This is a genomic window from Peptacetobacter hominis (assembly GCF_006861675.1).
GTDB classification, from domain to species: Bacteria; Bacillota; Clostridia; order Peptostreptococcales; family Peptostreptococcaceae; genus Peptacetobacter; species Peptacetobacter hominis.
Genome location: NZ_SGJB01000021.1, coordinates 1 through 42,886, shown reverse-complemented (window position 1 = coordinate 42,886; position 42,886 = coordinate 1). Strand labels below are relative to the sequence as shown.

General features: G+C 34.1%; 37 protein-coding genes. 6 read left to right on the top strand and 31 right to left on the bottom strand.

Annotation, left to right across the window (positions count from 1 at the left end):
• Positions 1 to 168: 168 nt before the first annotated feature.
• The 8 genes from EXD82_RS09700 to EXD82_RS09665 all read right to left on the bottom strand — a co-directional run bounded on the left by EXD82_RS09700 (position 169) and on the right by EXD82_RS09665 (position 6,556).
• Positions 169 to 765, bottom strand: coding sequence for a precorrin-2 dehydrogenase/sirohydrochlorin ferrochelatase family protein (locus EXD82_RS09700; protein WP_142536719.1), 597 nt, complete (start codon positions 763 to 765; stop codon positions 169 to 171).
• Positions 766 to 777: 12 nt separating this feature from the next.
• Entirely contained in the window at positions 778 to 1,527 is a 750-nt protein-coding gene (gene aroD / locus EXD82_RS09695) for a type I 3-dehydroquinate dehydratase (protein WP_174919227.1), read from the bottom strand.
• Positions 1,528 to 1,704: 177 nt separating this feature from the next.
• Positions 1,705 to 3,204 (bottom strand): uroporphyrinogen-III C-methyltransferase, encoded by a 1,500-nt coding sequence (cobA, locus tag EXD82_RS09690; protein ID WP_142536717.1) that lies wholly within the window; start codon positions 3,202 to 3,204, stop codon positions 1,705 to 1,707.
• Positions 3,197 to 4,105, bottom strand: a complete 909-nt coding sequence (gene hemC / locus EXD82_RS09685) for a hydroxymethylbilane synthase (RefSeq protein ID WP_334295911.1) — start codon at positions 4,103 to 4,105, stop codon at positions 3,197 to 3,199. The genes cobA and hemC overlap by 8 nt, the downstream gene beginning before the upstream one ends.
• A gap of 19 nt (positions 4,106 to 4,124) precedes the next feature.
• Complete coding sequence (locus EXD82_RS09680) at positions 4,125 to 4,832, bottom strand: cobalt-factor II C(20)-methyltransferase (RefSeq protein WP_142536715.1); 708 nt, start codon at positions 4,830 to 4,832, stop codon at positions 4,125 to 4,127.
• A 61-nt stretch (positions 4,833 to 4,893) separates the two neighbouring features.
• The gene (locus EXD82_RS09675) at positions 4,894 to 5,670 is read right to left on the bottom strand and encodes a sirohydrochlorin cobaltochelatase (protein WP_142536714.1); all 777 of its coding nucleotides are present in this window, start codon (positions 5,668 to 5,670) and stop codon (positions 4,894 to 4,896) included.
• A gap of 119 nt (positions 5,671 to 5,789) precedes the next feature.
• A complete protein-coding gene (locus EXD82_RS09670) occupies positions 5,790 to 6,050 on the bottom strand; it encodes a TIGR04076 family protein (protein WP_142536713.1) in 261 nt (86 codons plus the stop codon).
• A gap of 17 nt (positions 6,051 to 6,067) precedes the next feature.
• Positions 6,068 to 6,556: an HD domain-containing protein gene (locus tag EXD82_RS09665; RefSeq protein ID WP_142536712.1), complete on the bottom strand. Its 489-nt coding sequence runs from the start codon at positions 6,554 to 6,556 to the stop codon at positions 6,068 to 6,070.
• Between the two features lie 131 nt (positions 6,557 to 6,687).
• Between EXD82_RS09665 and EXD82_RS09660 the strand changes: the two genes are divergently transcribed.
• From EXD82_RS09660 to asrC, 5 genes are all read left to right on the top strand, one after another.
• A complete protein-coding gene (locus tag EXD82_RS09660) occupies positions 6,688 to 7,356 on the top strand; it encodes a Crp/Fnr family transcriptional regulator (protein WP_142536711.1) in 669 nt (222 codons plus the stop codon).
• Positions 7,357 to 7,467: 111 nt separating this feature from the next.
• Positions 7,468 to 8,235 carry a formate/nitrite transporter family protein gene (locus EXD82_RS09655; protein ID WP_142536710.1) on the top strand — a complete coding sequence of 256 codons (768 nt, stop codon included), beginning with the start codon at positions 7,468 to 7,470 and terminating at the stop codon, positions 8,233 to 8,235.
• A 2-nt stretch (positions 8,236 to 8,237) separates the two neighbouring features.
• Positions 8,238 to 9,257, top strand: a complete 1,020-nt coding sequence (gene asrA, locus EXD82_RS09650) for an anaerobic sulfite reductase subunit AsrA (RefSeq protein ID WP_142536709.1) — start codon at positions 8,238 to 8,240, stop codon at positions 9,255 to 9,257.
• On the top strand, positions 9,250 to 10,044 hold the full coding sequence (gene asrB / locus EXD82_RS09645) for an anaerobic sulfite reductase subunit AsrB (protein ID WP_142536708.1): 795 nt from the start codon (positions 9,250 to 9,252) through the stop codon (positions 10,042 to 10,044). Before asrA ends, asrB begins: the two co-directional genes overlap by 8 nt.
• 11 nt (positions 10,045 to 10,055) lie before the next feature.
• Complete coding sequence (asrC, locus tag EXD82_RS09640) at positions 10,056 to 11,018, top strand: sulfite reductase subunit C (RefSeq protein ID WP_142536707.1); 963 nt, start codon at positions 10,056 to 10,058, stop codon at positions 11,016 to 11,018.
• A 63-nt stretch (positions 11,019 to 11,081) separates the two neighbouring features.
• Here asrC and cobK read toward each other — a convergent pair whose 3' ends face one another.
• The 19 genes from cobK to EXD82_RS09545 form a co-directional block, all read right to left on the bottom strand.
• Positions 11,082 to 11,849, bottom strand: coding sequence for a precorrin-6A reductase (cobK, locus tag EXD82_RS09635; protein ID WP_142536706.1), 768 nt, complete (start codon positions 11,847 to 11,849; stop codon positions 11,082 to 11,084).
• Positions 11,846 to 12,571 carry a precorrin-3B C(17)-methyltransferase gene (cobJ, locus tag EXD82_RS09630; protein ID WP_142536705.1) on the bottom strand — a complete coding sequence of 242 codons (726 nt, stop codon included), beginning with the start codon at positions 12,569 to 12,571 and terminating at the stop codon, positions 11,846 to 11,848. The genes cobK and cobJ overlap by 4 nt, the downstream gene beginning before the upstream one ends.
• A complete protein-coding gene (gene cbiG / locus EXD82_RS09625) occupies positions 12,572 to 13,723 on the bottom strand; it encodes a cobalt-precorrin 5A hydrolase (protein WP_142536704.1) in 1,152 nt (383 codons plus the stop codon). It lies immediately after the preceding gene.
• Positions 13,707 to 14,459 carry a cobalt-precorrin-4 methyltransferase gene (locus tag EXD82_RS09620; RefSeq protein ID WP_142536703.1) on the bottom strand — a complete coding sequence of 251 codons (753 nt, stop codon included), beginning with the start codon at positions 14,457 to 14,459 and terminating at the stop codon, positions 13,707 to 13,709. Before EXD82_RS09620 ends, cbiG begins: the two co-directional genes overlap by 17 nt.
• Before the next feature lies 1 nt (position 14,460).
• Positions 14,461 to 15,021, bottom strand: a complete 561-nt coding sequence (locus EXD82_RS09615; protein ID WP_142536702.1) for a decarboxylating cobalt-precorrin-6B (C(15))-methyltransferase — start codon at positions 15,019 to 15,021, stop codon at positions 14,461 to 14,463.
• On the bottom strand, positions 15,008 to 15,619 hold the full coding sequence (locus EXD82_RS09610) for a cobalt-precorrin-7 (C(5))-methyltransferase (protein ID WP_142536701.1): 612 nt from the start codon (positions 15,617 to 15,619) through the stop codon (positions 15,008 to 15,010). Before EXD82_RS09610 ends, EXD82_RS09615 begins: the two co-directional genes overlap by 14 nt.
• Positions 15,612 to 16,841: a cobalt-precorrin-5B (C(1))-methyltransferase CbiD gene (gene cbiD / locus EXD82_RS09605; RefSeq protein ID WP_142536700.1), complete on the bottom strand. Its 1,230-nt coding sequence runs from the start codon at positions 16,839 to 16,841 to the stop codon at positions 15,612 to 15,614. Before cbiD ends, EXD82_RS09610 begins: the two co-directional genes overlap by 8 nt.
• A 14-nt stretch (positions 16,842 to 16,855) precedes the next feature.
• On the bottom strand, positions 16,856 to 17,500 hold the full coding sequence (locus tag EXD82_RS09600) for a cobalt-precorrin-8 methylmutase (RefSeq protein ID WP_142536722.1): 645 nt from the start codon (positions 17,498 to 17,500) through the stop codon (positions 16,856 to 16,858).
• The gene (locus EXD82_RS09595) at positions 17,487 to 18,422 is read right to left on the bottom strand and encodes a GHMP family kinase ATP-binding protein (protein ID WP_142536699.1); all 936 of its coding nucleotides are present in this window, start codon (positions 18,420 to 18,422) and stop codon (positions 17,487 to 17,489) included. Before EXD82_RS09595 ends, EXD82_RS09600 begins: the two co-directional genes overlap by 14 nt.
• The gene (locus tag EXD82_RS09590; protein ID WP_142536698.1) at positions 18,423 to 19,496 is read right to left on the bottom strand and encodes a pyridoxal phosphate-dependent aminotransferase; all 1,074 of its coding nucleotides are present in this window, start codon (positions 19,494 to 19,496) and stop codon (positions 18,423 to 18,425) included.
• A gap of 34 nt (positions 19,497 to 19,530) precedes the next feature.
• Positions 19,531 to 20,487: a cobalamin biosynthesis protein gene (locus tag EXD82_RS09585; RefSeq protein WP_142536697.1), complete on the bottom strand. Its 957-nt coding sequence runs from the start codon at positions 20,485 to 20,487 to the stop codon at positions 19,531 to 19,533.
• A 19-nt stretch (positions 20,488 to 20,506) separates the two neighbouring features.
• Entirely contained in the window at positions 20,507 to 21,898 is a 1,392-nt protein-coding gene (locus EXD82_RS09580; RefSeq protein WP_142536696.1) for a cobyrinate a,c-diamide synthase, read from the bottom strand.
• A 45-nt stretch (positions 21,899 to 21,943) separates the two neighbouring features.
• Positions 21,944 to 23,479: a cobyric acid synthase gene (locus tag EXD82_RS09575; protein ID WP_174919226.1), complete on the bottom strand. Its 1,536-nt coding sequence runs from the start codon at positions 23,477 to 23,479 to the stop codon at positions 21,944 to 21,946.
• A 160-nt stretch (positions 23,480 to 23,639) separates the two neighbouring features.
• Complete coding sequence (locus EXD82_RS09570) at positions 23,640 to 24,248, bottom strand: histidine phosphatase family protein (RefSeq protein ID WP_142536695.1); 609 nt, start codon at positions 24,246 to 24,248, stop codon at positions 23,640 to 23,642.
• A gap of 9 nt (positions 24,249 to 24,257) precedes the next feature.
• The gene (gene cobS / locus EXD82_RS09565; RefSeq protein ID WP_142536694.1) at positions 24,258 to 25,037 is read right to left on the bottom strand and encodes an adenosylcobinamide-GDP ribazoletransferase; all 780 of its coding nucleotides are present in this window, start codon (positions 25,035 to 25,037) and stop codon (positions 24,258 to 24,260) included.
• Positions 25,030 to 25,605: a bifunctional adenosylcobinamide kinase/adenosylcobinamide-phosphate guanylyltransferase gene (gene cobU / locus EXD82_RS09560; RefSeq protein WP_142536693.1), complete on the bottom strand. Its 576-nt coding sequence runs from the start codon at positions 25,603 to 25,605 to the stop codon at positions 25,030 to 25,032. The genes cobS and cobU overlap by 8 nt, the downstream gene beginning before the upstream one ends.
• 29 nt (positions 25,606 to 25,634) lie before the next feature.
• Positions 25,635 to 26,681 (bottom strand): nicotinate-nucleotide--dimethylbenzimidazole phosphoribosyltransferase, encoded by a 1,047-nt coding sequence (gene cobT, locus EXD82_RS09555; protein ID WP_142536692.1) that lies wholly within the window; start codon positions 26,679 to 26,681, stop codon positions 25,635 to 25,637.
• A gap of 125 nt (positions 26,682 to 26,806) precedes the next feature.
• The gene (locus EXD82_RS09550) at positions 26,807 to 28,057 is read right to left on the bottom strand and encodes an RNA-guided endonuclease InsQ/TnpB family protein (RefSeq protein WP_142536691.1); all 1,251 of its coding nucleotides are present in this window, start codon (positions 28,055 to 28,057) and stop codon (positions 26,807 to 26,809) included.
• A 748-nt stretch (positions 28,058 to 28,805) separates the two neighbouring features.
• On the bottom strand, positions 28,806 to 29,957 hold the full coding sequence (locus EXD82_RS09545; protein WP_246082048.1) for a S41 family peptidase: 1,152 nt from the start codon (positions 29,955 to 29,957) through the stop codon (positions 28,806 to 28,808).
• 155 nt (positions 29,958 to 30,112) lie between these two features.
• On the opposite strand from EXD82_RS09545, the gene EXD82_RS09540 reads away from it, so the two are divergent.
• The gene (locus EXD82_RS09540; RefSeq protein ID WP_174919225.1) at positions 30,113 to 30,658 is read left to right on the top strand and encodes a 5-formyltetrahydrofolate cyclo-ligase; all 546 of its coding nucleotides are present in this window, start codon (positions 30,113 to 30,115) and stop codon (positions 30,656 to 30,658) included.
• A gap of 37 nt (positions 30,659 to 30,695) precedes the next feature.
• Here EXD82_RS09540 and EXD82_RS09535 read toward each other — a convergent pair whose 3' ends face one another.
• From EXD82_RS09535 to EXD82_RS09520, 4 genes are all read right to left on the bottom strand, one after another.
• Complete coding sequence (locus tag EXD82_RS09535; protein WP_142536689.1) at positions 30,696 to 33,299, bottom strand: cell wall-binding repeat-containing protein; 2,604 nt, start codon at positions 33,297 to 33,299, stop codon at positions 30,696 to 30,698.
• Positions 33,300 to 33,670: 371 nt separating this feature from the next.
• Entirely contained in the window at positions 33,671 to 37,141 is a 3,471-nt protein-coding gene (locus EXD82_RS09530; RefSeq protein ID WP_174919224.1) for a cell wall-binding repeat-containing protein, read from the bottom strand.
• A gap of 103 nt (positions 37,142 to 37,244) precedes the next feature.
• Positions 37,245 to 38,660 (bottom strand): hypothetical protein, encoded by a 1,416-nt coding sequence (locus EXD82_RS09525; RefSeq protein WP_142536687.1) that lies wholly within the window; start codon positions 38,658 to 38,660, stop codon positions 37,245 to 37,247.
• 429 nt (positions 38,661 to 39,089) lie between these two features.
• Positions 39,090 to 42,671: a cell wall-binding repeat-containing protein gene (locus EXD82_RS09520; RefSeq protein WP_142536686.1), complete on the bottom strand. Its 3,582-nt coding sequence runs from the start codon at positions 42,669 to 42,671 to the stop codon at positions 39,090 to 39,092.
• Positions 42,672 to 42,886 lie beyond the last annotated feature (215 nt).

Genomic DNA, 42,886 nt, shown 5'->3' with positions numbered 1-42,886 from the left:
ATATCTGGCTTAATTATGGTTTGTAAGAGTCCGAACAAATCGTTCGAACAAATTTATCTGCTGTTCAGTTTTCAAAGTTCATTTTTTATTTTCTTTTGCCCTCTCTCAAGGACAAGTATTACTATACCATCATAAATTATATTCGTCAACACTTTTTATAAAAAATTTTTATTTGTCATTGATTTTTTCTTTTATATATTCTTTTTTTAACTCATCTAAACTTAGTTTTACCAGTCTGTTCAGCTGTTTTTTCCTCTCAGATTTATCCTCGTATTTTTTTATTATTATTTTTCTTAGTTTTCCCAGAATTAAAGTATATTCCTCATACTCTTCACCGTATTTTTCTTCCAGTTCTCTTTTTATTTTTGCTGAAAGAGATGGACTTGTTCCTCCAGTGGATATTCCTATAAGAAGATTTCCCCTTTTTACATATGATGAGACTGTAAAATTCGACTTATCTATATCGTCTACTACATTGGTTATAATATTTCTTTTTCTGCACATATCAGATATTTCCGCATTGAGTTTTCTATTATTTGTCGCTATTATAGCCATATTTATATTGTTCAGGTCACGCTCCTCAAATTCTCTTTTTATAAGTTTCACATTTTCAAGTTCTGAAAATCCGTCTTCAAAAATTGGAGATACAATTGTTACAGACTTTCCAAAGTCGCTAAAATTTTTGCACTTTCTAAGTGCAACCTTCCCTCCGCCGACTACTAATATATTCATATTGTCTAAATTTATATTTATAGGATAAAACATAATAACCCTCCTTTACGGACATACTCTGTGGATATACTCCACCGCTTTTTTCAGTTCTGAAGCTCTTATCTGACCTGGAGCCGATTCTACATCAGTGCATCCAAACGTAACCGCAGAACCGAATACACCACCTGCTACTCTACTTATACTTCCAACATCAGACATAGATACTCCTATTATAAGTATGTTTGATATTTCCTCAGCTTTCCGTATAGATAACATAAGTCTCGCTGTATCTGATTTTATTTTCGGCATGACTGCAACCTTTGCGATATCGGCACCGTATATTTCGGCACATCTAACTTTTTCAAGTATAAAATCTACCTCTGGTGTACAGCTGAAATTGTGGTATGATCCTATAATTCCTACACCATTTTCTTTTATATTTTTTATTAAACTCTCTATATGTTCTCTCTCTATTTCTATATCTATAATATCAACCATCCTAGATTGTGCTACATACATATTTATATCGCAGTATAATTCAGCATTATACTCAAATTTTCCACCCTCTTCAGATGTTCTAAGGGTGAATATAACCGGTTTTTCTCCCGCACTTTTTCTTGTGAATTTCAGAATTTCATCCAAAGTATTTTTATTTTCAATATTCTCAATCCAATCGGCTCTAAGTTCAATTATATCTGCACACTCTATTTCTTTTCCATCCATAAGTTTGACACACGCATCAATATTTTCCGCACATATAGGAACGCATATCTTTGGAATTCCTTCTCCTATACGTACATTCCTTGTTTCGTACATTGTTAGCCCTCTTTTCATTATATAATATTCAGGCAAACAGAAAAAATAATCTGTTTGCCGTTTTTATATCTATTCTCAGTTTTATTTTTATACTATTTTAAATTACCAATTTTAACTAAAAATCCGCTTATAATATCTCGTATTATTATATTTCACTAGCAATTTAAAATAATTCGCCTATAGTGATTTCAGAACTTCTACAACTCCATCTATAGTCGATACTTCTGCCTCTCTGTAAACTTCCAGACCAAACTCTCTTATAGTTTCTGAAGTAACAGGTCCTATTGATACAAGTTTTATTCCATCAAGAATCTCTCTGTATCCATCCCCTGCTATTTCAATTAGATTTTTCACCGTAGATGAGCTAGTAAATGTAATACAATCTACTCCACCTGAAATAACATCCTCAAAGATTTCTCTGCTGCTCTCGTCTATTACAGTCCTATATGTGAAGATTTCATCTACATTACATATTTCAGAAAGCTTTGCAGAAAGAAACTCTCTGGCATTTTCTGCTCTAGGGATAAGTACTCTGTCAGATGGTTTTATGGTTTTCTTCATCTCTTCAAATAGAGACTCTGAAACAAATCTTTCCGGCTCTATATCCGCCTTTATTCCTCTTTTAGAAAGTTCTTCAGAAGTGCCTGAACCTATTGAACATACTTTCAGACCGTATAATGCTCTTGAGTCCCTGTTCATCTCATAAAGTTTTTTGAAGAATATCTCTACACCGTTTCTACTTGTAAATACTATATGTGTATAGCTCTGAATATTTTCTATAGCATTTTCAAGGCGAGTATTTTTTTCTATTTCTTCTATCTTTATTGAAGGAAGTTCAACCGCCTTTCCTCCAAGTCTGTTTATCTTTTCAGAAAGTGAACTGCTCTGTGTTCTCGCTCTTGTAACTACAACTTTTTTGCCGAAAAGCGGTCTTTTTTCAAAGAAATCAAGTTTTTCTCTAAGCCATGCAACTTCTCCGACAACTATAAGAGAAGGAGCTTTTACATTTTTTTCTTTTGCTGTTTCAAATGCATTTTCAAGATCTGTTACAACTGTTCTCTGATTGTATCTAGTCGCCCAGCTTATCAGTGCAACAGGTGTTTTGGGGTCTTTCCCCTCTTTTATAAGAGATTCCGATATATGTTTCAGATTTCCTATCCCCATCAGAAATACAAGTGTTCCGCGACACCCGGCAAGTGCATTCCAGTTTATTTCTCTTTCTTCATCCTCTCTCAGATGACCTGTTATTACATGAAAAGAAGACGCATAATCTCTGTGAGTTATAGGTATTCCTGCATAACATAGCCCTCCTATTGCCGATGTTATCCCGGGAACCACTTCAAATTCTATTCCCTCATCTACAAGAATTTCAGCTTCTTCTCCACCTCTTCCAAACACGTATGGATCTCCACCTTTTAATCTCGTTACTATTTTTCCCTCTGACGCCTTTTCAGCTATTACTCTATTTATCATATCCTGTGGAAGAATATGGTTACTGGATTTTTTCCCGACATATATAAACTCACATCCCTGTTTTGCCTCTTTCAGAAACTCGTCGTTTGCAAGTCTGTCGTATATTATTACGTCGGCCTTTTTTATACACTCAAGACCTTTTACTGTTATAAGACCTGTATCCCCTGGACCAGCCCCTACAAGATATACCTTTCCTTTATTCATTGTTGTGCTCCTTTAAAATCATCTGTGCAAGTTTTTTTCCTGCTTCCTGTGCATTTTCGCATCTATCTTCTATACTCTTTACAGTTATTTTTTCTCCGCTTTCATCGCCGAAAAGTCCTGTCAGATGAATATTTTCTCCATCTATTTTACAATAAGCTCCCATAGGTATATGACAGCTTCCGTCTATTTCAGAAAGATAACTTCTCTCCGCATCTACCTGAATCTGAGTTTTTTCGTCGTATATAGTGTTTATTATATCTTCCATATGATTATCATCTTCTCTTATTTCTATGGCAAGTGCTCCCTGTGCAGGTGCAGGAACTATAATATCCTCAGAAAGATACTCTGTTATATAATCCTCCATACCAACTCTTATAATTCCAGATGCTGCAAGAACTATACCGTCCAGATTTTCAGTTTCTATTTTTGATATTCTCGTATCTATATTTCCTCTTATAGGTACAATATTCAAATCAGGTCTGACTTTTAGAAGCTGATATTTTCTTCTCTTGCTTCCAGTTCCTATAACCGCTCCTTCAGGAAGATCTGAAAGCCCATTAAGTCCCTCTCTCAGAACAAGTACATCCCTTGGATCCTCTCTTTTGGGAACTTTTGTGAATTTAAGTCCGGGAACTGGTTTTGCTGGCATATCCTTCATACTGTGGACAGCCATATCTATTTCACCGTCGATAAGCCGCATTTCTATTTCCTTTACAAAAAGTCCCTTGTCACCTATTTTATCAAGAGATACATTTATAATTTTATCCCCTGTAGTCTTTATTATAACTGTCTCAAACTCTATATCGGGATTTACTTTTTCAAGTTCGGATACAACCCAGCCTGTCTGTACAAGCGCCAGTTTACTACCTCTCGTTCCAACTCTTATCTTCAAACTATACACCCCTTTCCTATATGAATAATTATTTTTTCGCGTCTTTATTTATAAGTATTGTAGAGAAATATGATATATTCTCCTCTATGCCGTCTCTTCTAAGGTCTCTGTATACCTGTTCTCCCTCCTGAGAAGAATTGCATACAAGTATTGCATGGTCTATAAGTCCTGTCTTTTCAAGTTTTTCAAGAACAGTCTTTATATTTTTATATACCTTCATAAGAACTATACATCTGTAGTTTTCAAGTATAAAATCAAGTTTTTCCTCTTCAATCGTACATGGAGTAACAACCAGAGGTTCTCTATCCATTACAAGAGGGAAATTCTGATTTGAAGCTATATTTGAAAAAGACGATATCCCCGGTATTGTCTCAACTTCAACACACTCCTCAAGTCTTTCCATTATGTACACATATGTGCTGTATATCATAGGATCTCCAAGAGTTACGAAGCCTATATTCTTTCCGTTGTCTTTTATCTCGTGTGTTATTTCAGCTGCGATTTCCTCCCATGCCTTTATTTTTTCCTCACCTATAAAATTCATAGGGAAATGTCTCTGTCTTATCTCCACACTCTCCGGAACAAATTCGTCTACTATTGAAAGCGCAAGACTCTTTCCGTTTTTCTTTGACTCCGGAGTGTATAGTATATCTATTTTTTTAAGTGTTTCAACTGCCTTCAGTGTAAGAAGAGAGCTGTCTCCTGGCCCTGTTCCTATACCATAAAATTTTGCCATATCTTCCTCCTGTATTTCACAACAAAGCCGTGATTATTCTCACGGCCAAACTGTCCTTATATTACTGTAATGTATCTGCCTCTACTGCATTTTTTACAAATATATCCTGTATCTTCGGATTTTCTCCAAGTCCATTAAGATATATTTCTGTTTCTATTCCTTCCTCATTCAGTATGCTTTTCCATGAGTCCTCTTCATCCCCTGCCATATCATTCTGTGCATGGTCTCCTGCAACAAGCATAAATGGAACAAGATTTACTTTTTTCACATTTCTTTCTTTAAGTCTTTTTACAACCTGATCTATTTCAGGGTATCCCTCAACAGTACCTACATATGCATCTACTCCCGCATCTCTCAAATAATATTCAAGAGCCGGGTATGCACTGTGGCTTTCGTGCTCGGTTCCATGCCCCATAAGTACAACTGTATTTTCTCCATCAAAGCCTGCACCGCTTTTTATAGCTTCGACAGTGTTTTTATAGTCTTCTATACCATATAGAAGAGGATTTCCAAATGTTATTTTTTCAAATCTGTCTGTATAAGATGAAATCTGATCTTTAAGCTTGTTGTATTCTATTCCACAGATTATATGAAGAGTCTGTACAGCAACTTCTGTATATCCCATTTCGTATAGTCTATCCATAGCCTGTATTGGGTTGTCTATTTCTATTCCATCTCTTTTTTTAAGCTTGTTTATTATCATATTTGAAGTATACGCTCTGAAAAAATCGTATCCTTCAAATGCTTTTTCTATCTTTTTCTCAACTGCATTTATCGTCTTTTCTCTTGTATCGTGATAGCTCGTACCAAAACTTACTACAAGAACAGCTTTTTTCATATTATTAACCTCCATTGATTTTAACTTATCCAATGTATAATTCTACATTTTACTTTATATATTATACTACAATATTTAATCTCTTATTATCTAATTTATTTATATATTAAACTTTAGTATTATTTGCTTATTTTTTCTATTTTGAATATATTTATAACATCAGCATCTGGGCAACATATACAAATAGAATCTTCTTTTCCAGGTAATTTACCTCCATATCTGAGAATATCTACATATGGAAAAGCTACATGCATCGCCATAGGACATAATTTTCCTCTATCTGTATCGAAATCGAATGTATCACCTATTTTATGACCTCTATGGCAGTTATGTTCTCCTTTTTTATCTACTAAAGTTATTCTTATTTTTGGTTTACTCATGTTAAACTCTCCTCTCTCTACAGGTTTTTTGCTACAAGTCGTACTATATTTTTACCTTCTTCAGTTTTAAATATATCTATTATATTTTTATCTATCGCTCCAGATTCATATGCATTTATTATAAGGTCTGCCTCTATAAGAATCTGCAGTAGTTTTTTATCTATGTTATCATATTCATGATGCTTTAGAACAAGTTCTATTACTTCATCTATACATTTTGGTTCATATCCTGCATCCAACATAAAATCTTTTACAAGTTCTGGAGCATGTTTCCTCTGGTTTTCCTGACATGCATCTCCATTTAAATTTTCTTTGCAATATTTTATCGCTATATCATGAAGTATTGCCGCCGCTCCAAGTATATCTCTTTCATAGTCTGATATTTTTTCTTTCTCACCTAAAAGAATAGATAACGCATAAACTTTTAACACATGTTGTGTCCTTCTTGGATGACCATCCTCATACTTAAGTACACTTGAAATAAGATTCATTTCACTTTTTTTCATGAAATCATACCCCTTCCGATATTTTAATATATAAATTATACACTCTCTAATATTTTATATCAGTTGCAATTGCAACATATTTATTAAGATTATATAATATCTTTATATATTTATTAGTGGGGTGGGTTAATATGCTAAATCATTTTGAAGAGATATCCTCTTTTCCTTTATTTAATGGTATTAGTAGCAATGATCTTGAGATGATGTTTAAATGCTTTGGTATATATAAAAGAAAATATTTAAAAGATGAAATAATTTTTCTTGAATGCCAAGACATAAAATTTATTGGTGTAATTATACACGGCAAGGTTCATATGATTAAAGAAGACCTTGACGGAAATAATTCTATTCTTGTTTATATGAGTAATGGAGATATTATTGGTGAATCTTTTGCCTGTGGTATAGATACTATTTCAAAAGTAAGCTTTATCGCAAATAAAGATACAGAAATACTCTTTATACCTTTTCACAAGATAGTAAACATGTGTAAAATGACATGTTCTTTTCATCATAAGCTTATAGAAAATATGCTTAAAGTTATAAGTACAAAAAATATAATGCTTATAAATAAAATAGAGATTGTTTCAAAGAAAAAACTGCGCGATAAAATAATGTCTTATCTACAACTTCAAAAATCTCTTTCAAATGATGAATACTTTAAAATTCCACTTGGAAGAACTGAGCTTGCTGATTATTTATGTTCCGATAGAAGCGCTCTTACTAGAGAGCTTTATAATATGAAAAGAGAAGGTTTGATAGAGTTTGAAAAAAATATTTTTAAAATAAATATTGATTTTTAAAATACTGAATGTTGCATATGCAACATTCAGTATTTTTTTTATTTGATATTATTTGAACAAAGGATCCTTATAAAAAGTACTTAAAATATCTATAAGCAAGAGGTTATTTATATGTTTGAAAAAGAATATAATTCTATAGCTGAAACAGCTGCTAAAAAAATTTCATTTCTTAAGAGGAATAAAATAGGGTATTTTACCTCATCCATGTTAGCCGGTATATATATTGGAATTGGTATTTTACTTATTTTCTCAATAGGAGGACAACTTGGAACACATCCAATGACAAAGTTCTTTATGGGTATTTCATTCGGAATTGCTCTTAGCCTTGTTGTAATTGCAGGAGCAGATCTTTTCACAGGTAATAACCTTATTATGTCTGTTGGAATAATAAAAAAAACAGTTTCCCTTAATGATTCCATTATCCTATGGTTAATATGTTTCCTTGGAAATTGGTTTGGCTCTATAATTTTAGCTATACTGTTTCATTTTTCAGGGCTTGATACAATGGAGTTTGCTGAGTTTGTAAATAAGACTGCTGTCATAAAAACAACTTTAAGTCCTTTAGCTCTATTTACAAGAGCTATTCTATGTAATCTACTCGTATGCCTTGCTGTTTGGTGTTCGTATAAATGTACTAGTGAATCAGGAAAACTAATTATGATCTTTTGGTGTCTTTTTGCTTTTATTACAACTGGATTTGAACATAGTGTAGCAAATATGACTCTTCTGAGTTGTGCCCTAATTAATAATATCAATGGGGATCTTAGTATTTTAGGATATTTATATAACATAATAACCGTAGCTCTTGGTAATATTACAGGCGCTATAATTCTTCTGGCATTACCTTATGCAATTATATCTAAAGAAAAAGAGGTGTAAAAATGGGTTATAAACTAAATTCAAATGAAATCAATAAATTTTTTGAAAGTATTTCTGATAAATATGATATATATGCTCCAAAATGCTTTGAGCATGGAGGAAGATTTTCAGATACAGACTGTATACGATATGGAAAAGTCAAAACCATAGATGAAATTGTATTTGATAGAAAATCTGATTTTTCATTTAAAGAAATTCTTTTACCAGTCTCTCAGACATTATTCTTTTTTAGTGAAGAATTTACCAAAGAATCTGATACAAGAACTAAGGGAGCCGTTATCTTCTTAAGAAGCTGTGATCTTCATGCTCTTAAAAGATTAGATGATATGTATCTTAATAATGGTCCAAAAGACTATTACTATAGTAGACTCAGAGAAAATATAAAATTTGTGCTTATTGGCTGTCATAAATCATTTGATAATTGCTTCTGCGTAAGTATGAATACTAATACATCTGATAATTACGATCTAAGTATAGATACCGATTTTAATGGAAATTATTATCTTGACTGTAAAGACAAGTACTTTGAATCACTTTTAATGAAAATAAATCATTTTTCTCAAGATGTATCTCCATCATTTGTATATGAAAATTCTATAAATGTATCTATTCCTGAAAAATTATCTTCAAAAGTGACAAACTCCTCTATGTGGAATGAATACGACTCAAGATGTATCAACTGTGGAAGATGTAATTTTGTGTGTCCAACTTGTACCTGCTTTACGATGCAAGATATATTTTACAGCGAAAATGGAAAATCTGGAGAAAGACGTAGAATATGGGCATCTTGTATGGTAGATGGTTTTACTGATGTAGCTGGAGGAGGAAATTACAGAAAGAAAAACGGAGAACGTATGAGATTTAAAGTCCTTCACAAAGTTTTAGATTATCGCGAAAGAAATGGATACAATATGTGTGTAGGATGTGGTCGATGTGATGATATATGCCCTGAATACATATCTTTTTCAAATTGTATAAATAAACTTGAGAAAGCTTTAGAGGAGGTTGAAAATAATGATTAAAAATGACTATATACCTTTTTATTCTGAAATTCTGGATGTCATAAAACATACTCCTATAGAATATACATTCAGAATGTCTTATTCCGGAGATGTAAAACCAGGTCAGTTTTTTGAAGTTTCTATACCAAAATATGGAGAAGCTCCTATTTCTGTAAGTGGTATTGGAGATGGATTTATTGACCTTACAATTCGTAGGGTTGGAAAAGTTACAAATGAAATATTTGAAAATTATATAGGGGATTCTCTTCCTCTTAGAGGACCTTATGGAAATGGATTTGATATAGATTGCTACAAAAATAAAGACATTATAGTAATAGCTGGCGGAACAGGTCTTTCACCTGTACGAGGTGTTGTAGACTATTTTTCTAAAAATACAAATTTAAGAGGCAACATGACTCTTATTTGTGGTTTTAAAACTCCTGATGACATACTTTTTAAATCTGATATAGAAGACTGGTCAAATTCTATGAATCTTATTCTTACTGTAGATAATTCAAACGGAAACTCTAATTATAGAGAAGGTTTAGTAACAAAATATATACCGAATATTAATTGGGGAGATAAATCTAATACAGTTGCAATCATTGTTGGACCTCCCGCAATGATGAAATTCTCTGTTTTAGGTCTTTTAAATGAAGGCCTTTCTGAAAAAAATATATGGATTTCTCAGGAAAGAAAAATGTGCTGTGGACTTGGAAAATGTGGTCATTGCAAAGTTGGAAATAAATACATTTGCCTAGATGGTCCTGTTTTTAATTATGTGGATGGAAAATCACTTATAGATTAGGAGGTTGTTTTATGGATATTAATACTAAATCTTTAAAGAAAAATGCTTTTCGAGTAACAAAGGAACGTGGATTTACTGCCTCAAGAATTCGTGTTCCTGGTGGACATTTAGATGCAAAGTATCTTTCTAAAATACAAGAACTAGCAGAAAAATACGGAAACGGAACTGTTCATATAACAAGTAGACAGGGATTTGAAATTCCCGGTATTCCTTTTGAGAAAATTCCCGCTGTAAATAAATCAATTCAGGAGCTTATCGATGGAATGGATATCAATCAGGATAAACCTGGAACTGGATATCCTGCTGCAGGAACAAGAAATATAACATCTTGTATTGGAAATCGAGTATGTCCTTTTGCCTGTTATGATACAACATCATTTGCTCAAAGAATAGAAAAAGCAGTTTTCCCAAATGATCTTCATTTTAAAATTGCATTGACAGGATGTCCAAATGATTGTGCAAAGGTAAGAATGCATGATTTCGGAATAATGGGAATGACTATACCAAAGTTGGATTCTGATAGATGTGTTAGTTGTGGTGCATGTGTAAAAGCATGCAAAAAAAAATCTGTAGAAGCTCTTAAACCCGTAAATTACAGACCTCAGAGGGATGAAAAACGTTGCATCGGATGTGGAGAATGTGTAATAAACTGTCCTAATGCCGCGTGGACAAGAAGCCATAAAAAATTTTATAGACTTACAATATTTGGAAGAACCGGAAAGAAAAATCCTCGTATGGGAGTCGACTTTATAAAATGGATTGATGAGGATAGCATAATAAAAATAATACTTAATACATATGATTATGTAAAAGAATACATTGATCCCGAGGCTCCCGGCGGAAAAGAACATATCGGATATATTGTAGACCGTACAGGTTTTGAAGAATTTAAAAAATGGGCCTTGAAAGACGTTATTCTTCCAGAAGAAGCTGAAATATGTTCTCCTATCTATTGGAATGGCATAAAATATTAGACTATACAAAAAAAGTAAATGGGCTGTAGTATCAACTAAATTGTTAGTACTACAGTCCCATTTTTAATGTTTCACGCATAATATGTCAATTATTTTAAATATATCATGAACTAAATTTATATAATCTATCTTCTTTCTTTTGATTATAACAACAGGTATCCCCAGTTCTTCACAGGCGTCTATCTTTTCCATAAATCCGCCCTCTATTCCGCTTTCCTTTGTGATTAGAACTCCTATATTGTACTTTCTGAATGTCTCTACATTCATTTCTTTTGTAAAAGGTCCTTTCATAGCGATTATATTATCGGCACTAAATCCAAGTCCCTCACACTCAAGAATAACATCGGACACCGGAAGAACTCTGGCAAATAGTCTCTTTTCCCGAAGTTTTTCAGTATACAGAGCTAAATTCTTGCTTCCTGTCCCTATAAACACATCGTTCAAATCTCTTTTTATAATTTCATCGCAGGCCGATTCAATATCGTCTACAATTATACATCCGTCGTAACTCAGATTTTCAAGAAGAGACTTTCTCTCATATCTTATGTATCCTATATTTTTTCTATTTGAACTTTTTATTGCATTCATCGAAACATCTACCGCATACGGATGTGTAGCATCTATTATAAAATCTATATGATTCTCATCTATAAAACTGCACATCCGATCTTCATCCATTCTTCCCATATGTACGTTTGAAGCAGTGTTTTCTGCTATACTCTTCCCGTACTCGGTAGCGACGGAAATTATATAATCATCGGACATGCCATTTTCATTAAGTTTTTTGCATATTTCTATGCTGTCAGATGTACCTCCGAATATCAGAATCATAGTCTGTACCCTCTAGGAGTTATCATTCTATCGCCGTCTATATATGTTTCCTTGTTTCCTATAATAACCATTGTAGTCATATCTACTATCTCAAAATTCATCGTATCAAATGTCATGATATGTTTTTCTTCCCCATCTCTTCCGACATTTTTTACTATTCCAACAGGAGTATCTCCTCCTTTGAATTCTCTCATTATATCAAATGCCTTTGAAAGATGCTCACTTCTTCCCTTGCTTCTCGGATTATACAGACATATCACAAAATCCGCATCAGCTGCAAGTCTAAGTCTTTTTTCTATTACCTCCCAGGGAGTAAGAAGGTCGCTCAGACTTATATGACAGAAATCGTGCATTATAGGAGCTCCAAGTACTGCAGCTGCACCTATACTCGCTGTAACACCTGGAACGACTTTTATTTCAGGTCTTTTCTCCTCTTTTGATGCAAGTTCAAGCACAAGACCTGCCATTCCATATATTCCGGAATCCCCGCTGCTTACAACTGCGACAGTTTTTCCAGTGGCTTCTATCTCTATTGCAGCCTTACATCTGTCAATTTCATTTCTCATACCATTTTGAAGAACTTCTTTTCCCTCTATCAGATCTTCTATAAGAGAAATATAAGTCTTGTATCCAACTATTACATCGGATTTTTTTATAGCCTCTATAGCCTCTTCAGTCATCATTTCTCTGCATCCAGGCCCTATTCCTATTACATATATCATCTATTTCATCTCCCTTCTCTTTCGTCCTATCGTTATTGTAATTCCATCATGTCTAAAAGTATCAGTTATTATATTTCCATCGCTCATTATATAGGCTGATGGCGCCGATACAGATTTTACACCTGTGGTCTTTTTTACAAAGTCAGATCCCTCAAACATGTCGTCGTATTTTGAAAGTTCTTCTACACTGAAAAACTTTCTTTCCATACAAAATCTATCTGAAATATCTTTTATACATTTTTCATTTCTTTTAAGCTCTATACTTCCAATTTTGCAGATTGATGCCGGATGAATATTGTTTTTTATGCAGAATTTCACAAACACTTCTCTGAATTTTTCAGAATCTGTGTCCTTTCTGCATCCGACTCCCGCTACATTTTTTCTCGGTATCAATTTGACTATATGTGTATTTCCATCACTCGATATTTTGTATTTTCCATCAAGACGACACTCTTCACATACAATCCTGTCTGTTATATGAAGTACAGCATCGAATCCGTATATTTCGTCGGGATTTTTTATTATCTCAAATCCCTCTGTATTTATATCATTTATGTAGTCTCTATATTCATCGTCTATATAAAGTCCGGTTCTCTTTCCGTTTACTATCGATGCATTTATAGTCTTCACATTTTCTCTTATATTTTCTACATACGCACCTATTTCAGAAGCTATCATATCCGCAGATGATTTACCTGAAGAATCGGTAGCCGTAGTTATTACAGGATTTGCTCCTGTTATCTCTGATATATACAGTGCAAGTTCATTTGCACCGCCTATGTGTCCACTCAGAAGACTTATTATATTTTTTACGTTTTCGTCCATCACAAGCACAGCCGGATCTTCAAGTTTGCTCTTTATAAAAGGAGCTATACATCTCACCGCAATTCCACACGCAGATATAAAAACTATGCAGTCGTACTCCAAAAACAGCTTTCCACAGAGTTCTTTTATGCCTCTGTTCTGAAAATATATATCCGTGTTTGAAGTTTTTGACGATATATCTTCAGCAAGTTTTCTTCCTTTTTCTGTAATACAGATAATCGCAGTTTTTATATCGGTCTTTTTGCAGACTATATCTGTTTTTTTTATCGGATTTTCAAATCCAATATAATTTCTCATATCGTCTGGTAATCTAACCTCTATACTCATGGACAAAATCCTTATCGTAAAGTTTTGAGTTGTAGTATTCCTCTCCCAGGAATTTCCCGACCATAATAAGTGCAGTTTTCTTTATTCCATTTTCTCTTACTTTTTTAGATATATCAGAAAGAGTTCCTTTCAGTACCTTTTCATCAGGCCATGTAGCCTTGTATATTACCGCTGCCGGAGTATCTGTTGGATATCCTCCCTCTACAAGTCTTTCAACGACTTTTTCTATTTCCTGAACAGACAGGAATATAACCATAGACGTCTGATGTGCCGCAAAACTCTCTATACTCTCTCTAGATGGTACAGGAGTTCTTCCCTCCATTCTGGTTATTATGACACTCTGAGACACTTCGGGAACTGTATATTCAACTCCCATTGCAGAAGATGCTCCCAGAAAAGAACTTACACCCGGTGTACAGTCAAATTCTATATTGCATTTGTTAAGCTCCTCCACCTGTTCTCTTATAGATCCGTATATCGAAAAATCTCCGGTCTGAAGTCTTACAACTTCCTTGCCCGCTTTTACCCCTTCTTCCATTACAGATATTATTTCTTCCAAATCCATAACCGCACTGTTGTATATTTCGCAGTCCTCTTTGCAGTATTCAAGAAGCTCCGGATTTACAAGAGATCCGGCATATATCACTATATCAGCCTCTGAAAGAAGTCTATATCCTCTAAGCGTTATAAGTTCCTTGTCACCGGGACCTGCCCCGACAAAATGTACCTTTGACATGTTAATCACCTTTCTTTCTGCACGTTATTACAAATACAGGATTCTGTGGTTTGAAGTACTCACCTGTTCCTATTTTTTCAAGGTTTGATACGGATATCTGTCTCACCTGAATATCTTCAAACCCCGACTTTCTGAATATCTCAAGAGCTCTGTAGAATGTATCCAGCACTATAAAGTTTGCACATACTCTTCCATTCTCATTTAATATGTCGTGTGTCCACTCTATTATCTCTTCAAGTCTGTTTCCTGTACCTCCGATGAACACAGCGTCGTATTTTTCGTCTGTTTCATACGGTGCGTATCCTTTTATTATTTCGAGATTCTCTGTTTTGAATTTTTCAGAGTTTTTTTCTATAAGTTCAATAGCCGCGTCATTTCTCTCGACAGCTGTTACCGAAAGTTTGGGATATCTGTATGCAGCTTCAACAGATACACTTCCCGTACCTGCCCCTATATCCATAAATTTTTCAGCATTTTCAAGCTCAAGAGAAGAAATAGATACAGCCCTTACTTCTTCTTTTGTAATAGGGACTTTTCCCGTTATAAAATCACTGTTTCTCATCAAAAATCACCACTATATTCATATCGTATTCTCTCCTTTTTGAGATTTCCTCAGGAGATGCAACTGTTATTTTCTCATTGTCATATGAAAGATTTTCGCCGACTGCCATTACCTTTTTCAGTCCTCTTTTTATTATCTCTTCTGCAATCTGTGCGGGCCCGTTTTTTCTGTCCGTAACCATACATACCTTTGAATGAGATAGTAGATAATCGTAATCGGGAACTCTTCCATGGCTGCTTGTCAGATATACATCGTTCATATCCATTTTTATTCTGGAGAACATATACTGCATCGAGCTTATCCCTGGAACTATATTTATATTTTCACTGTCCGAGTTTTTCACAAGATATTTTGCTATACCGTAGATTGAAGGATCCCCTGATGCGATTACACTTATCTCAAGGTCTCTGTTTTTTTCCACGAAATCTGTTATCATCGATAAATCCGCGGTTATAGATATCTTTTCTCCTTTAAACTCGGGAAATAACTCGAGATTTCTCTTTCCACCTATCAGTACATCGGAGTTTTCTATAAGTTTTTTTCCTATCTCTGTTATATAATCCGGATTTCCCGGACCTGTTCCAATTATATTAAGCATCGGCAATCTCCTTTAACATATCCTCGGCATTCGAACTCTTTCCGAGAATATTTTTCTCCATATCAAATACAAATACACCTATGTTTATTTCTCCATCTGTGTACTGCATCGCTCTTTTTCTGCATTTTTCAGCTATATTATCAAATACTCTATCGTATCCGTATTCCTTTATTATCGCTACCGCCTCTTCAGCAGTCAGACACGAATCTACTTTTTTCAGAATCTCTATATCCGCACCCTCAAGTGCAAGATTCGATACAAGAATTTCTGACCTTGCATCTGCATTTCTGCTGTGTGTATTGAATATACCCGCAGAAAGCTTTACAAATTTTCCTATATGTCCGGCAAGAAGAATATTTTTAAATCCCATTCTCTTTGCCTCCATAAGCATATATCCTATAAAATTGCTGGTTCTGACAACACACGAAAGCTCTTTTCCAGTATTTTCCCTGATAAACGCCTCTCCGTGATTTCCCGGAACCATTATTATGCTATCCATACCGAGTTCTCTTTTCATATTAAGCTCAAGCGACAGAGATTTTTTCCACCCTTCATCGCTCATGGGCTCTACAATACCAGTCGTACCGATTATAGAAATCCCACCCTCTATTCCAAGTCTCGGATTGAATGTCTTCTCTGCAATTTTCTTTCCCTCGGGAGCCGACAGTGTTATTTTTATAAATCTTTCATTTGCCGAAAGAATAGACGATACCTCTTTTGATATCATCTTCTGCGGAACCGGATTTATCGCAGGATATCCAGGTTCATGGCTCAGACCTTTTCTGGTTATAATTCCTATTCCCTCTCCGGAAAAAACAGCAAATCCTTCTCCTTCAAAGGAAAAAGTCTCTTTATATGTAATTCTATTGTTATTTTCATCGATAATTCTATCTTTATCAGCAGTTTTACTTTTTTCAACGATTTTTCCAGGACTTTCTTTTTCGACAAATTCAGCATCGGCGTATATTTTCATTCCATTTGTCGCATCTATATCGTCTCCACCGTCTTTTATTACAGAACACGATACCCTGTTTTCAGATATCGATATATCGTGTATATCTATACTAAGCGGTATTCCCTTTGGTGTATCTATATTTATACTGTCCGTTTTTTTCTGTGATAAAAGCATATAAACAGCTGCCTTTGATGCAGCTGTCGCACACGATCCCGTCGTATATCCTCTTCTGTATTTTTTCCCGTATACATATACAAAATCTTCCATTTTGTTCACCGCGGTTATCTTTCTGAATCTATGCTGTAAAGAACAGCATTTACTATTGCAGCCGCCAGATTACTTCCACCTTTTCTTCCCTCTGAAAGTATATATGGAATCTCTGTTTCAGAAAGTCTTTCCTTTGATTCAGCTGCACCGACAAATCCTACAGGAACTCCTACAACTGCATCTGCAGAAAGTTTTCCTTCCTCTATCATCTCTATCACTCTGAAAAGAGCTGTCGGAGCATTTCCAAGTACAAATATTTTTCTTCCATCGTCTTCTGCCGCTATTTCTATGGCTGCCATAGATCTCGTCATTTTCTTTTCCTTTGCAAGTGCGGCTGTTTTTTCATCAGCAACAAGGCATTTATATCCGCAGCCAAGTTTTTCAAGCTTTCTCTTATTTATTCCGCTTAGAGCCATAGTTGTATCTGTATAGACAGTGGCTCCATTTTCAAGTGCATCCTTTATTTTTTCGGCAGCACCCTCAGATATTTTGAGAATATCCAGATAGTCAAAATCGGCTGTAGTATGTATAGCCCTTTTTATTATCCTCTCTTCTATATCGCTTCTAAATGTATATTCAGGACGTATATCGTCTATTATGCCCTGTATTATCTCAAAACTTCTCTCTTCTATTTTCATAGGATTTTTAATATATTCCACCATCTTCACCTCTTATCCCGCCATGTATCATATCAAGCGTATATATATTGCTGTATACCCTGTCCAGGCCTTTTTCTCTCAGCTTTTCTTTTATATCGTCACAGTTTCTATCGCTGTCGACAAGTATCGCAGCTATAGTTCCACTGTGTGCAATATTTACACCATAACATCCCATCTCATCAGAAACGGATATTATCTCCTTCAGATGTTCTTTTCTGCATATATTCTCATTGGCAAGACTGCTCGCTGTACACGCTCTTCCTATCATCTTTTTGTCATTTTCCGTAAATCCCTTTTTAAGAAGTCTGAACGCATTTTCTATAATCTCTCTGTTTTTCATCTTTGCCTCTCTGTAACTTCTGTTTTTTCTCAGATCTACAGTATTCAGATATCTGTCAGGCTCAAGTACAAGAACCTTCATTCCATCTATTGTTCCTATAGACTCCTTCACCTGACCCTTTACAGGATTGAATATTACATTTTCCTGCATAAAAATTGAATCCGTAGGCTCTATTGAAGCGGCCATTACAGCAATTTCCTCAGGAGTCATTTTCTTACCTATAAGGTCCAGTGCAGCACCTATTGCAGCACCTATATCCGCAGTAGAACTACCCATTCCCTTGCTTACGGGAACTTCGCTTATTATCTTTACCGATATGTTTGAAAGCTCCTCCTGTGGTATATCGAATTTCTCAAATACCTTTCTTATAGCAAGTCTTGATTTTTTTACATTTCTTATATATATTTTTTTCTCATTTCCTCTTACTCTCCGTATAAGATCCTCTTCCTCGGCATTTTTTCTCTCCTCAAGAAAAACCTCAGAAAACAGATTTACAGCATACGAGCAGAGGTACTCTTCATTGCCTATCATTCCCTGCACAAACTCTCCGCATGATGCCGGGCATTTTGCATAACCTCTCATCTATAATAAACCCATTACAGAACTTATCGCATTTATAAGAACAATATTCTCCTCATGCTTCTTAACTGCAACCCTTATAAAACTGTCGTCAAGTCCTATAAAGTTTGATGCATCTCTGATAAGTATATCTGCCCTTTCAAATAGTATTTTTCTTATTTCCGATGCCTTTATTCCGTCAAGTCTAATCAGGATAAAATTTGTGTCTGTTTCATAGACATTTATTCCCTTTATCTTTTTCAGTTCAGATGTCATAAATTCTATTTCTTTTTCAAAATATTTTCTGCTTCTTTCCATATATTCGGATTCCTTGAATATATATTCAGATGCAGCATCTGCAAATGAATTAAGACTCCACGGTTCCTTGTATCTATATATTCCATCTATAATTTCCTTGTTTGAGGTAAGTGCATAGCCAAGTCTTATCCCTGGCATACCGAAAAATTTTGTTGCAGCCCTTATTATGAAAAGATTTCTGTTTGTTTCTAACTCGGAAACAAGACTTCTTTCCCTGTACATCGGTGAAAACTCTATGAATGTTTCATCGACTATCAGGAGTTTTCCATGTTTTTTCATAATATCCATAAGCTCGTATATATCCCTCAGTTTTCCGTCTGGGTTGTTTGGATTGCATATAAAAAGACTGTCAAACTCGTCGATTCTACTCTCTATTTCATCAATATCGAGTCTGAATCCATTTTTGCTGTCCATCACAAAATCCACTACCTCAAGCCCAGAGAGAGTGGCACTTCTTCTGTATTCCGAAAAAGTTGGATTGATTATCGCTATTTTCTTTCCTATATTTTTCATAAGAAGATATATAAGCTCTGTGGCTCCGTTTCCTGGTATTACATACTCCATATCTATATCGAGATATTCCGATATATTTTTTCTCACTCTTCTATATTCTATATCCGGATATCTGCTGAGAGCATCCGCACCGGATTTTATGATACTGTCGATACATCCCGGCATCTCGGGATTTATATTTGAACTGAAGTCAATTACCTTTGTATTCTTTTTCCCGTACTGTTCAACCATAGATTCCACATCTGCTCCATGTCCAAGCTTTTCCAAAGAATAGTCCTCCTCTCTTTTTCATAATATTATATTATAACACAGCACATATGCATATATAAACAATAGTGAATATCACTAATGAAACAGCTGAAGACATATACATCAGTCTGTTCATTCTTACGATATCCATATTCTCAAGTTCTCTTTTCCTTTCTCCTATAGTCGGCTTGTAGACAGCTTTTCCAAAGTATATATTCGTTCCTCCAAGCTGAACACCAAGTGCACCTGCTGCTGCACCTTCCGGATACGCACAGTTTGGACTTTTGTGGTTTTTTCTGTCTCTGATAGCTGTTTTTATGCACGATACAGCATCAAATCTGCATACAAATGCCGCTATAGTCATCACAATCGCTGAAATTCTCGCCGGTATGAAATTTGCTATGTCGTCTATTTTTGCTGAGAAAAATCCCAGATTCATGTATTTATCATTTTTGTATCCCACCATGGAATCCAGTGTATTTATTGCCTTGTACGCCATAGCTCCCGGTGCTCCAAACAGAAATCCGTAAAACATTGGTGCAATTATTCCATCCACCGTATTTTCCGCCACAGTCTCGACTGTAGCCCTTATTATTTCCTTTTTATCAAGCTGTGATGTATCCCTTCCAACTATATACGAAAGCTGCTTTCTTGATTTTTCTATATCTCCTGTCTCAAGAACTCTGTAAATCTTCTTTGCTTCATCCCGAAGACATTTTGTTGAAAGAGTTGTATATATTATAAACGCACTCACAATAGAGTACAGGTAGTTATTGAAACTGAATATTTTACAGACTGCAAATGTAACCATAAATGTAACAGAAACAGTCACAGCCCACAGAAAAAATCCCCACATTTTCAGAGATTCCTCTGATTTTGCTCTTTTTCTGATGAATTTTTCAGTTGAGGATATAAGCTTTCCTATAAATCTCACAGGATGTGGAAAAGAATACGGATCCCCCACTATAATATCAGCTATATATCCTATAAACATAATCGCTATCTTCATATCAAATCTCCGTAATAATTTATCTGGAATTTTTTACCTCGACAGCTTTCTCTATCAGATTTTTTATGCAGTCTAGGTTGTTGTAAAAATGCGTGTGAAGGTACGTTGCAAGTGTATTTCCTTTGCTGTATCCGCCTTCCCATTCATCTACAACTTCATTATCCCTTATTTTTTTCATTATATAGACACATTTTTCATCTCCACAAAATATAGAATGATGAAATTCGTGACCTTTTATTGTATCTCCTTTATTTGAAAGAAGAGTATCTTCCTTTGCCTCTCCAATACAGTACCCGAATCTCTTGAGCCTGCTTGTCATCTCACTTCTGCCATCCAGTATACCGACCATATCTCTTGTGTTGCCTTCAGAATCTGTGATGGTCTTTCCAAGATACATAAGTCCCCCGCACTCTGCATATATAGGAGTTCCGTTTATATGAGCATCATATATCGACTTTCTCATACCCGAATTTTTTTCAAGCTCTTCTGAGAATATCTCAGGAAATCCGCCACCGATATATATAAAATCAGCATCGGGAACACATTTGTCCTCAAGTGGACTGAAATATTCTATCTCTATTCCCAGCTTTTCAAATATTTCAAGATTTTCTCTGTAGTAGAAATTACATGCTCTATCCATCGCAACCGCGACTTTTAGTCCCTTTGATTTTTCATACAACCCTCTTTTTTCAAGTTCATTGTCTATATCAAATTCACTTTCTATATCATCTGCAGACGAAATCTCTATAAGCCTATCAATATCTATGTATTTCTCTATTTCTTCTCCAAGTTTTGCAAATTTCTCACTCAGATTATCCATCTCCGCCATTGGAACAAGTCCGAGATGTCTCGACTCAAGAGAAAAATCACTGTTCGGTGGAAAATATCCTATGACCTCCACGTCACAGTATTTCTCTACGGATTTTTTTATTATACTGTAGTGACTTTCAGTTCTTACATTGTTTGCAATCACTGCCTTTATATCAACATTTCTATCGATATCCATATATCCTTTTACCATAGCTGCAGCAGATGCAGCCATCGCCTTTCCGTTTATGACAAGCACCACAGGTGTTTTTATCATTTTTGAAACAGATGAACTGCTGCAGTTGTCTATATCTGTTCCAAATCCATCGTAAAGTCCCATTACTCCCTCTACAACAGATATATCGGCATCATCAGATACCGATTTTACTATGTATTTTATCCTCTCCTCATCCAGCATATACGGATCAAGATTTCTCGAGTATCTCCCCGTTATAAATGTATGGTATGAAGGATCTATATAATCCGGACCTACTTTGTACGGTTGAACCTTCAGACCTCTGTTTGAAAGAGCCCGCATTATTCCAAGCGATATTGTGGTTTTTCCCACACCGCTCGATGTTCCGGCAATCATTATTCTGTTCATATTATTTTCCTTCCATAAGCTGATACTATAATTATATTTATGGGATTACAGACCCATTATTTCGTATATTTTTCCGATATCCATATTCTCTCTCAGCATATCGGCAAGTCTATCATATTCTCTTTCCTTGAACTGTCTGAAAGACTTCACTTCACTTTCTATAGGCTCAAGTCCTTTTCTCATTCTTATCCCATTGAGAAGAGCCCTTGTAAATTCAACCTCATCAAAAATTCCATGTATATATGTCCCTGCAATATTTCCCGTTGAATTTACATATCCCATAGAAACTTTTCTATCTCTCTCACCGTCTGATGATTCTTTTCCTGACGACTCCTGAAACATTGGAATTTCCGAATCACTGCATGGATATGTTCTTCCCATATGTATCTCATATCCCTTTACTTTTTTACCGGATAAGGATTCAAAATATCCACTTAGACAGTCCGATATATTCCGCTCGGTCTGAACTGTTCTTTTTTCCGAATCAAACTCTGTCACTGTATCTAAAAGTCCAAGCCCATCGACCTCATCCAATTCACTTTCGACATGCTTTTTGTCTATAAGTTTTCTTCCGAGCATCTGATATCCACCGCATATACCGATTACAAGTTTTCCGGATTCTGCACATCTTTTTATATCTTCATCAAATCCATTTTCTCTTATATATTTCAGATCAGATACTGTGCTCTTACTTCCAGGGATAATAAGTATGTCCGGATTCCCTATATTTTCTCCATAGTCAATATATTTCAGGCTGACATCAGGCTGAGTTTCAAAAATATCAAAATCTGTGAAGTTCGACATATGAGGCGTTCTTATTACTTCTATATTTATATCTCTCTTTTCAGATGTTCTTTTAAATCTTGTCGTAACACTGTCCTCATCTTCTATTTTTATATCTGAGTATGGAATCACTCCAAGCACAGGTATTTTTATTATATCCTCAAGCATTCTGACTCCGCTTTCAAAATACTCTTTTTTCCCTCTGAACTTGTTTATTATTACACCCTTTACTCTCGCTCTTTCGTGTTCTTCAAGAAGCATCAGAGTTCCCACTATCGACGCAAAAACTCCGCCTCTGTCTATATCAGAAACAAGTATAACTGGTGAATCTGCAATATCTGCCATACCCATGTTTGATATATCTTTTTCCTTCAGATTTATTTCCGCACAGCTTCCTGCACCTTCCATTACTATGATATCATAGCTCTTCTCGAGTCCCTCAAAAGTATTTCTTAATACATCTATAAGTGTATCCTTATAAGTGTGGTACTCCGAAGAGTGCATCTGAGCTATTACTTTTCCGTTCACTATCACCTGGCTGGTGTGGTTTCCGCATGGTTTCAGAAGAATAGGATTCATTCTCGCCTCCGGTTTTATACCTGCCGCCTCTGCCTGAAACACCTGTGCACGACCCATTTCAAGTCCCTCATCAGTTATATAGGAATTCAGAGCCATATTCTGCGGCTTAAAGGGAGCTGTTCTATACCCGTCCTGATAAAATATCCTGCATAGACCAGCAGCTATTATACTTTTTCCTACATTTGATGCCGTCCCCTGAAGCATTATTTTTTTCGCCAAATCATCACCTCCTGCAATTCTATCTATTAAACGTTCCTTTATATTGTATAACATTTTTTGCTTTTATATCTGAATTTTAGTTAAGTTTTTATTTTTTGTATACAGTTGAGAACAATATAGATAATGCCCGATACCTTTTTAAGATACCGGGCATATATTTTTATTTTACATTCAGACAGGAAAGAACTGAAAATCCATCGTAATATTCTATCATCGATACAGAACCATTATCTATTCTATATTTCCAATGTGTACTATAATCTCTGTCCATAAGATATGAAATTATACATCTTATTGCTCCTCCATGGGATACAATAAAAACTGTCTCATCACTTTTTTCCGATATAATGGATTTTATAAAATCAGATATCCTATTGTACGTATCTTCTACACTCTCTCCTTTTGGAAATCTGTAGTCTATTCCCTCAGAAACAAGTTTTGAATATTCCTCGGGAAATTCCTTTTCTATATCAGAAAAACTCATCCCTTCAAATTCTCCAAAGTCTGTTTCCATAAGTTCATCTACAGATTTTATTTGAGATTCACATACATCAAATACTTCTGATGCCGTATATAATGTACGTTTTGATGGTGAAGAATAAACTTTTATGTCTGATGATTCTTTTCCTATACTGTATACTGTTAGAATATCTTTTATTCTATCTATCTGTTTCCATGAATTATCCTCTACAGGGGATTCTGTACGTCCACACAGAACCCCATTTTTATTTGCTTCTGTCGACACATGCCTTATAAGTACTAATCTCATATATACCTCCTACAGAAACATCTCTATAATACATACGGAAAGTATAAACACAAGTTCCGCCATTTCTATTCCACACCCAAGAATATCCCCTGTTATACCGTCTATTTTTGAATACACCCATTTTTTAAATATATTCACAAAAACAGCTGTTATTACAGTTCCGGCTATGAAATATACATACATATATACAGAAACATCAACTGCAAGAAGAAATAATATTACCGCTCCGGAAATCAGTGTATATATAACCCCTGAAACAATCATTCCTGCTGTACATTTTCCTATAAATGCATTTCCCATTCCATTTTCTCTAGGGCTCTCTGTTCTGTAGGTAAGAATAAGAACCGTAAACCTTGATACAATAGGCATAACAACAACAAATGCATCCAATCCCAACTGAATCATAATCTTTATAATACCTACTTTAAAAAGAACAAGAAAAAGAACTGCAAGCATGGCATTTGTACCAAGCCTTGAATCTTTCATTATTTCAAACATTCTATCCTTCGTTCTATAACTGAAAAGTGCATCAGCTGTATCTCCAAGCCCATCCAGATGCAGTCCTCCAGTCAATGCAGTTTCTGTCATAACAGCAACAAGGGCCGCAATAAATGCGTCCCCACTGAAAATATTATATGAAACTGCCATAGCTATATATACGATTATTCCTATCACTGTTCCGACAGCAGGGAAAAAATACATCCCTTTGTGAAACTCCTCATCAAATCCACATTCCGTCTTCACAGGTATTCTTGTCAGAAACTGAAGCATAGCCATAAATCTATTCATAAACAGCTACTCCTTTTCCCTTTATTTTCACTGGTATACCGCTTATTGTCAGATATACCTCGTCGCTTTTACTCGCTATGATCTGATTTATCTTTCCTGATATGTTTGAATATATCCTGCTCAGTCTGTTCGCAGGTATAACTCCCATACCGGTTTCGTTTGTAACAAATACAAAGTATAAATTCGTTTTTTCTATATCGGCAAGAAGTTTTGTAAACTGGTCTGTTATAAAATTTTCCATTTCATCAAGTTCCTTACCTTTAAGTTCATCCGGATTTTCACAGAAATCAAACATCAGATTGTTTACCATAAGTGTAACACAGTCGAGCATCACAGTTTCGCAATCCTCCGAAATACTGTTTATATCTATATCTCTGTAGCACTCGTATGTCACCCATCTGTCTGATCTTCTTTTTCTATGTTTTTCTATCTTATCTTTCATATCATCATCAAATGGAATTGATGTAGCTATATATCCTGTATTATTATTTCTTTTTGTACATAGATTTTCTGCAAAAACACTTTTCCCGGACTTTGCCCCACCGGTAACCAAAACAATCTCTGCCATTATATAATTCCTTTCAATATGTATACCTTTTATATATGCATTCCAACTTCATCAAATGTAGCCATATTATTATATGCATATATTGCCGCATCTATTATGTTGAATGCAAGTGCTGCTCCACTACCTTCTCCAAGTCTCATATCCATCTCAAGCATCGGTCTAAGTCCAAGCATCTCAAGAGCCACCTGACTTCCGGGTTCTGCTGAATTATGAGACGGTATCAGATAATCTTTTATACCTGGATTTATCTTGTATGCTATAAGTGCAGCTGCATATGATATAAATCCGTCTATAACTACTGGAATTCTGTTTGCAGCACATCCCAGTATAACTCCTGACATTGCGCCAATCTCAAAACCTCCGACCTTTTCAAGAACCTCTATTCCATCTGTAGGGTTCGGGTCGTTTATTTCTATCGCCTTTCCTATTACTCTTGCCTTATGCGATATCTTCTTTTCTGAAAGACCTGCTCCGGCTCCGGTAATCTCTTCCGGCGTCTGACCTGTTATTACAGATATAATTGCTGTACTTGCTGTCGTATTTGAAATACCCATCTCTCCTATTCCTATTATTCCATAGTCGTTTACGATGAATTCCTCGGCAACCTCTATTCCTATTTCAATAGATTTTACAGCTTCTTCTCTCGTCATTGCAGGTCCTTTGAGCATATTCGATGTACCTTTTCTTATTTTTCTATCGATTACACCTTCAAGCTTTTCATCACAGTTTATACCTACATCCACAGCAACTACAGATGCACCTGCAAATCTGCTTAAAACTCCGACACCACATTTTCCATTTACAAAATTAGGAAACTGAAGCTTTGTTATTTCCTGAGGATTTGGTGCAACTCCCTCGTCATATACACCATGGTCTGCAGCAAATGCGATTATGGCCTTTTTGGAGATATCGAACTTTTCAGTTTCGTATACTCCTGCAAGCTGAATACATATTTCTTCAAGTCTTCCAAGACTTCCCTTTGGATGTATCAGACTATCCCACTTTTTCTGGGCTGCATCCATACTCTTTTGATTAAGAGGATATATGTTTCTTGAAATACTGCTCAAAAGATTCATATCCGCACCTCCTTTTAAATTTGTATTTATATTAATGCACAGGCATTATATACCCCTGAACCTCCCTCGACTAAAGTCGCGGGGTTCTAAAAGTTTAAAACTTTATTTAAGAAGTCTGATTGCTATTATGCAACCCTTATTCTTACAGGCGTGTCCAGTTCGCCTCTATTGTATAGGACATCTAAGTCCACAACTTTACTTTTACTAAGTATATTCAATGCACCATTTACATCTGCATTTAATAGTTTTCCTTCTTTTGTCTGATATAATCCTCTTTTTATTCTTTTTCCACTGAATTCATACTCTTTGGGATTATCATCATTGTATACAGGAATTATATCTTTATCAAAGAAACTCGCTTTAGATGTATAACTTTCTTCCTGCTTTACAAAGTTTATTCCATATAATCTGCAAATATATTCTATCTTTTCTCGAAGGATTCCAAAAGGTATATTTACAAAGGTTTGATTATTCTTTTTACCCAATTGGGAATTTCTTTGAAAAGTTTCATTATATCCACATACAATATTTCCTATATTATTCTCTACACAGTAGTTTATTATTGTTCTGGCTGTCTTATTCATATAGTCATTGACTCTGTTATTTCTTTTTCGAGTATTCTTCAATTGTCTGTTTGTGTATTTGGATTTATATCCCTGTTTATCTTTTATACTTTGTAATCGTGCATTTTCTTTATTATGCCATTGATTTATTGATTTTAGCTTTCTTCCATCTATGATAAATGACTTTCCTGTCGATGTTACACAGGTTGCAAGATTGTTTATACCAAAATCTATTGCCAGTGCTTTATTTTTATCTACATTACTTTGAAGTTCTTTTATCTCATAGATATATTGAATTTCAAAGAACCTGGCTTTTGATTTAGGTATAATTCTTATTTCTTTTATTTTCTTTCCGACAAGTTTTGGTGGAATATTTATCTCAATGCTTTTATGATCCCTCTTAAAAGTATTTGAGTATGGAATAATTAATTTATTTCCTTTTATTCTTACAAAACCTATAATCAATGTTGTAAAACCATCTTTAGGAAGATATTTAGGAAGTTTTATATCTTTAAAATTATATTTTCCTTTCTTTGCTAATTCAAGCAGTCCAAAAAATGATTTAAAAGATCCATCAGCTTCTTTTAAAATCTGCTGCGCCATATTTGAATTAAGCATTTTATAATTAGGACTACTTTTAAGTAAAGCATAATTCTTTTGATAGTTTAAATATTCGCCTTCATGAAAATAGTATTGTCTAATGTTATAAATCGCTTCATTCGCAAGATTTTTGGCTATATGTGACAGCAATTTTAAATTTTTATAATCTTCCTTAGTTAATTGTTTTACCTGTTGTTTCATTGTAAGATACATTATAATCACCTCGCTTTCTATAGGGATTATAACATATTTTACTGAAACTTTATTTTTTTAGTAAAAGTTTTAGTTTTAAATTTTTAGAACCCTATGACTTATAGGGAGGTGTCGTTCATATCAAGTCACTACACTTGATACAGCTATCCTATTAACTTCTTAATATTTCTATTAAGCACAGACTATATCTTATCCATATGATATTTCTATTACTTAGGCGAAACCACTTCCAATACCAATCGCTTGTATTGTACTTTCCCTAAGAGGAATAGTCGTTGAAGTTTCTCCTGTTCGGGGCTTACCTGCTGATTACCGATTTTTAACACTTAGGATTTAACCATATACAATCCAATTAATTTTTCCGCTTTCACAACATTCACACCTGAGATTATTTCATCTCTATGTTGTATTTTTATTATACAAATCTATAATATATTTTCAGAAATATAAACAAAGGTACTAAAAAGAACTGTCGCTTTACTGTGCGACAGTTCCAGAATCCTATTTCGCTGCAACAGCCTTTATGATTAGAGCTATAAGTTCCTTTCTGTCTATCTCTGATTGTCTTTTCTTATCTCTGTATTCCTGTAGGATCTCAACCTTTTTTTCAGTTTTTTCCATACAAACTCACTTCCCATTTGACAATCTAAGCTAAAGATTTCTATCATTCGCCTATTGTATCATATTCTATAAGCTGTTGTATTTTACCTTTTATTATATATAATATTTTACATTATTATATGTAAATTTATTTACCTGTCTTTAACCACTCCACAGCTCTATCAAGCTGTTTTGACTCATCTTTTTCCTCTATATCAGGTTTTATACCTTTTTTATGGATAGTCTTACCGTCAGGAGTGAAATACTGCTCTGTTGTAAGCTTGTATCCTGTACCGTCTTTCAGAGTTATTACAGACTGAACTATACCTTTTCCAAAAGTTGTTGTACCAACTGATATACCTGCATCATTTCCAACTATCGCACCTGTAAGAATCTCTGACGAAGATGCTGTATTTTCATTTGTAAGAACAGCTATTGGAACATCAATTTTGTTTTCCTCATCTGATTTCTCCTCTTTTCTTTTTCCATTTCTATCTTCTGTATATACTATTGTACCTTTTCCAAGAAGAGAATCCGCTATTTCACAGCACTGGTCTACAAGACCTCCACCATTGTTTCTAAGATCTATAACAAGACCTTTCATATTTTTCTTTTCAAGTGACTCAAGAGCTTTTTTGAAGTCATCCCCTGTAGTTTCCACAAAGCTTGATATCTCAATATAACCTATATTATCTTCAAGCATTTTTGATGTTATACTAGGCTCGCTTACTTCTTCTCTCTTTATATTAAATGTTTTTATCTGACCATCTCTTTTTACAGATACCTTTACGTTTGTTCCTTCTTTTCCTCTCATTATCGAAACAGCTTTGTCTACAGTATCATATGTCACAGTTAAATCATCAACCTTGTATAAGACATCTCCTGCTCTGATACCTGCTCTGTATGCCGGACCTGTTTCCCACGATTTTGTAACAGTTACAACTCCTGTTTCAGGATTTGACATCATAGTTATACCTATACCGACAAAACTTCCTGTAGATGCCGCCATGACATCTTCCATTTCCTCTTTTGTATAGTATCCTGAATATACATCTCCGGTTCCCATAAAAAGTCCCTTCATGGCACCATCTATAAGATCCTGCTCATCTATATCAGTATAATAAGTCTTTTCTATCATTTCCTCAAGAGCAGCAAGCTTTGAGAATTTTTTGTATCCCTCATAGTCGTCCTTTGGAACTATCGCAACAACTCCAAGTCCTACTTCTGCAGTTATTGTCACAGCTACTGTAACTATGGCGGTCACAACTACTGTTATCACCGATTTTTTATTGAACTTCAAAAAAACACCACCTTCTGGCATTGCACATGCCATTTAATCCATACATATATTATAGTCGTTTTTCGTCTTTACTTGACAATATTTTTATAAGATTCTATATTTATTTTATATTTATATATTTTAGCATATATATAGTCGGGTGGTGGGTATTTAAGATGAAAAATGAGCTTAGAAAAAAAATTATCGAGCTTAGAAATTCGCTTGATTCAGATTATATAAAAGAAGCTTCTGTATGTATTTCTGATAAACTCCTTGAGATTCCGGAAATTATAAAAGCAGAGAATATCATGGTATATATGGACTTTCGAAATGAAGTAAAGACAGATTATCTGATAGAAAAACTTCTATCCATGGGTAAGAATGTATTCGCTCCTGTATGCGTCCATGAGACGAGAGAGATGATCCCCAGAAAAGTCGATTCAAAGACTGTGTTTGTAAAGTCTAGATTTGGTGTACTCGAGCCCTCTGAAGATTCTGAGGCTGTTTCTCCGGATATGATAGATGTTATAGTTGTTCCCGGTGTTGCTTTTGATAGGGCAGGTAATCGAATGGGATACGGCGGTGGATATTACGATAGGTTTATCCCGAAATCTGGTGCCTTTACATGTGGTATTCGGTTTGAGTGTCAGATTGTCGATGATGTTTTTGAAGAAGAGCATGATGTGAAGCTTGATGTTATTGTTACAGAAAAAGGGCTGTAGAAAACACAGCCCTTTATATTTAAAATATTTACTTATATTATTTGGGAATATTCACTGTAAATGATGTTCCACCCACCTGAACAGTATTTCTTGATTTCAATATACTATTATCCGAGTTTTTAGATACAAGCACTACTCCACTATTTTTCGCTATAAGTGATGCTGACATTGCATCTACAAGAGTCTCTCCGTTTGCCAGATACACTGTATCTGCTCCCGAATAGAATTTATCCATTACCGCTCTGTTTGTCTCGTATCTATTCGCTCCAGATATTCTATCTGCTGAGTATTTCTCCTCAAGTGCTTCTGTAACAGCTTTTTCTCCACCGATTACTGTATAATCTGTTCCAGATTTTTTCTCGTGGTCTGATTTCTTACCATCTGTTACGATTATTGGTGCTCCTTTTTTTGCAGCTACTGATGATATACTCATCGCATCGGCTTCTCCTGTTAGTCCGTTTACTATGTATGCTTCTGTATAATTACCCATCATTTCTGCTATTTTCTGTGATGTTTCAAATCTAGTTTCTCCGCCTATTCTAGTTATTTTCTTATCTGAAAGTTTGTTTTCTAAGTCTTTACTTATCGCTTCTGTTCCGCCAATTATATATACATTTTTTGCTTTTTCTATTCTCTGCATTACAGAATCAGGTATTTTATTCTGTTTTACAGGTAGTATAGGTGCATTTAGTTTTCCTGCAAGTGATGCTGCTGATAATCCGTCAGCCATTGTTTTGTCTGAGTTTACAAGGATTACTGTGTCATAGTTTCCTATTTTGTCAGCAAGAAGTGCTGCTGTTTCGTATCTGTCTTTTCCGATTATCTGTGTGTGAGTATATTCTGGTTTTGATATACTTCCTCCACCACCTGTTGATCCTCCACCTGATGGCTTATCTACAATCTCGACATTACCTTTTGATTCATTTATAAGGTTTCCAACATTAGATGGACTTACTGGTTTATTATCAGACTTAGATCCACTTTCTATCTTTAATGTTACTTTTCCACCATTTTCATTAGATATAATATATCCACCAGTTTTAAGATTTATAGATGTTATAGTTCCCGCAACTGTTACTGTCGCACCTCCATCTGATACCTGTACAGGCGATTCAGAACTATTATCTCCAATAACAAAGTTTATATCTCTGAATCTTACATTTGCATCATTACTTATTGTTACTGCTCCCACACCAGAATCAGAAGTAGATATAGTACCCCCTTTTATATTTACTGATGATCCTGAAATATTTAATGCACTTCCTGTACTAGAACTTAGAGTGTATCCATTTAAATCTATATTTATATAGCTATTGATTGGTAGATTACGTTTTTTAACTACATCTTTAGTAATAGTTAATCCTTCATTGATATTATCTACTATCTCAATAAATTCTCCAGATGATTCAGATATTGCATCTGACATACTGCTATATTCTTTATATGTATCTCCCTCTCTTATTACTGCAACAGTTCCTTCGTCTACTATAAGATCTTTATCCTCATTTATATCAGCTATTTTTTTATTACTCCCTAACATATCACTAGAAAGAGAATACACTTCCCCTTTTATTGCCAAGTCTAATTCATTAAATTCTAAGTTATCACCCGAGATATAATTACTATCTGATGTAACACCTGATATTATAGGTAATTCTTTTGCTGTACCAGATAACACCTTACAATCTAGCACTTTTATATTTCCTGTACTTCCTCCAGTTGAATTTGCCACTCCTAATACTCCACCTTTAATTCCAGATGTTGAATTTAAATCGACATTTTCTACAATATTATTTTTTATTTCAGCCCCTCTATCTGATGTACCTACAACTCCTCCAAACCAAGTTTTCCCATTTATAACTATATTTTTAACTTTATTACCTCTAACAGTATTTATGATTGTCTCACGAGTTGCCAAATATCCTATAATACCACCTGTGTGATGACCTACTGTATTCGTAATAGTTCCTATTGCATTTACTTCACAGTTATTGATATTAGTATGTCCATACCCAATCAATCCTCCTGTTGACGAGTTTCCTTCTATATTTATATTTCCTTTTACAGTTATATTGTCTACATTTACATTCTTTCCGTATCCAATTAAACTACCTACTGCCTTTCCTGAGCCTTCAATTATTACATTCTCTATATTAATATTTCTCATATAGCTATTTTCTCCAGCCAGAGAAAATAGTCCTGACGAATAATCAGTATCAGTTATTATTTTTAGATTCTTTATAGTATGGTTTCCACCATCAAAATTTCCTCTAAAAGCTTTGGAATTAAATTCTTGTTCCCATTTACCATATCCTATTGGTGTCCATTCTTCATTATTCAGATCTATATCTGCACCAAGTTTTATGTACTTACCAGAATAATTATTGCCGCTATTTACATCATCTCTAAATGCTTTAAATTCTTCAAGATTAGATACAACATACGGATTTTCTAAACTACCTTCTCCTGCAGAAAATATCTGCTTACTTTCAATACCATCTAACTCTCTTACATTTTGATTAGTATTTTTGTCTGTAACCTTGATATCATTTTCTGCACCCTCCTGAGCATAGCCCACTCCCATTGTAGATGTAGTTACCATTGATGCTACAATTGCTGTTGATAAAAATTTCTTATTCATATAATTCCTCCATTTTTAGTAAAATAAAAAGAGTATAAGGTTTTAATACCTTATACTCGTATTTTTAGTCTTTTTTAATGTATTTGTTTCTGCAGATTCCCCATTGAAATTTATTGTAACTATTTCAATTTTAGTATTATAAACACGCAGGTGAATCAGCATATATGTAATTCCTTTCATAATTAATATTATATAGAATACATAGTATATAAAAATTAATTTCCCGTCAATATATAAAATATGTTTTTAACAATCTTTTCTCATATTTAACATTTCAAAAAGAAAATCCCCTCAGGGACGTTCATGGCAGTGAACATTTGTCCCTTTGGAGATTTTCCAACACCAAAGCATTTATAAATCAACCAACTATCCTACTTTATAGGGAATATAGAAAATGGCATTCCACCAACCTGTACTATATCTTTTCCTTTAAGTATTGAGTTGTCTGATTTCTTAGATACTAGTACCACTCCATTATCTTTTGCATGTAATGATACTGTAAGTGCATCTACTAATAATTCTCCTTTTGTGAAGTAATACTTAGAAGAATACTTGTAGAATTCATTTATTATTAATCTGTTTGTTTCGTATCTGTCATCTCCACCGAATCTTTCAGCATCGTATTTAGATACTATCTTGTCATCAAGAACTGCTTTTCCACCAACTGCATAGTATTCTACACCTGATTTTTTAGCATAGTTTGAAGTTTTTCCATTTGTAAGGATTATTGGAGCAACTTCTCTTGCAGCTACAGCTGAAGCTGACATTGCATCTGCTTCTCCTGTATATCCATTTACTATGAATGCTTCATCATAGTTTCCTATTTTTTCAGCTATCTTCATAGATGTTTCTATTCTGTTTTTACCACCTATTCTTGTGATTTTCTTTCCTTTTAACTGTTCTTCTACTTTCTTGCTTATAGCATTTTCTCCACCTATGATATAAACATTTGATACTCTATCAAGTCTATCCATAGTTGCTTTTGGTATGCTGTCTTTTTTAGTAAGAAGTATAGGTGCATTTAATTTTCCACTAAGTGCAGCTGCTGATAATCCATCAGATAATGCTTCATTTGCGTTTACAAGTATTACTGTATCGTGAACACTACTTCTATCAGCTATTATTCCCGCTGTTTCATAACGGTCCTTACCGATTATATCAGATTCCTGATATGAACCGCCTCCAGAACCACCAGATGAAGATCCGCCTCCATCATTTGTATTTTTAGCTGTTACATTTATAATACCTTTAGTGTCAAAGTTGTTTCCAGTTATTTCTACTGTTATTTCACCTAAATTATCTTCTATAGTTGAGTTTACATTTTTAACAGGTATAGATAACATTTTTGTATTTAAATTTACTTTTAAATCTTTTGTTTCAAAGTAAGAAGTATCTACTGTTGATCCACTAACTTCTATTTTTGTCACTCCACCTATTTTTTCTGTAGGTATTATTTTATCAAGGTTAAAGTTATATGTAGCCGCTTTTTTATTGTATATAACCTGTTCTCCTGACATAACTGCTGGTACAGGGTCTTCTCCTGGATTTTTATTTGATTTACTTATATTTACTTTTCCATTTGGACTATTTGTAAGCTTGTAATTACTTGCGTCATTGCCTGTTATTGAGTATTCAATATATACATCTTTATCTTCTTTGCTAGCATTCGGATTATCCATATATGCTTTAACTACTGAAAGTTTTGCATCATCACCATTTATGATACTTCCATCAGTTAAACTTGCTGTAACTGAGCTTAAATCAATGTCTGTTTTTCCATTATACTCTCTTCCCTTAACCTCTACTTTACCTATGGTTACCTCTCTTGGTGTTACTCTTACATCAAAATATCCACTCGCTGAAGCATGAGTTGTTTTAGACTCAACATTTACTCTTACTCTTGTAATTCCTACTCTATTTAATTTTAAAGTATGCCCATCTGCTTCTAATACAACTGCATCATCTATATATCCATTTCCATAGCCTTTAACAATTTCCCAACTTTTATCATATAAAGATGGATCTATCGGATTTTGTGGGTTGTCAGATTCCGTTACTTTTACTGTGAAATCATTTAACTCTATAGTTTTTTCTTCATATTTCTTTGTTAAAAGTTTATCTGTTATTCCCTCTATTTCTACATTTACAGGTGGTTGGTCTGTTAATTTTATATTCATAGAATCTGTTGCTGTTTTTACATTTGCATTATTAGGTGTAAATTTACAATATATCGTGAAATCACTGCCTTTACTGATTTCAGCTTTAAGATTTTCATTAGTTATTTCATTATTACATTCTTTATCAAAATACCATTTATGACTACCATCTACTTTAGTTCCATTTTCTAATGTTACTGATGGAGTTGGTAATTTATCTAAAGGATTCTGATCCTGTTTATATATTCTCCATTCTTCTGGTGTTGAAATTAAAGGTGTTGCTTGAGCTATTGAGAAATTCTCAGTATAGCTACTTGGTTGCAATAAAGCATCACTTCCACCAGCTGTTATTGTTATTGATGCTGTATTATCACCTGCATCTATGTTGCTGTCATATCCTACTGTATAATCTGTATCTTTTGCATAAGTTTTATTATATTCCCATAAATCAAGTTTTACAGATGCATTTGGTGTTTTCGCTGTTCCATCATATACTAAACCATCTTTTCCAGTTACTGTTACTATACCTTTTGTTACAGGCACTTTTACAGTTCCATTAGGTCCTACATTAAGTTCTCCTGTTCCAGATGTTTTTTCTTTTCCACCTTTTAATACCAAACTAGATGTATCACTATCGTCAACACCTACATTTATAAATCCATTATTAGTAAGAATATTATTTTCACCCATTGTTAGTGTTGAAGGTGCATGGTTATAGCTATTTTTTATTACTTTAAGTGTTGTTCCAGATGATACAGTTATATTCTTGTCCATTTCTGGAGTTCCCCATACCTGTATATTAGCATCTTGGTCATTAAATGTAACAGTATTTCCAGAAAGTGTAGCTGTTGTATCACTTGAACCCATACTTGCAAAAATACCATCCCATTCACTATAATTCTTATTAGCACCTATACCTTGAGGAGCTACTATTACGGCATTTCCATTTGTACCTGTTGAGAAAGTACCATGATTACCTTCTCCTATGTGGTCTCCTGCTCCTATACTACTAGCACCACCATTAGCATATACAACTCCACCATTTATGGTTATAGTTCCAGCATAGTCATCATTTTCCCCTGCTCCTATACCTGATGCATTGCCACCACCATAGGCTCTTACATATCCACCATTTATGGTTACATTTCCATGTATGGTACCTCTACCAATTTCATATGCTCCACCAATTCCAGCTCCACCACCAGAACCTCTGGCTATTACAGTACCACTATTTATTATTATTTCCCCAAAATCAGGATCTGTACTCCATCCACCTCCAATTCCTGGTGCTCCAGCTGAAAGAGTACTACCATCTGATATAGCTTCTAACAAACCGTTTCCCTCTATAGTAAGTTTCGAACCTTCTTGTACCCATATTCCTGGATGATTCGTATAACCTTCTAGTCTATTATTACCCTCTAAAACTAAAATTACATCTGAATTTCCTGTTATATCCATTGCAGATATTTCGTTGAAAAAATTTCCTGCATCTATATTTACATTTCTTAAAGTTACAATACATTTTTTATTATTTATTTTTATTTGATCTTTTTTGTTTGAATCATAAGTGATTCTTTCGTAATCTTCATATTCTTTTGAATTTAATGTATCAGCAAATACAGGAGTACTTCCTACTACCATTGATGCTGACATAACAACAGCAATTCCTCTTGAAAATTTATTCATAATATCATTGCAAAGCCAAAATGACTCTGCTTCCCCCTTTCCCATATAAGCATAGTGGAGTACAAAAACTATACTCCACTATACTAAAATTTTTAAAGTTCTATTACTCAGCGTCTACTGCTTCAAGTGTAAATGTACGTAGAGTTCCTCCAAGTCCTTCAAAGTTTGTTTCAAAACTAAATGAATAAGTTCCATCATCATTTTTCTTAACTACGTTGTCACTTCCAGGACAATTTAGTTTTAAAGCCTTACCTTCTTCAACCTCTACTGTAAATACTACATTTCTATGTTTTCCAAATGACTGAATTACTGTTATTGCTTCATGTACATCAAGAGTTCTTACAGGGTTATTATCAACCTGATATTTTACAGATTTTATTCCTTCTGTTGCTCCATCATATATGAATTTTTCTTCTACTCTTCCATGATTTCTATCTACTCTTACAACTTTTATTGTTGTGTCTCCAGTTACATTTACTGCTTCTCCACCTATTATTTTGTATGATTTATCTATTCCATACACATCATATAAATCAGATTTTGTTATGGTAGTTCCATATTCTATATCTTTTAATGTTCTATTACCTTCGTAACTACCTTTTTCTGCCCCATCTTCATTGTCATTATTGTAATATAGTTCTACTGTTACATCATATTTATTTACTGTGTATCTTCCTTTAACTGTTATTACATTATTTTCATCTGCTGCTTTTACCATATCTTCAGTTATTGTTTCAACTTCGTTGTCACCGAAGAACCAACCATCAAATATATGTCCTTCTTTAACTCCATCTAATAGTTTACTTCCTATAGTTGTTCCATCTGTAGCAACAATATTACCTTTATCATCTTTTACTGTATATTCTATTGCCTCAAATTTTGGAGTTAATGATATTACATTATTTTCGTCTGCTGCTCCTGCATCTACTGCATCTTTTATAGTTTTTACAGCTTTTTCATTTGCTTCCCAACCAACAAATTTGTATCCTGGTTTAGCTTCTGCTGCTGCAAATTCTTCAGTACTTTCTACTGTTCCTGTTAATATAGTATCTTCTCCATTTTTAACTGTATAATTTATTGGAGCTGTGTTTAATGTAAAGTCTACATCATCACCAAAGCACCAAGCCTCAGCACCTTTATCAGTGAAATGGAATGAGTATATTCCATTTTTAGCATCTACTGTTTCTATTGTTGCATCTCCTACATTTCCTGTTATTGATTCAAGTTTATATCCTGGATCAACATCAACTTCAAATGTAGTTACATTTGTGTAGCTATCTCTCCATACTATTGTTCCTGTTTTAGTAACTATAGTCTGCCCCTCTTTTATTTCTCCATTGAAAGTTTCATTTTTATCAGATGCATATACAGAAGTAATATGTTCACCACCTGAATATGTAAAATAGTATTTTGCTGGGGCACCATCTTTCCAGCTAAGAGCACTGGCGTCCACCGCACCTGCAAGCATTGTTGTTAATGCTGCGATTGATAATACTGATACAATTTTTTTGTTTTTCATAATTACATCCTCCTGCTTTCTTAGAACAATTTGAATAAAAAAAGACACAGGATAACTGTATTTTAAATACAGTTATCCTGTGTCTTTATAATTAATTTTAATAAACTATTTAATTTTTTGCATTCTAAAAGGGCAGACTTATAGCTGTCTGTCTGTCTGTCTGTCTGTCTGTCTGTCTGTCTGTCTGTCTGTCTGTCTGTCTGTCTGTCTAGACATTATCGCATTTTCATACATATCAGTCAACACCCTTTCAAAACTTAAAATTCTTATGTATTTCATATTTTATCATAAAACAATATATATTTCTATACTTATTTTAATTTTGATTGAATTTACCATTTATTTTTTCAATATTAAAATCCCCTCAGATATGTTCATAACAATTGAACTTTTATCTCCGAGGGGATTTTAATTTATAAATCAACTTCTTTATTTAATTGGGAATATAGAAAATGGCATTCCACCAACCTGTACTATATCTTTTCCTTTAAGTATTGTGTTGTCTGATTTCTTAGATACTAGTACCACTCCATTATCTTTTGCATGTAATGATACTGTAAGTGCATCTACTAATGGATCCCCTTTTGTAAAGTAGTACTTAGAAGAATTTTTGTAGAATTCATTTATTATTAATCTGTTTGTTTCGTATCTGTCCTCTCCACCGAATCTTTTAGCTCCATATTTAGATACTATCTTATCATCAAGAACTGCTTTTCCACCAACTGCATAGTATTCTACACCTGATTTTTTAGCATAGTTTGATGTTTTTCCATTTGTAAGGATTATTGGAGCTTTGTATTTTGCAGCTACTGCTGAAGCTGACATTGCATCTGCTTCTCCTGTGTATCCATTTACTATGAATGCTTCATCATAGTTTCCCACATACTCTGCAAGTTTTAGAGATGTTTCTATTCTATTTTTACCGCCTATTCTTATAACTTTCTTATCTTTTAGCTGGTTCTCTACTTCCTTGCTTATAGCATCTTTTTCTCCAATTATGTATACAGTACTAGCTTTTTCAATTCTTTTCTTAGTATATTCTGGTATTTTATCTTTCTTTACAAGAAGTATTGGAGCGTTTTCTTTTCCACTTAATGATGCTGCTGATAATCCATCCGCAAGTGTATCATTTGCATTTACAAGTATTACTGAGTTGTAATAACCTATTCTATCAGCTATAAGACCTGCTGTTTCGTAGCGGTCTTTTCCTATTATGTCAGATTCCTGATATGATCCGCTTCCTCCACCTGATGAAGAACCACTTTCTTTTGCCTGGCGAACAATAGCAAATGGTCCAAATTTAGCTTTTTCTACAGGAATTGTTATACCATTTTCATATTTTTTTATCTTGTCCTTTTCAAATAGCTTAATTTCAGACTTATCTATACTCGCTAATATATTGTTTTTATCCCCTACACTTCCGTTCTCACCATACTCTCTATGTAGGTCATTATAATATATTACTTGTAAATCTGTATTTTTATCTGTTCCTTCTGGATAAGGAATATAAAGAGTAACGGTATCTTCAACATTTTCACCGGTTCTACTTGAGTCTTTATTTGAGGCTGATACCCATGCGTTACCATTATTTTCATCTACTAAGTCGAAATAGTAGAAATTATATTTATTTTCATATCCTGATGCTGGTTTTAAACCATTACTTTCTCCCCATTTATTAGTCTTATTTATGATATATTCCTCATAGTCTGCTCCGTATGATTCTCCAAGTAATGAGTCATCTAATAGTGATATCCCGCTTTTATCTTCTATTTTTCTTTCGTCATCATCATTTGTATAATAATTTGTATTATTTTTTACTATTGCTGCTGGTTTACTTTTATCTATATCATCAATATCTCCTATTACTACTGCAGATATTACATTTTCTCCACTTATAATACCTTTTACATCTGATATAGTTCTTATTGTAAGTTTACCTGCTTTTTTTTCATTATCTATACTTACTTTTTTGCCATTTATCTCAAGCTCTTTATCTGTTTCTATACTTAATTCTTCTTTGTGCACACCGGGCACTGAATCATCTGTTAGCTCAACACCTTTACTATTGATATAATCTACATTAAAACAATCTTTTATTATTTTAAGAGCTTCTTCTTCTGTATCAAATTTTTTAGATTCTCCATTGACTTCTATTGTTTCTATTTTTTCTTCTGAATCTAATTTCAAATCTAAATCAAAGTCTGTTGGTAGTCCATTTCCTCTATATATGCTCAAATTCTTAGCTGAAACTTCGATTGGAGTATATGTAACTACATCAAATAGATAGGCTGTATTTGTAGTTCTATCTGGATCTGATCCGATTACTGTACTTGCTGACTTATAGAATAATTTTCTCTGACCACCATCTTTTGGAGTTGAATATCCATATACCTCAAGAAGATAGTAACCATCTCCATAATCCTTATCTGAATAATTTCCAGCATTAGTTCTCTCATCTTTTGCTCCATTTATAGTTATCGTATTTTTGACATCTGGATTTTCAACGGAGTCGTATCTTCCAAATCCATCTTCTTTCATTCTTGGCCCTTCATCTCCACCATCACAAACATCAGTCCATTCATACTCAAATTCAACTGTGACATCTGGATTCTCAGCTTTTTCAATATCATGTGAAACATAAACTCCTATTGTATGTTCTTTGTCATTTGTTAATTTCAATTTTGGATATGTATCTTCACATTCTATTTTCTCACCATCTACTATAAATTCGATATTAGGTTCTTTCAATACTTTATCTATTTCTAAATATAAATCATCTCCAGATGGTTTTAATACTGTTTTTGTTGAAAGTATTTTATCATTATAAACCCAACCACCAGCATATCCGTCTGGTAAGCCTGAAGAAGGAGCTTCTGGTATTTCATAATCCTCATTTACATACCATTCTTCTGATTCATTTTTGCAGATATTTACTGCCTGTCCCCATAACTTTGATTCAACTTTTGAATCCGGATTTTTTCCATAATGTAATTTGAATTCGTATGTGATTGAATTTTTGTACTCAGTAAATCCACTTGGAGAAAATGTTTTTTTTGCTTCAGAATTGTTAAATACTACTAATCTTTTCCCGAATCCATGATTACCCTGAGTTCCTTTGAATGCACCTCCATTGTAGTTACTTGCATCATCTACTTTTACAATTATAGTTGTTATTTTGTCTGTTTTATAAAAAGCCTCACTTCCAACAATACCTACTGATGCAGGAATAATTACAGTTGTATTTTCCGGAAATCCTGTACAACTATAAAAACATTGCTTGCCTATAACTTCTAGATTTCCTGGAAGTTCAAATACAGCATCCTCTTTTCCACCATTAGTACGTACATATTTTAATCCTGCACATCCGTTAAACACACTTCCTGAAGATCCATCTGAATATCCCATTATTCTCAGTGTGTTAGGAAGTACTACACCTGTTAATCCTGTACATCCGCTAAATGCACTCTTTCCTATAGTTTCAACTTTCGTATTTGATAAATCAAGTTCTCCTGTTAAAGGACAATTCATAGCTGCTTGATTATTTATATTTTTAAGGCTCTTCGCATTTGAAAAATTAATATTAACAACAATATATTTATTTGTATATGTTTTATCACTATCATAATTATAATTAGTGATACATTTATTGTCTTGCTTCTTTTGTGACCAAGCATCTCTAAATCCATCATCATATATTATTGTTACACTATCTGGTACAGATATAGATAACTTTAATACTTCTTTATCAGGATTATTCCTTTCAAACCAATCCTTTGATATACCATAGTATGTACCATTTTTTATGACAAGACCTTCTTCCGGTACTTCTATTACATTTTCTTTTTCAACTGGTTCATTTCTATCAAAAGATTCTGATATAGCATTATTAACTATATCTATCCCATTTTTTATTTCGTCAGCAAATGATGTCATAGGAAACATTGATATTGCCATCATTGCTGAAACTGCTACTGATATAATTTTTTTCGAATAGTTTCTTTTTCTATTCATACTATCTCCTCCTCCCTTAATTTTTTATACTAAAAAAGACACAGAATAACTGTATTTGAATACAATTACACTGTGTCTTTGTAACTAAGTTTAATATTTTATTTAATTTTTTGCATTCTAAAAGGGCAGACTTATAGCTGTCTGTCTGTCTGTCTGTCTGTCTGTCTGTCTGTCTGTCTGTCTGTCTGTCTGTCTGTCTGTCTGTCTGTCTGTCT

Bases quoted from the DNA above. Each gene is read 5' to 3' on its own strand.
- EXD82_RS09700 (WP_142536719.1), bottom strand. From the start codon at position 765: ATGTTTTATCCTATAAATATAAATTTAGACAATATGAATATATTAGTA.
- aroD (WP_174919227.1), bottom strand. From the start codon at position 1,527: ATGTACGAAACAAGGAATGTACGTATAGGAGAAGGAATTCCAAAGATA.
- cobA (WP_142536717.1), bottom strand. From the start codon at position 3,204: ATGAATAAAGGAAAGGTATATCTTGTAGGGGCTGGTCCAGGGGATACA.
- EXD82_RS09680 (WP_142536715.1), bottom strand. From the start codon at position 4,832: ATGGCAAAATTTTATGGTATAGGAACAGGGCCAGGAGACAGCTCTCTT.
- EXD82_RS09675 (WP_142536714.1), bottom strand. From the start codon at position 5,670: ATGAAAAAAGCTGTTCTTGTAGTAAGTTTTGGTACGAGCTATCACGAT.
- EXD82_RS09670 (WP_142536713.1), bottom strand. From the start codon at position 6,050: ATGAGTAAACCAAAAATAAGAATAACTTTAGTAGATAAAAAAGGAGAA.
- EXD82_RS09665 (WP_142536712.1), bottom strand. From the start codon at position 6,556: ATGAAAAAAAGTGAAATGAATCTTATTTCAAGTGTACTTAAGTATGAG.
- EXD82_RS09660 (WP_142536711.1), top strand. From the start codon at position 6,688: ATGCTAAATCATTTTGAAGAGATATCCTCTTTTCCTTTATTTAATGGT.
- EXD82_RS09655 (WP_142536710.1), top strand. From the start codon at position 7,468: ATGTTTGAAAAAGAATATAATTCTATAGCTGAAACAGCTGCTAAAAAA.
- asrA (WP_142536709.1), top strand. From the start codon at position 8,238: ATGGGTTATAAACTAAATTCAAATGAAATCAATAAATTTTTTGAAAGT.
- asrB (WP_142536708.1), top strand. From the start codon at position 9,250: ATGATTAAAAATGACTATATACCTTTTTATTCTGAAATTCTGGATGTC.
- asrC (WP_142536707.1), top strand. From the start codon at position 10,056: ATGGATATTAATACTAAATCTTTAAAGAAAAATGCTTTTCGAGTAACA.
- cobK (WP_142536706.1), bottom strand. From the start codon at position 11,849: ATGATTCTGATATTCGGAGGTACATCTGACAGCATAGAAATATGCAAA.
- cobJ (WP_142536705.1), bottom strand. From the start codon at position 12,571: ATGATATATGTAATAGGAATAGGGCCTGGATGCAGAGAAATGATGACT.
- cbiG (WP_142536704.1), bottom strand. From the start codon at position 13,723: ATGAGTATAGAGGTTAGATTACCAGACGATATGAGAAATTATATTGGA.
- EXD82_RS09620 (WP_142536703.1), bottom strand. From the start codon at position 14,459: ATGTCAAAGGTACATTTTGTCGGGGCAGGTCCCGGTGACAAGGAACTT.
- EXD82_RS09615 (WP_142536702.1), bottom strand. From the start codon at position 15,021: ATGAGAAACAGTGATTTTATAACGGGAAAAGTCCCTATTACAAAAGAA.
- EXD82_RS09610 (WP_142536701.1), bottom strand. From the start codon at position 15,619: ATGCTTAATATAATTGGAACAGGTCCGGGAAATCCGGATTATATAACA.
- cbiD (WP_142536700.1), bottom strand. From the start codon at position 16,841: ATGGAAGATTTTGTATATGTATACGGGAAAAAATACAGAAGAGGATAT.
- EXD82_RS09595 (WP_142536699.1), bottom strand. From the start codon at position 18,422: ATGAGAGGTTATGCAAAATGCCCGGCATCATGCGGAGAGTTTGTGCAG.
- EXD82_RS09585 (WP_142536697.1), bottom strand. From the start codon at position 20,487: ATGAAGATAGCGATTATGTTTATAGGATATATAGCTGATATTATAGTG.
- EXD82_RS09580 (WP_142536696.1), bottom strand. From the start codon at position 21,898: ATGAACAGAATAATGATTGCCGGAACATCGAGCGGTGTGGGAAAAACC.
- EXD82_RS09570 (WP_142536695.1), bottom strand. From the start codon at position 24,248: ATGAGATTAGTACTTATAAGGCATGTGTCGACAGAAGCAAATAAAAAT.
- cobS (WP_142536694.1), bottom strand. From the start codon at position 25,037: ATGAATAGATTTATGGCTATGCTTCAGTTTCTGACAAGAATACCTGTG.
- cobU (WP_142536693.1), bottom strand. From the start codon at position 25,605: ATGGCAGAGATTGTTTTGGTTACCGGTGGGGCAAAGTCCGGGAAAAGT.
- cobT (WP_142536692.1), bottom strand. From the start codon at position 26,681: ATGAATCTTTTGAGCAGTATTTCAAGAAACATATATCCTCTTAATCAA.
- EXD82_RS09550 (WP_142536691.1), bottom strand. From the start codon at position 28,057: ATGTATCTTACAATGAAACAACAGGTAAAACAATTAACTAAGGAAGAT.
- EXD82_RS09540 (WP_174919225.1), top strand. From the start codon at position 30,113: ATGAAAAATGAGCTTAGAAAAAAAATTATCGAGCTTAGAAATTCGCTT.
- EXD82_RS09535 (WP_142536689.1), bottom strand. From the start codon at position 33,299: ATGAATAAGAAATTTTTATCAACAGCAATTGTAGCATCAATGGTAACT.
- EXD82_RS09530 (WP_174919224.1), bottom strand. From the start codon at position 37,141: ATGAATAAATTTTCAAGAGGAATTGCTGTTGTTATGTCAGCATCAATG.
- EXD82_RS09525 (WP_142536687.1), bottom strand. From the start codon at position 38,660: ATGAAAAACAAAAAAATTGTATCAGTATTATCAATCGCAGCATTAACA.
- EXD82_RS09520 (WP_142536686.1), bottom strand. From the start codon at position 42,671: ATGAATAGAAAAAGAAACTATTCGAAAAAAATTATATCAGTAGCAGTT.